At 67.2% G+C, this 54700-nt stretch carries 58 protein-coding genes and 1 tRNA gene (2 of these 59 running past the window's edge); 18 read left to right on the top strand and 41 right to left on the bottom strand.

The annotated features are described in order from the left end of the window. Together C2U31_RS15305 and C2U31_RS15300 are read left to right on the top strand one after the other, a co-directional pair. Positions 1-51 (top strand) — tRNA-Met (locus C2U31_RS15305); it begins 26 nt to the left of the window's first position. A 246-nt stretch (positions 52-297) separates the two neighbouring features. After that, a complete protein-coding gene (locus C2U31_RS15300; protein WP_158658385.1) occupies positions 298-1209 on the top strand; it encodes a hypothetical protein in 912 nt (303 codons plus the stop codon). A gap of 68 nt (positions 1210-1277) precedes the next feature. Here the strand turns inward: C2U31_RS15300 and C2U31_RS15295 are convergent, their stop codons facing one another. After that, positions 1278-1505 carry a hypothetical protein gene (locus C2U31_RS15295; RefSeq protein WP_103273541.1) on the bottom strand — a complete coding sequence of 76 codons (228 nt, stop codon included), beginning with the start codon at positions 1503-1505 and terminating at the stop codon, positions 1278-1280. Positions 1506-1823: 318 nt separating this feature from the next. Here C2U31_RS15295 and C2U31_RS15290 point away from each other — a divergent pair, with 318 nt between their 5' ends. After that, entirely contained in the window at positions 1824-2012 is a 189-nt protein-coding gene (locus C2U31_RS15290; protein WP_103273540.1) for a hypothetical protein, read from the top strand. An 18-nt stretch (positions 2013-2030) separates the two neighbouring features. Here C2U31_RS15290 and yddG read toward each other — a convergent pair whose 3' ends face one another. The 5 genes from yddG to C2U31_RS30995 form a co-directional block, all read right to left on the bottom strand. Further along, positions 2031-2951, bottom strand: a complete 921-nt coding sequence (gene yddG / locus C2U31_RS15285; protein WP_233772392.1) for an aromatic amino acid DMT transporter YddG — start codon at positions 2949-2951, stop codon at positions 2031-2033. A gap of 113 nt (positions 2952-3064) precedes the next feature. Then, positions 3065-4639, bottom strand: coding sequence for a sensor domain-containing diguanylate cyclase (locus C2U31_RS15280; RefSeq protein ID WP_103276386.1), 1575 nt, complete (start codon positions 4637-4639; stop codon positions 3065-3067). Between the two features lie 415 nt (positions 4640-5054). Next, the gene (locus C2U31_RS15270) at positions 5055-5324 is read right to left on the bottom strand and encodes a hypothetical protein (protein ID WP_103273538.1); all 270 of its coding nucleotides are present in this window, start codon (positions 5322-5324) and stop codon (positions 5055-5057) included. Further along, positions 5317-5805, bottom strand: a complete 489-nt coding sequence (locus C2U31_RS15265; protein ID WP_103273537.1) for a hypothetical protein — start codon at positions 5803-5805, stop codon at positions 5317-5319. The genes C2U31_RS15270 and C2U31_RS15265 overlap by 8 nt, the downstream gene beginning before the upstream one ends. After that, the gene (locus tag C2U31_RS30995; protein WP_233772391.1) at positions 5795-6052 is read right to left on the bottom strand and encodes a hypothetical protein; all 258 of its coding nucleotides are present in this window, start codon (positions 6050-6052) and stop codon (positions 5795-5797) included. Before C2U31_RS30995 ends, C2U31_RS15265 begins: the two co-directional genes overlap by 11 nt. Here C2U31_RS30995 and C2U31_RS30990 point away from each other — a divergent pair. Both C2U31_RS30990 and C2U31_RS15255 read left to right on the top strand, forming a co-directional pair. Next, a complete protein-coding gene (locus C2U31_RS30990) occupies positions 6042-6275 on the top strand; it encodes a hypothetical protein (protein ID WP_233772390.1) in 234 nt (77 codons plus the stop codon). The two genes, C2U31_RS30995 and C2U31_RS30990, sit on opposite strands and share 11 nt — an antisense overlap. A gap of 159 nt (positions 6276-6434) precedes the next feature. Continuing rightward, on the top strand, positions 6435-7457 hold the full coding sequence (locus C2U31_RS15255) for a tyrosine-type recombinase/integrase (protein ID WP_103273535.1): 1023 nt from the start codon (positions 6435-6437) through the stop codon (positions 7455-7457). A 58-nt stretch (positions 7458-7515) separates the two neighbouring features. Here the strand turns inward: C2U31_RS15255 and C2U31_RS15250 are convergent, their stop codons facing one another. From C2U31_RS15250 to C2U31_RS15160, 18 genes are all read right to left on the bottom strand, one after another. Continuing rightward, positions 7516-7872, bottom strand: a complete 357-nt coding sequence (locus C2U31_RS15250; RefSeq protein WP_103273534.1) for a phage tail protein — start codon at positions 7870-7872, stop codon at positions 7516-7518. 794 nt (positions 7873-8666) lie between these two features. Next, the gene (locus C2U31_RS15245; RefSeq protein WP_103273533.1) at positions 8667-9635 is read right to left on the bottom strand and encodes a hypothetical protein; all 969 of its coding nucleotides are present in this window, start codon (positions 9633-9635) and stop codon (positions 8667-8669) included. Positions 9636-9664: 29 nt separating this feature from the next. Next, positions 9665-10330: a DUF2612 domain-containing protein gene (locus tag C2U31_RS15240; protein ID WP_103273532.1), complete on the bottom strand. Its 666-nt coding sequence runs from the start codon at positions 10328-10330 to the stop codon at positions 9665-9667. Positions 10331-10335: 5 nt separating this feature from the next. Continuing rightward, positions 10336-11520 (bottom strand): baseplate J/gp47 family protein, encoded by a 1185-nt coding sequence (locus C2U31_RS15235; protein WP_103273531.1) that lies wholly within the window; start codon positions 11518-11520, stop codon positions 10336-10338. Beyond that, on the bottom strand, positions 11517-11870 hold the full coding sequence (locus tag C2U31_RS15230; protein WP_103273530.1) for a hypothetical protein: 354 nt from the start codon (positions 11868-11870) through the stop codon (positions 11517-11519). Before C2U31_RS15230 ends, C2U31_RS15235 begins: the two co-directional genes overlap by 4 nt. Positions 11871-11878: 8 nt before the next feature. Further along, entirely contained in the window at positions 11879-12622 is a 744-nt protein-coding gene (locus C2U31_RS15225) for a Gp138 family membrane-puncturing spike protein (protein ID WP_103273529.1), read from the bottom strand. A 37-nt stretch (positions 12623-12659) separates the two neighbouring features. Then, a complete protein-coding gene (locus C2U31_RS15220; RefSeq protein ID WP_233772784.1) occupies positions 12660-13706 on the bottom strand; it encodes a hypothetical protein in 1047 nt (348 codons plus the stop codon). Between the two features lies 1 nt (position 13707). Continuing rightward, positions 13708-14007, bottom strand: coding sequence for a hypothetical protein (locus tag C2U31_RS15215; protein WP_103273528.1), 300 nt, complete (start codon positions 14005-14007; stop codon positions 13708-13710). A gap of 9 nt (positions 14008-14016) precedes the next feature. Then, positions 14017-14616 carry a phage baseplate protein gene (locus C2U31_RS15210; protein ID WP_103273527.1) on the bottom strand — a complete coding sequence of 200 codons (600 nt, stop codon included), beginning with the start codon at positions 14614-14616 and terminating at the stop codon, positions 14017-14019. Further along, a complete protein-coding gene (locus C2U31_RS15205) occupies positions 14613-16412 on the bottom strand; it encodes a phage tail protein (RefSeq protein WP_158658384.1) in 1800 nt (599 codons plus the stop codon). Before C2U31_RS15205 ends, C2U31_RS15210 begins: the two co-directional genes overlap by 4 nt. Before the next feature lie 177 nt (positions 16413-16589). Beyond that, positions 16590-17039, bottom strand: coding sequence for a phage tail assembly chaperone (locus C2U31_RS15195; RefSeq protein ID WP_103273525.1), 450 nt, complete (start codon positions 17037-17039; stop codon positions 16590-16592). Between the two features lie 10 nt (positions 17040-17049). After that, positions 17050-17490, bottom strand: coding sequence for a phage protein (locus tag C2U31_RS15190; protein WP_103273524.1), 441 nt, complete (start codon positions 17488-17490; stop codon positions 17050-17052). A gap of 15 nt (positions 17491-17505) precedes the next feature. After that, a complete protein-coding gene (locus C2U31_RS15185; protein WP_103273523.1) occupies positions 17506-18978 on the bottom strand; it encodes a DUF3383 domain-containing protein in 1473 nt (490 codons plus the stop codon). Positions 18979-18991: 13 nt separating this feature from the next. After that, on the bottom strand, positions 18992-19585 hold the full coding sequence (locus C2U31_RS15180; RefSeq protein WP_103273522.1) for a hypothetical protein: 594 nt from the start codon (positions 19583-19585) through the stop codon (positions 18992-18994). A 719-nt stretch (positions 19586-20304) separates the two neighbouring features. After that, positions 20305-20562 (bottom strand): hypothetical protein, encoded by a 258-nt coding sequence (locus tag C2U31_RS15175; RefSeq protein WP_103273521.1) that lies wholly within the window; start codon positions 20560-20562, stop codon positions 20305-20307. After that, positions 20559-20975: a hypothetical protein gene (locus tag C2U31_RS15170; RefSeq protein WP_103273520.1), complete on the bottom strand. Its 417-nt coding sequence runs from the start codon at positions 20973-20975 to the stop codon at positions 20559-20561. The genes C2U31_RS15175 and C2U31_RS15170 overlap by 4 nt, the downstream gene beginning before the upstream one ends. Before the next feature lie 45 nt (positions 20976-21020). Then, complete coding sequence (locus C2U31_RS15165) at positions 21021-21779, bottom strand: ATP-binding protein (RefSeq protein ID WP_103273519.1); 759 nt, start codon at positions 21777-21779, stop codon at positions 21021-21023. Beyond that, a complete protein-coding gene (locus C2U31_RS15160) occupies positions 21766-22608 on the bottom strand; it encodes a replication protein (protein WP_158658383.1) in 843 nt (280 codons plus the stop codon). The genes C2U31_RS15165 and C2U31_RS15160 overlap by 14 nt, the downstream gene beginning before the upstream one ends. 195 nt (positions 22609-22803) lie before the next feature. Here C2U31_RS15160 and C2U31_RS15155 point away from each other — a divergent pair, with 195 nt between their 5' ends. Next, positions 22804-23577 carry a S24 family peptidase gene (locus C2U31_RS15155; protein ID WP_103273517.1) on the top strand — a complete coding sequence of 258 codons (774 nt, stop codon included), beginning with the start codon at positions 22804-22806 and terminating at the stop codon, positions 23575-23577. Positions 23578-23581: 4 nt separating this feature from the next. Continuing rightward, a complete protein-coding gene (locus C2U31_RS15150; protein ID WP_103273516.1) occupies positions 23582-25396 on the top strand; it encodes a DUF4153 domain-containing protein in 1815 nt (604 codons plus the stop codon). Positions 25397-25490: 94 nt separating this feature from the next. On the opposite strand, the gene C2U31_RS15145 is transcribed toward C2U31_RS15150, so the two are convergent. The 4 genes from C2U31_RS15145 to C2U31_RS15130 form a co-directional block, all read right to left on the bottom strand. Then, positions 25491-25712: a hypothetical protein gene (locus C2U31_RS15145; protein WP_103276383.1), complete on the bottom strand. Its 222-nt coding sequence runs from the start codon at positions 25710-25712 to the stop codon at positions 25491-25493. A gap of 101 nt (positions 25713-25813) precedes the next feature. Then, positions 25814-26905 (bottom strand): AI-2E family transporter, encoded by a 1092-nt coding sequence (locus C2U31_RS15140; protein WP_103276382.1) that lies wholly within the window; start codon positions 26903-26905, stop codon positions 25814-25816. A gap of 98 nt (positions 26906-27003) precedes the next feature. Next, positions 27004-27822 (bottom strand): DUF3053 family protein, encoded by an 819-nt coding sequence (locus C2U31_RS15135; RefSeq protein WP_158658382.1) that lies wholly within the window; start codon positions 27820-27822, stop codon positions 27004-27006. A gap of 184 nt (positions 27823-28006) precedes the next feature. Next, the gene (locus C2U31_RS15130; protein WP_103273515.1) at positions 28007-28516 is read right to left on the bottom strand and encodes a GNAT family N-acetyltransferase; all 510 of its coding nucleotides are present in this window, start codon (positions 28514-28516) and stop codon (positions 28007-28009) included. A gap of 130 nt (positions 28517-28646) precedes the next feature. Here C2U31_RS15130 and C2U31_RS15125 point away from each other — a divergent pair, with 130 nt between their 5' ends. Next, positions 28647-29003, top strand: coding sequence for a hypothetical protein (locus C2U31_RS15125; RefSeq protein WP_103273514.1), 357 nt, complete (start codon positions 28647-28649; stop codon positions 29001-29003). Positions 29004-29319: 316 nt separating this feature from the next. Here C2U31_RS15125 and C2U31_RS30565 read toward each other — a convergent pair whose 3' ends face one another. Beyond that, positions 29320-29952, bottom strand: a complete 633-nt coding sequence (locus C2U31_RS30565; RefSeq protein ID WP_158658381.1) for a hypothetical protein — start codon at positions 29950-29952, stop codon at positions 29320-29322. 26 nt (positions 29953-29978) lie between these two features. Here C2U31_RS30565 and C2U31_RS15120 point away from each other — a divergent pair, with 26 nt between their 5' ends. Together C2U31_RS15120 and C2U31_RS15115 are read left to right on the top strand one after the other, a co-directional pair. After that, positions 29979-30254: a hypothetical protein gene (locus tag C2U31_RS15120; protein ID WP_103273513.1), complete on the top strand. Its 276-nt coding sequence runs from the start codon at positions 29979-29981 to the stop codon at positions 30252-30254. Positions 30255-30342: 88 nt separating this feature from the next. Then, positions 30343-31035 carry a cytochrome b/b6 domain-containing protein gene (locus tag C2U31_RS15115; protein WP_103273512.1) on the top strand — a complete coding sequence of 231 codons (693 nt, stop codon included), beginning with the start codon at positions 30343-30345 and terminating at the stop codon, positions 31033-31035. A gap of 155 nt (positions 31036-31190) precedes the next feature. Here the strand turns inward: C2U31_RS15115 and C2U31_RS15110 are convergent, their stop codons facing one another. Together C2U31_RS15110 and purB are read right to left on the bottom strand one after the other, a co-directional pair. Beyond that, entirely contained in the window at positions 31191-31649 is a 459-nt protein-coding gene (locus C2U31_RS15110; RefSeq protein WP_103273511.1) for a cytochrome c, read from the bottom strand. Between the two features lie 62 nt (positions 31650-31711). Then, positions 31712-33088: an adenylosuccinate lyase gene (gene purB / locus C2U31_RS15105; protein WP_103273510.1), complete on the bottom strand. Its 1377-nt coding sequence runs from the start codon at positions 33086-33088 to the stop codon at positions 31712-31714. A gap of 157 nt (positions 33089-33245) precedes the next feature. Between purB and C2U31_RS15100 the strand changes: the two genes are divergently transcribed. Then, entirely contained in the window at positions 33246-33854 is a 609-nt protein-coding gene (locus tag C2U31_RS15100; protein ID WP_103273509.1) for a glutathione S-transferase, read from the top strand. A 169-nt stretch (positions 33855-34023) separates the two neighbouring features. Here C2U31_RS15100 and C2U31_RS15095 read toward each other — a convergent pair whose 3' ends face one another. The 3 genes from C2U31_RS15095 to C2U31_RS15085 form a co-directional block, all read right to left on the bottom strand. Beyond that, positions 34024-34842 (bottom strand): sulfite exporter TauE/SafE family protein, encoded by an 819-nt coding sequence (locus C2U31_RS15095; protein ID WP_103273508.1) that lies wholly within the window; start codon positions 34840-34842, stop codon positions 34024-34026. 106 nt (positions 34843-34948) lie between these two features. Further along, on the bottom strand, positions 34949-36067 hold the full coding sequence (gene mnmA / locus C2U31_RS15090) for a tRNA 2-thiouridine(34) synthase MnmA (RefSeq protein ID WP_103273507.1): 1119 nt from the start codon (positions 36065-36067) through the stop codon (positions 34949-34951). Between the two features lie 7 nt (positions 36068-36074). Further along, complete coding sequence (locus C2U31_RS15085; RefSeq protein ID WP_103273506.1) at positions 36075-37004, bottom strand: LysR substrate-binding domain-containing protein; 930 nt, start codon at positions 37002-37004, stop codon at positions 36075-36077. A gap of 227 nt (positions 37005-37231) precedes the next feature. Here C2U31_RS15085 and C2U31_RS15080 point away from each other — a divergent pair, with 227 nt between their 5' ends. The 5 genes from C2U31_RS15080 to C2U31_RS15060 all read left to right on the top strand — a co-directional run bounded on the left by C2U31_RS15080 (position 37232) and on the right by C2U31_RS15060 (position 42291). Continuing rightward, complete coding sequence (locus C2U31_RS15080) at positions 37232-38221, top strand: tripartite tricarboxylate transporter substrate binding protein (RefSeq protein ID WP_103273505.1); 990 nt, start codon at positions 37232-37234, stop codon at positions 38219-38221. Between the two features lie 89 nt (positions 38222-38310). Next, the gene (locus C2U31_RS15075) at positions 38311-39186 is read left to right on the top strand and encodes an N-formylglutamate amidohydrolase (RefSeq protein ID WP_103273504.1); all 876 of its coding nucleotides are present in this window, start codon (positions 38311-38313) and stop codon (positions 39184-39186) included. A gap of 230 nt (positions 39187-39416) precedes the next feature. After that, positions 39417-40535, top strand: a complete 1119-nt coding sequence (locus C2U31_RS15070; RefSeq protein ID WP_103273503.1) for a Re/Si-specific NAD(P)(+) transhydrogenase subunit alpha — start codon at positions 39417-39419, stop codon at positions 40533-40535. Positions 40536-40537: 2 nt separating this feature from the next. Continuing rightward, positions 40538-40855, top strand: coding sequence for an NAD(P) transhydrogenase subunit alpha (locus tag C2U31_RS15065; RefSeq protein WP_103273502.1), 318 nt, complete (start codon positions 40538-40540; stop codon positions 40853-40855). Further along, positions 40852-42291: an NAD(P)(+) transhydrogenase (Re/Si-specific) subunit beta gene (locus C2U31_RS15060; RefSeq protein WP_103273501.1), complete on the top strand. Its 1440-nt coding sequence runs from the start codon at positions 40852-40854 to the stop codon at positions 42289-42291. Before C2U31_RS15065 ends, C2U31_RS15060 begins: the two co-directional genes overlap by 4 nt. An 89-nt stretch (positions 42292-42380) precedes the next feature. Here C2U31_RS15060 and glcF read toward each other — a convergent pair whose 3' ends face one another. The 6 genes from glcF to tldD all read right to left on the bottom strand — a co-directional run bounded on the left by glcF (position 42381) and on the right by tldD (position 50912). Continuing rightward, positions 42381-43631, bottom strand: coding sequence for a glycolate oxidase subunit GlcF (gene glcF / locus C2U31_RS15055; RefSeq protein WP_103273500.1), 1251 nt, complete (start codon positions 43629-43631; stop codon positions 42381-42383). A gap of 6 nt (positions 43632-43637) precedes the next feature. Continuing rightward, entirely contained in the window at positions 43638-44744 is a 1107-nt protein-coding gene (gene glcE / locus C2U31_RS15050; protein ID WP_103273499.1) for a glycolate oxidase subunit GlcE, read from the bottom strand. 12 nt (positions 44745-44756) lie between these two features. Continuing rightward, a complete protein-coding gene (locus C2U31_RS15045) occupies positions 44757-46256 on the bottom strand; it encodes an FAD-linked oxidase C-terminal domain-containing protein (protein WP_103273498.1) in 1500 nt (499 codons plus the stop codon). Between the two features lie 232 nt (positions 46257-46488). After that, positions 46489-47898: an FAD-binding oxidoreductase gene (locus C2U31_RS15040; RefSeq protein ID WP_103273497.1), complete on the bottom strand. Its 1410-nt coding sequence runs from the start codon at positions 47896-47898 to the stop codon at positions 46489-46491. A gap of 110 nt (positions 47899-48008) precedes the next feature. Next, entirely contained in the window at positions 48009-49082 is a 1074-nt protein-coding gene (aroG, locus tag C2U31_RS15035) for a 3-deoxy-7-phosphoheptulonate synthase AroG (protein WP_103273496.1), read from the bottom strand. Positions 49083-49451: 369 nt separating this feature from the next. Next, positions 49452-50912 carry a metalloprotease TldD gene (tldD, locus tag C2U31_RS15030; RefSeq protein WP_103273495.1) on the bottom strand — a complete coding sequence of 487 codons (1461 nt, stop codon included), beginning with the start codon at positions 50910-50912 and terminating at the stop codon, positions 49452-49454. Positions 50913-51758: 846 nt separating this feature from the next. Between tldD and C2U31_RS15025 the strand changes: the two genes are divergently transcribed. Next, positions 51759-52139, top strand: a complete 381-nt coding sequence (locus tag C2U31_RS15025) for an H-NS family nucleoid-associated regulatory protein (RefSeq protein ID WP_103273494.1) — start codon at positions 51759-51761, stop codon at positions 52137-52139. Between the two features lie 90 nt (positions 52140-52229). On the opposite strand, the gene C2U31_RS15020 is transcribed toward C2U31_RS15025, so the two are convergent. Then, positions 52230-52874: a DUF4136 domain-containing protein gene (locus C2U31_RS15020; protein ID WP_103273493.1), complete on the bottom strand. Its 645-nt coding sequence runs from the start codon at positions 52872-52874 to the stop codon at positions 52230-52232. Positions 52875-53041: 167 nt separating this feature from the next. Between C2U31_RS15020 and pepN the strand changes: the two genes are divergently transcribed. Then, positions 53042-54700, top strand: partial view of an aminopeptidase N gene (pepN, locus tag C2U31_RS15015; protein ID WP_103273492.1) — the 5' portion only. It continues 1047 nt past the right edge of the window; only the first 1659 of its 2706 coding nucleotides appear in the window; its start codon is at positions 53042-53044; its stop codon lies beyond the right edge, outside the window.

The raw sequence follows: 54700 nt of genomic DNA, 5'->3' as shown, positions 1-54700 counted from the left end.
GACGGAATCATAATCCGCAGGTCCCCTGTTCGAATCAGGGATGCGCCACCAAGGAATACCAAGGCCCGCAAGCAATTGCGGGCCTTTTGCTTTTGGCTCGTCGTTGTCATGGCGCCCGATCCGCTGCATTGATCCGCCGCCTCCGCGGCAGGGTCGAAAATGGCCTTGCCACGCCAACGCCGGTGCTATGCTTGGCGCCTGCCGCCCCCTCCTCCTTTCCTCGTGAGGTTCGCCATGCGCCGGTCCGCCCCAGGTTTTCGCGCCTATCGCGGCGCCAGACAGCTCTTGGCCTTGGTGTTGCCCGCGCTGGCGCTGATGCTTGCCGCCCGCCCCAGCCACGCCGTGGAATACACGCAAGTGAAAACCGTGGAAGGATGCAAGGTCGTCGAAGTGCGCGGATACGCGGCCGCCTACCAGCAGATCTCCTGGTCAGGATCATGTCGCAATGGCTTGGCCGAAGGCACGGGAAAACTGATTCACACCTGGAAGGACGGACGCGTCAACACCGCCTGGGAAACGCTGCAGGCCGGCAGGCGGCCGTTCGAAACGTCGGACGTCTACAGCTACCTGGAAAACGCCAAGACGTACATCCATTTCAAGCAAGCGGGGCAGCCGGCCGTCAAGATCACCGAGGCCGAATGCCTGGCCGCGCCGGGCTGCTGGACCATCGCCAAGGCCCGTGGCCAGACCAACGGCACCAGCGCCCCCAAAGCCGCCAGCGCCCCGCTTTCCGGAGCAGCGGTGGCGGTATCGTCCGGCACCTCGGCAATGGGCATCGAGTTCCGGTTTGAAAACCGGCAGGGAAGTCCGATGATCGTCGGCACGGGCGGCCCGTGCGCGACCAGCGATCTGGGCCTGTATCGCGTGGAGGCATCGCCGGCGTCGCTCATGGCTCGGGAAAAGGGCGGCAGATCCATATTCCTGGAAACCCCGCGATTCACGGTCATCGGCGAAGCGGCGCCGGGCGTGCCGATCGACTACATCTGGAATGAATTCACGGCCCGCGACATCCAGGCAATGCTGCGCGCCGCCGCAGCCAACCAGAGCACGCCGCAAGCCAGGAAGAACTACCAGCAGATGCAATGCGTTGCCCGCAACCACGTTCAGTATGAGCAAGCCATCTACGGCTGGTTCAAGGCCAACTGGAAATCCTGCCCGCAACGCTGCCAGGTCGGTTCGGCTTTTTTCATGCCGGGCGACATGCGCTAGCCGGGACGGCGCAGCTCCGCCTCCCTCTTGCCGCGCCGCTCGTTCAAGTGACGCGCGCCGGTGCCGACTCAAGCGCGCGGAGCCGGCGGCGCCGCGTCCGCCAGATAGGCCATCACCGCGGACTTGCCCGCCGAGGACGCCTCGTCCTGGCTGCCATAGCGCCGTTCGGAATAATTGGTGCTGCGCACGTTGCCGCTGTCGGGATCGAGCAGCGTGATGATCCATGCGAACTCGCCAGGCATCAGCTGCCTGACCTGCAGGGTCGCGCGCGTGCCTGGGCGGAGTTTGTGTGACATGTCGCGAACGGATCGACTAGTGGGGAGGACCATCGTAACGCAAAGTCCCGCGCCTGCGTCCATTCGAAACGATTGCGCAGCGCGGCGAAATCAATAAACCCGCGCCAATCCTGGCAGCCAGGGGATCCGCCTGCCAGAATCGCAGATTCAAACTCGCGTTTTTGCTGCGAACTGCGCGGCCAGGACGCCACAGATCCCGCTTCCCGTCAGTAAAACCCCTAGGGCCTTGCCCGCGAAAGCAGGCGCACAATCAAGTCAAACAACAAGACCGCCCAGCGGCATGCCGTAGCCCTTCAATCAGGCGAAGACGGAGACAACATGACTTACATCGCAGTGGCAATGAGCTGTTTGATGGTTGTGGGTATCGTCACGTTGATGGTTCAGACGGTGCAAAGCGCGGGGCCCGAGCCCTGGCTCAAGATTTCAGCGACGATCGTCAGCGCGCTGTTCGCCTCGCTGCTGGTCATTCCGATCGGCTACGCCGTCGCCCAGACGCTGGTCCGCTAGTGTGCTGTCCCCTTGCGGCTAGCCTGCCCGCGCAGGCCGGCCGCGCGTCGCCGCCCAGCACAGCAGCGACCCCGCCGTGACCATCAGCACGCCTTGCCAGAAGGCCATGGTCAACCGCGTGGACAGCCAGAGCGCGGCAAACAGCGTGGACAGCACCGGCGTGAAATACGAAGCCGTGGCCAGCAGCGTCAGGTTGCCTCTGAGCACCCCGATGTTCCACAAGGCATAGCCCGCCGCCATGGCGCTGCCCGCGACCAGCAGCTCCAGCATCGCCGGCCAGGCGAAACGCAGCGTCGCTTCGCCCGCCAACAGGTATTTGACCCACAAGGCCGCCGCCGTCAACATGAAGAACAGGGCCACGCCGTTCTTGCCGTCGGCATATCGCTTGGTCACGTTGCAGTAGACGGCCCAGATGATCGCGCCGCAAAAAGCCAGGCCATAGCTCACTGGGTTGCTGGCAACGTTGGCGATGCTGCGCTCCCACGACAGGCCGGCCGAGCCACCCACCACCCAGGCGATCCCGCACAGCGACAGCGCGATGCCCGGGACCACCCAGGCGCTGGCGCGCTGACCGTTGATCAGCATGGCGAAAACCACCGTCAAACAGGGCCACAGATAGTTGACGATGCCCAGCTCGATGGCCTGCGCGCGATCGGCGGCGAAGCCCAGCGACAGCGACAGGCAGATTTCATAGGACACGAACAGCGCGCTGCCGACGATGAGATAACGGCGCGGGAATGCGCCCAGGCGCGGGAACCCCAGCATCGCAAGAAGCAGGACCGACCCGACGGTATAGATCAGCGCCGCTCCCCCGATTGGGCCGAAGTTCTCGCTGACACCTCGGATCAAGCCGACGACGGTGCCCCACAGCGCCACCGCCGCAAGGCCGGACAAGGTGGCGGCATTGCGGCTGCTGCCAATTCCAATGACTGATTTCAACTGCGACTTCCTGCTGCGCGCCGCTCATGACGGCCAGCCCCCCGAACAACCGGGACGCCAAAGCCGGGCAGTTTAACCAATTGACCGCGCCAGCCAGGCGCCCGCCCGACCGCTCACACGTCGGATGCGACCCGGCGCTTGCCCAGCCCCTTGGCCTGGTACAAGGCCACATCGGCGCGCTCGAGCAGCTGCAGCATGGTCGTGCCCGATTGCGGATAGACGGCGATGCCCACACTGGCCGACACCGCGACCTTGACGTTGGCATAGGGCAGCGACAGGCTTTCCACCAGCGCCTCGGCCACGGCCTGGGCGCTTTCCCGGTTGCCCGCCAGCAACAGAATGGCGAACTCATCGCCGCCCAGCCGCGCCGCCACGTCAGAGACGCGAATGGCATTGGCCATCCGGTCGGCGGCCTCTTTCAGCACGGTATCGCCGGCGGCGTGCCCGTGCATGTCGTTCACGGCCTTGAAACCGTCCAGGTCGATCGCCAGGATCGCGAACGAAGCGCCGCTGCGTTGCGCCACGGCCAATTCACGCAGCACCAGTTCGCCGAACAGCACGCGGTTGCACAAGCCGGTCAGTGGGTCGTAGTGCGCCAGATGCTGAGCATGGGCCAACATCCGCGAGGCCTGCTGCAAGGCTGTCCCCACTTCCACCGCTTCCTTCACATGGGTGCGCGGCACCTCCACCGGCCGCCCTTCCCCGAGCGCCAGCGCCGGCCCGACCAGTCCCTGCACGGCCGACGTCAGGCGGCTGGCGAGTTTCAAGGCCAGCCACAAGCCCAGCCCGAAGGCCGCCAGCGTGCCGAGCGCGATCCAGGCGATCGAACGATAGAGATCCGTGGTCACCAGGGTCATGGGCGCGCCGGCCGCGACGGTCCATCCCGACAAGGCGGAACGGCTGAAGGCCGTGTAGACCGGCGTGCCTTCCTTGGTCAGGGTCTCCAGCGAACCCTCGCTCTCGTCCTGGACGGCGCGCGCCAAGGCCGGCACTGCCTTCTGCCCCACGAACTTGGCCGTATCGCGCGTGCGCGCGACGATCGTGCCGGAACTGTCCAGCACCGCGGCCACCCAGCCTTCGGGCAAGGAGCGGCGGCCCAGCACCGCACCGATGCGCTCCGGCGACAGGCCTACGTTCAGGCTGTAGATCACGTCCTCGCCGCGCAGCACGGGCACGCCCAGCGCGATCCTGGGACTGCCGCTGACCGCGCCGGTGAACAGGCCACTCAGCACCGGCGCGCGTGACTCGAACACACGGTCCAGATCGCGCGGCACCCGACTCATCGGCAGCGACGTGCCGTAGGGAACCAGGGTATTGAGGACCTGCCGGCCCGCCCTGTCGGTCAGCACGTAACTGTCGGCGATCTGGAAGCGCACCGCATCGCGGGCGCGCTGATGGAACGCGGGCAGGTCGCCCGCCACCAGATCGGGCGAAGACGCCAACATCTGCATGCCAGCCTCGACCGCCGTCAACTCGCGATCAAGAATCGCGGTGAGATTGCGGGCCAGGAATATCTTGTCGCGGAATATGCGCTCTTTCTGGATGACGTAGCTCTCGTACACCGCCAACGAGGCCACCACGAGCGCCGGGAAAATACAGGCGAACACCAGCAGCAGCAGACCGGTGCGCATGGAGTACCGGCGTGGCGGGCGTGCCCGCGCGCTGACCAAGCTCTCGCCGTCGGTCATGATCGTCAGGAATCCATGGCACTCGAAACGCGCGGCGCCCTGCGCCACGCGCGCTGTCCGAACCGCACTCCCCGCCCCATAGCGCCTCCCGATGCCTCGTTCCGGCCAATAAATGGCGGGAAGAGAAAGTCAGAAATTATTGCAAAACCCCGCAATCACACAATGAGCGCCAGCAACTGTCCCTGCCGTGCCGCGTCCGCCACAGCGGATTGACCGCCTCGCCGGGCGGTATCGGCGGCTACCCGGTCCATGACCGAACAGCATAGGATGAAACACCGCGTCCCCAATTTAATTCAAAACGCAGAGGCGCGCGACCGTTTCATTATGTTCCAGAATCTGCCTTCTTACACCGGGCGGCGTGGCATCGACCTCGGCCGCGGTTCCAAAATAGACCGGCCGGGCATGGTCGCAATATTCAACGCCGGTCTTCGGGACCGCCGCGCACCCAGCCAGACTTGAGCCGAGCAGCCACGGCATCGTCATCGCTGCGAGCCACGTTCTCACGCACATGTTCCACCTCCTTGCGGGCCTGCACGGCCCTGGCCTGGAGGCGGGCCTCGGTGTCGGCGCGCTCCTGTTCGCGCCCCCGGGCCCGCCCCCTCCAATACACCCCGGCGACGGCGGCCAGGCCCGCCAGCAAGGCCGCCATCCAGCCGAGGCTACGCTTCACCCATGACTCAAGCATGTTCCAACTCCTCGGTCGCTTGCGCCGCCTGGGCATGCAGCGCGTCCCAGGTCTGGCGATGGGGTTTGCCCGGCCGCCAGGTGCGCAAGTACAACGCCCAGGCAGCATCGGCATCGCCCGTGCGCGGCAGGCGCGCCGGATCGGTCCAAAGCAGCAGCCGCGCAAACGCGGCCGCCAGCACATCGTCCAGTTCCAGGCGCGAGTACACGGACGGCGCCGTCGGCGGCACCCCGCGAACCTGGCATACCTGGCGCGCCAGCGCCGCGCTGGCCGGATGCGCCAGCACGCCGCGCACGCCGCCGCCTTGTTCAAACTGCCAGAAGCCGCGCGCCGGACCACCGATCTGCCGCCGATGCACGAAACGGCTTTCCTGCAGGCCGATCGCCAACAGCATGCAGCGCGCCTGCGGCGTGTCCATGGCGGCCGGTAGCAGGGCCAGCGCGGGCCGGATCGCGTCCCGCATCACTTGTTCAAGCGTCATGATTTCCTCCTTTCTCCGTACCCTGCCCCAAGCCCAGCGCCTTGCGCCGGATCTCGACCGCCCAATCGACCAGGTCCTGGTTCTGCAGCTTGGCCGTCAGGCGCAGATAGGCGCCCAGCACCCACCAGGCCGGCAGCCCTGCCAGCAACATGCACGGCCCCAGCACGTAGAACATGGCCAGCAGCCCGTCCTCGCCCAGGCCCGTGCGCTGGGCCAGCCAATAGGCGGACGAAACAATGTCGGGCATCCAGGCGATCATCCCGATCGCCAGCAAAGGCCCGAACAAGAACGAACTCACCACAGTACAGGCGGTGCGCGCCACGAACTCGCGCGAGCTGCGCGGCGGCATCAGCAACATGCCGATCAGCGCCGCCATGGCCGCCGGCATGCCGAACGCCAGCGCAATCTTCAACGCGGCAAACCCGCCCAACCCCGTCGATCCCGGTTCCATATCCTTGCTACTCCTCTGACCACCCCGCATCCCTGTCTCCCGCCCATGGCCGGGCGCAGGGAGGCGCCGGCCATGGAAGAAAAAAACGCGATCCGGGCGAAACTCTCGCCCGCTCGCGTCGCGCGCCCGCCAATGGGGCGCCTACACTCCTGATCCCACTCTGATTTCCGAACCTGCAATGAAGCCCTGGACCCGCCGACAGCCCCGCCGCAAACCCGCGCCCACCCTGGCCGATGCGCTCGATCGCTATCTGGCCGAGGTCTCAGCCACGAAGAAGGGGCACGTATCAGAGCAGTCCATAGCCCGCATCTGGCGAGCGACCCGGCAGGCGATCCGGCCGGTGGACCGGATCCGCAGCTCGGACTTGACCGAGCTGCGCGACGAATGGCTGAAGGACCGCGCGCCGGCCACCGTCGTGCGGCGCATGGCCTTCCTGTCCCACGTCTACACGGTGATCCGCAAGGATTGGGGCTTCGACCAGCTGGCGAACCCGGTTCAATTGGTGCGCAGGCCGGCGATCGACGATGCCCGCGACCGTCGACTGTTCGACCGCATCACGCTGCGCGGCCTGTCCGAAGAGCAATGCCCGCGCCAGGAACTGGACTGGATCATCCAGGCCACCCGCTCCAGCGAGCTGCCCACCATCCTGACGGTGGCCCGGGAAACCGGCATGCGCCGCTCGGAAGTGGTCGGCATCCAGCGCGAGCACCTGGACCTGATGCATGGCGTGGTCCACCTGCCCCACACCAAGAACGGCCGCGCGCGCGACGTGCCGCTGACCCCGCTAGCGCGCGAGGCGCTACGCCGCTGGGTCACCGGCAAGCCGATGCGCGGGCGCATCTTCGCGATGCGTCCGGGCTCCGTCACGCGCGCCTTCATCCGCGCGCGACGCCGCGCCCGCCTGCGCTACGAAGCGCTGTGCCGTCATCACGGACGGCGTCCCAACACGGCCTATTTCCGCGATCTGCGCTTTCACGATCTGCGGCACGAAGGCACCTCACAGCTGGCCACGGTGTTCCAGATCCACGAGCTGGCCAAGGTCAACGGCAACGTCGACACCCGCATGCTGCTGCGCTACTACCATCCGCATGGACGCGAGCTGGCGCAGAAGCTGGCGCGCAGTCCGCTGGGCAAGCGCCAGCTGGAACAGCTGCGCCGCGAACGACTCGAAGGGCTGGACGCTCTTCCGCTCGCCGCCTAGCGCGCAGATCCAGCGCCCGGTGCAGGGCCGCCGAAGAGACAGCACTGCCGGACTATCGTCAGACGCCCGCGCCCTCGGCCGGACGCTGCGGCGCCGTATCACTCAGCCAGGCGGGCAACGGTCCCCAGCCGGGATAGCGCAGGTCGTCAACACCGCCGCGCAGCTTGATCTTGCTGCCGATCGCATAGGACTCCCCCGTTTCCGCCACCCATAGCGGCGTGGCGCGATGGTCTTCGACCATCTGCCAGCCATTGCCCGTCCAGCGCGGCCAACGGCCGCTGCCGCCTGCGGGCGGCGCATCGGGATAGGCGCCAAAGGGCACGTTGTAGGCGCCGGGCGACAGGGGCAGATCATTGGCGACGGTCTCATAGAGGAACAGGCCGTCGTCGTCGGTTTGAAATACGGATTTGTGCATAGTTTTTCCTTTAAATGGGGTTTGCACTGCAAATGCGAGGGGATTAGCCAGTAAGCAGTTGGACGCCATCCAGCGCGCAACAGGAACGCTGATCGACCTAGCCGCTGGCACCAGCGGCATGGTCGATGGTGTCTTTGCCAAAACACGCGATACGGGGCTGATCTACGCAGCTTCGACCGGCGGTGTGGCTCCTCTGAGGTTTATAGATGCCGTGTTCGCACTTTCGGCAGGAACACGTACTTCATCTGAGACTAGGGCAATGAACACTGCCTATTACCCTCGAGTCCACATGTGACGTCCACTTCACTGCAAATGCGCGCGCGCTGGCTTCGCAGCAACTCCAGCAGCTCCAGAGCCACCACCACGCCAGCCTCGCGGTCGGTGTGGGCTCTGGATCTTTGAGCGCTGGCCAGAGTTCTTATGCGCTGTACGGCGCAGGTGTTACCGGCCAGGCCGGCGGAGCCGAGACGCGGCCGGTAAACGCCGCATACCACCCTCGGATCCATGCTTGACGACTGCCTCACTGCAAATGCGAGAGTCGTTGGGAGCAAGCAGCGCGGCACCCTCATACCCTACGATCCCTTAACAAGTGACGGCGAGGGGGTGACGGCGCTGGGTTGTCCTAGCCCGAACGCACCTGCGTCGATCGGCGCCGATAGCGCCGACTTGTCTCGTTATCCGGCACTGCGCTCCACCATCGTCCCGGGCGGCTACACCTCCGTCACAATGTCGAGCATGTCTGCCATGGTTAGACCGGAAAACGTCGCTTATCACCCACGTATCCATGCCTAATTTCATACGTGGATGCGGGGGTGGTACGCCGTGTTCACCGGTCGGGTTTCGTTCCCGCCACTGTCATCAATGGTAGAGCCGGAATTGTTCCAAATGATGTTGACAGCGCTCATGACATTGCGATGGACCGCGATGGCCTCGCCTGAGCTAGTCCCGCTTTGACCTGATGTCTGGAAGCGATGTGAATGCCTCCGTAGCAAGTCACCCTGCCTGCTCGCCAGCCCCCTCGCATTTGCAGTGTCAGCGTCAGTCCCCGTATACCGCCGGAACATATTCCGCAAATCCGGCACCCGGAACGTCGTCCCGCTGACATCCGCGAAGTAATGCGCCCCACGGTTCGCGGTCCAGACCGCATCGGACACCACCAGATTATTCTCGCGCGCATAGCCCCACAGGCGCGCATAGTCGGTCTTGCTCAGCTCGCCGCCGACCGCGTCGACTTCGCTGGCCAGCGGGGTGACGGTGTGACCGTCCACCGGACGGCCGCAGAGCGGCGAGCGGTAGCCGGTGTAGTACGGGGTGGATACCCAGGTCCAGACCTCGGAGCATTCCGCCACGATGATCGGGCCGATGTCCTGCGTCGGCAGCGCGCCGATCGAGCACACGCGCGGGAAGTTGCCGGCCACGAAGGCGGTGGTGGCAAGCTTGCCGCTCTTGTCGCCGGCGGCGGGCGTGGGCGCGGTGGGCGTGCCGGTGAAGGCCGGCGAGGCGGCCAGGGCGGCCACGAACTTGGCCTGCAGCGCGGCCAGGTCGCCGTTGTCCAGCACGTCCTGGCCGCTCTTGTCGGCGATGTACTGGCCGAGCATGGCGGCCACGAAGGACGCCTGGCGCCAGACGGTATTCAGTTCTTTAGACTTGGCGGTGCCGGCCGAGAAGCCGGCATTGCGGCTGGCCAGGGCCTGATAGTCGGCGGGTGCGAGCACGTTGGCGCCGGCGGCGGTGCCGAAGGGAAGGATTTGATTGATAGCCACGGAGTGTTTTCCTTATTGAACCGGCGAATTCAACCGGCGAACAGCGATCCCCAGAGTCCGTTGTCGAACCCCGAGATGTATTGGTTCTGCACGTCAAAACCGAACAGCGGCCCCTCACCCGAAGGGAGCACGTAGTACTTGATGCGCACGCCTTCGGGTTTGAGCGGGATGTAGCCGCCGGTCAGCAGGGCCAGGAACAGCGCCGAAGGCGGCGCGCCGGCCACGCCGATGTCCACCGACATGTCGCCGTTGTCCTCGATCAGCACATGGGTGCCGCCCTGGAAGATCTGGTTCAGGATGGCGGCCGAGGTTTCCAGCGTGCCGTCCCAGTGGTTGGCGCCGATCTTGGCCCGCAGCAGCAGCCGGTAGGTGTCGTCGTCCAGCACGGTCAGGCCGTTGTCCGGATCGAAGGGCCCCTGCCAGACGCCCTGGTCCATGCCCAGCCCCTCGATGTCCAGCGCGAAGTACACGCCGGAGATCGGCGTGGCGACGCGACGTCCCAGCCCGATCCAGCGGCCCACGGTGTCCAGCTGCGCGCCGACGGCCAGGTCCAGGTCGAAGGTGTCCGGCATGCCCGCGTACAGGTCGCGCACGGCAGCCGCCGCGCCGCAGACCGCCGCCACGGTGGCGCCGAACCTGGGCCGCGGGCGGTGATAGGCGGACAGCAGCCCGAGATATTCGTCAGCATTGGCCATGTCGCTCACCCGCTCACCGTGATCTTGACCGCGTCGGGCGTGGTCGACGCCGCCTCGTTGAAGGCGAGCGCCACGTCGGGCGCGCCGTTGCCGGATGACCGGCGCAGCGCCAGGCCGGTGATCTTGAAGGTGCCACTGCCCGGCACGCCATTGGCTGCCGAGATGGCGTCGGCCCATTCCACGGACGCGCTGGCGCCGCCGCCGATGGCCACGCCATTGATGTAGTCCGCCACCGCCCGCTGCACCGCCTGGCCCGTGGCCGTGGTGTAGCCGGCCAGCGCGCGCATCTGGATCTCGGCGGACACCGGCACGCGAATGGGCCGGAAGAAGCGGATCGGATGCGCGATGCCGTAGATGTCGGTGACCACCACGCTGGTCGAGCCATGCGTGCCGGTGCCTGGCGTCTTCTTGGCGGCGATGGCGCTGGCGATCAGGCCTGCGTCGCCGCCGTCCACCACCAGCGCGATGCTGTGCGGCGGCAGGCCATTGGCATCCGCGACGGCCGTGTCGTTCTCGTAGGCGACGTGCCGCAGCACGCCCGGCACGGACGCCACCGCACCGACCGTGCCTTCCAGCACGGTGCGCGACGGCAGCGCCACCGACACGGCTTGCCGGACCCGCAGCGCCGCGTCGCTTTCGACGGGCGCGCCGGGCGTGGCGGCGGCCGGGTTGGTCACGGACTGCCAGCCCAGCGTGGGCGTGCCGATGCGCGTGATGGAGCCCGGCGCGGCGGCCACGGCGCCGACCTTGCGGCACAGCGCGGTGACCGTAATCTCGCCGGCCGGCGGGATGGTGACGCTGGCCGGCAGCTCCCACTGCACGCGATCGCCGTCCAGCGCCACGCCGCCGGAGATGGTGGTGCCGCCCTGCCCCACGATGCGCAGATCGACCGACGAGCGCGTGGCCACGCCGCGCGCCAGGCCGTTGATCTTGACGTTGCTGGACAGCGCGGCGCCCGAGGCCGTGGCCGGCGAGAAGGCGTTGTAGACCTGGACGGCCGCGGTGTTGGCGTCGTGGATCGCCATCGCGAACACGGCCAGCAGCTGGCCGTCCTGGCTATCGGCCTCCAGGTAGGTGTCCGCGCCGTAGATGTTGCGGTACTGGTCCTTGAAGTACTGCAGCACTTCGCCGTAGCTCGGTGCGCGTATGCCCGCGGCGTCGATCACCGGAGCGGTAGAGAGTATCGTCATAGAGCCGCCTGCACGATGGCCAAGCCATAAAGGGTTGTAAGGGTTGCCGTGACGCTCAGGCCGCGGCTTTGCGGATCGAGGCGGCTGGCGTAGTCGCTGATGCCGGTCACGCCGGGCGTGCCCAGCATGCGCTGGCGGATGGCCCAGTCGTAGCTGGCGCGGGGCTGCTTGCCCAGCACCTCGCCCTGCCAGGGCATGCCCTCGGTCGAGTCCAGGAACCACTCGCCGCGCAATAGCATCAGCCGCGTCTTGACGGCCTGCGCGACGGTGTCCGGAGAGTCCCGGAAAAAGTCGGCCTGCCGCGCGCCGAACGAGTAGTCCCCGTCGGCGTCGAGTTTTCGGTAACGCATAGGTGTCCTCAGTTGGGCGGCGTGGTGGCCGCGTTGGCGCCTTGCGCGGTATGGGTATGGGTGTCGTCGACCCGCTTGCCATTGGCGATGATCTGGCCGATCACGTTGAGCGCGCCGGTGATGCGCGCGGCGCTGCCCTGGCCGCCGCTGCCGACCAGGCCGGCCACGTAGCTGAGCAGCCCCTTGACCAGCACCTGATCCGAGAACTCGGACACCGGCGCCACGACCTCGAAACCGCCCGGCGCCACGATCTTCACCTTCTGGCTGGCAGGATCCAGTCGCAGAAAGGTCGAGCCGTCGTCGCTGCGCAGCTCGGTGGCGCCGGTGTTGACCGACGGCAGCACGCGCGGCTGCGAGCGCACCCCCACGAAGACGAAGCCGTCGGACAGGTCGTGCATGCGCATTTCCGCCTGGTCCTGCACGCCGCCCGACTGCCACCAGGCGTCGATGCAGCGCGAGGCGAACACCACCAGGCATTCGTCGCCGGGCTTGACCGGAAAGGTCAGCGTGCAATTGCCGCCCGACGGAAAGTAGACGGGGCAATCGAGCAGCAGCGGCAGCGGCATGTGCTGCTGGCCGCCCGAGGGCGCCGTGACGCGCGCGCGGATCGCGGGCTGCGCCGAGCACGTCATCGCCACCGGATCGAAGTCCACGATCACGGCCGGCATGGCGGTCCAGGTTTCAGCCAGCGCGCCGCGCATACCGGCGCGCAAGCTGGCTTCCGGATCGTTCAAGCTTTCAAGTCGGTTCATGAGTCATCCTGCCTGGGTCATCTGAAACGCGCGCCGCCTACTTGACGACGTTGGCGGCCTTGCCATCGCCGCCGCCGGGGCCGGCCTGCCCGAGATCGCCCGGGTACAGCGTCGCGTCGGTGGCCACGCACAGCACGTCCGTGTACCAATCGCCGCCGCGCGTGTTGCCGCGATGCTCGACCACCATCACGTAGTAGTAGCCATCGCTGCTGATCTTGCGCTGCTCGCTGCGGTCGACTTCCGCCTCGGCCTTCTTGCCGCCGTCGCGCTTGGCGCCCGCCTTGGCCTGGAAGCCGTATTCGGCGATGCGGCTGTTGTCCAGGTGGATCAGCCCGCCGACGCGGATGCTGGGATTGAGCAGCATGCGCAGCTTGATGCCGTTCTCGGCCTGCTCGGGCATGCCGACCAGGCCGGTCTCGTGCGAGATGACCGGCACCGAACCGGGCATGTAGGCAGTCTCCGGCACGACGTTGACCTTGCCGTCCTGGATGCTCCACAGCGCGTTGGCGCTGCCGCAGACATCATTCATGTAGCTGCGCGCCATGCCGGACATCACCGTGCCGCGGATCGAAGCCTTGCCGTCCAGCTCGGGCGCGTAGCCCTGCTTGACCCCATAGGGGTTCATGGCCGAGCACAGCAGCCGCAGCTTGTCGGCCTTGGTCGCGCCCTTGGGCAGGGTGGTGTTCACCACGGCGAAGTTGTAGGCCTGGTCGCCATCGGCGGCGGTCAGGTTCAGCACGGTGTCGACGCCGCCGGACTTGCCCCATTTGGCGCGCACCAGATTGCCGTGGAAGATCACGCCGTAGTTGCCTTCGTAGCCGGCCTGCAGCACCACCCGGGTGAACTCCTTCTGCACCATGCTGGCGGTTTCGGCGCTGGCGTTCATCACCTTGATGGTCGCGGTGTTGGGCGAGCTGGCGTCGTTGCGCTTGATCTCGAAGCTGAAACTCAGTTCAGACAGGTCCAGCGCCTCTTCGCCGCCCACGATCAGCGAGACCTTGCGGCCCCACTGGCGCACGCCCGCCTCGTCCGCCACCGGATCGCCGTAGGTGGTGACGGGTTCCATCATCGGTATGTCGGCCATGTCATTCAGCCGCCCAGTAGAGATGGGAACCGCGTCCCAGGTCGTTGAAGGTGGGCGCGTCGTCGGGCGATTCCGCGCCCTTGACCCACAACCCGCCTGCAAAACCCAGATGGCGATGCTGCGCCAGCAGGTCCAGCCCGGTCACCAGCGGCAGGCCCGACACCAGCGGTTTGCCCAGGTCGTCGGCCACGTCGAGGATCCAGCCGTCGCGGTATTGCAGCGTCAGCCGGTAGTCCTCTCCGCCCAGCGAGATGGCGAACACCTGCGGGATCGGCGACAGCGGGATTTCGAAGTAGTTCATGGTCGTCTCCTAGGTCGAGGCCCGCGGGCCGTCGAATGGCGCGGCCACGGGCTTGGGCGACTTCGTGCCCAGGTTCTGCCTGTCGGCCGTCTTTTCCTTCTGCTGCTGGTGCGCGTAGGGCGGCAGCGAGGTGACGCGGGTCTGCGCCACGATCACCTCGCGCAGCTTGACGGTCACGAACAGCGCGCCCGAGCTGGCCAGGTTGTGCTCGACGCCCAGGCTCTCGATGAGCATGTTCACGTAGCGCCGGCGGCTGGTGACCACCTCGATCGGCTCGCGCGCTTCCTGCAGGCTCAGCAGCTGCGAATAGATCGCGGTCGCGTAGTCGTCGGCGGCCGCCTTGCCGTTGGCCACGTCCATCGCCCTGGCGCCCAGCAGCGCCTCGTAGGAAGCGTTGCTCCAGCCGCACTTCAGCGTCACGGTCAGCGGCTGCTTGTAGGCGTGGTCGCTGATCGCCGAGTTGCCATAGGGGCCGGACTCGACCGGGTGGCTGGTGATGGACAGCGTGTCGTCGTAGGACTCGCTGGTGGTCGCCTGGATGAGGATGTCGCCGATGCGCTTGGACGACAGGCCGACCATGTCGGCCCCTTGGAAGTCGAGCTCGTTCACTCCATTGCTCCTCGCGTATTGCGAGCCAGGTCGCTGTTGACCCGGTTCTGCTCGTTGGCGACAGCGTTGCCGACGGCCAGCGGGTCGGATACGCCATGCACGTTGATGGTGGTGTTGGCGTTCACGGTTGCCGAGGTGACGCCGGGTTGCGCCGGCGGCATTCCCGGCAGGCCCAGCAGGCCGGTGCCCGCGAAACCCGGCGCATAGCCTTGCCACGGTTCGATGCTGCTCGGGTTCAACATGCGACTCAGTCGGTCGGCCGTCGGCGACGACGGATAGGGCGCGGTGCGCGCAGGTTCCGGCCCATCTGGCTTGACGTAGTACTGCATCACGCTGCCTTCAAGACCGTCCTGATCGGGATCGGCCGAACCGTCCAGGGGCAGGCCGTTGGCGCGCCGGTACTGGAGCTTCTTCAGCTCCAGCTGATCGTCTCCCAGTTCGCTCGGCATCAGCATCAGCGCTGCGCCGCCGCCGACACGGGCGCCAACCCGCGCGGCCTGGCCGGACAGTTCTCCCAGCGACGCCGACGCGCGTCCAAACCACGATGTGACCCTGGACCACAGCGACTCGGCGGTCTGCGCCACCGCCCTGCCGACGGCGCTCAGGCCATTGGCCACGAAGCTGCCCGCCTGCGTCGCGAACGTGCCTAGCCGGGCCCAGGCATTGGCGGCCATCTGACCGATGCCCGTCGCCATCGCCCTGCCCGACGACAGCAGGAAGTTGCCCATGCGGGAGAATGCCGAACGCATCGCGGCTCCAGCCCGCTCCGCCATCGGACCCAGGGCATCTTTCAACCGCGTCCACTGTTTCCCCAGGAACTCGGTCAAACCGGTTGCCTTCGACAAGGACGACAGCAGGCTGAACAGTCCCCTGATCACGCCGCCGCCACCGAGCAGCAACAGGCCGCCCAGCGCCAGCGTAAGTTGCGTGGAGAATCCGCCGGTCGCCTCGTCCAACCACTGAAACATGGAGATCAGTGGTCCCAGCCCGGACAGGATGGAGATGAAGAAATTTCCGACTTCTCCCAGGCGCGTGCCCAACAGCGTGCCGTTTTCCTTCAGCCAGGTGGCGACGTTCTGCAGGAATGGTTCAAGCTTGTCGGCCATGGTCAGGAAGGCCTGCGCGAACACACTGTCCAGCTGGCGTCCGACCTCACGAACGGAAGTCATCACGCGATGAGCGCGTTCGCCGGCGGCGTCGACCTTGCTGCCTTCCAGGCCGGCATACGCGCTGTCGGCCTGTGCCGGGAACGCGGGGTTGCGCAGCGCCTCGATCACGGAGGCGTCAAGATTGAGCTGCTTGCCCAGCTCGTTCGCCTGCTTGCCATCGAGCTTCTGCAGCACATTGCTCAGCGCTCGCGCCAGATCGGCGGTGCTGCGTTGATTGCCTTCGTCGTCATGCGTGCTGATGCCTTGGTTGCGCAGGGCTGCCGCGGCCTCGGGATCATCGCGCACGGAGCGATAGAGCGCCTGCACGCCATTGCGCATGGCTTCGGCCGACAGGCCGAATTCCTGCCCGGCCGCCTCCAGCGCGCGCAGCTCCCTGCCCGATGTGCCCGCCAGGCGCGCCGCCATGAACGCGTTTTCAAAGCGTTCGAGGCGGCTCTCGGCGAAGCTGACCACGGTATGGGCCCGGTCCACGAACGTCTGCAGCGCCTGCATCAGCTTCTCGGACCGGGACGGCTTGCCCTGGTCGCTGAGCTGGCCCAGCTGCGACATCAGCTGATCCATCTGCCCCTTGTCTATCTTGAAGGTCGCGGTTCCGCCCGCATCCACGGGCACGGAAATACTAGTCATTTTTCTCTGCCATGTAGCGGCGGTGCGCTTCCGCCTTGTTGTCTGCCCGGACCGACAAGGCGTCGTTCAGGAGCGCGATGTCGGCCAGGTCCAGCGTGCCGTCCTTGAGGGACTCGTACTTGCAGAGTCCCTCGAGGACCGGCGCCAGCAGCCAGTCCTCGCCGCCAGGCAGGCGCTTCAGCCAGCCTGTGTCGCCTCGGGGCTGCCGGTCTGGCTGGTAAGCAGCCCTTGAATAAAAGGCCCGAGGTTCTCGGTGATCACGCGCAGCGCCAGCGGCAGCATGACGGCCAGGTCGATGTCCTGGAACATCGGCACGCGCTGGCTGGCCGACCAGATGTTGGCCCAGCCGTGCTCCTGCTTGCGCTGCACCGCCTGCATGCAGGTGTCGAGCACGTACTCGGCGTCCTCGTCCTTCATCGCGGCCAGGCCATCGGCCAGGGGTTGGAGCACATCGGCCATGCCGCCCGGATCCTCGCTGATCCGCTTGCCGCCCGCCGCCAGGCGGACGAACACGGGGATCAGCGTGGGAACGATCGGGGCGATGCGGCGCGACATGTGGAACTGCTGCTTGGCGCTCAGTTTTCCGATGGAATACCGGTGGCCGTTCAGGTCGATTTCCAATGCCATGGCGCCGTGCTCAGTAAATGCCGAGGATCGTGTCGATCTTGGCCGCGTCGAAGGTCCACTTCACCGTGTCGCCGTCCTTTTTGTAGGACAGGTCCGGCTTCTTGCTGAACGCGCACGAGCGGCAGGTGGTCACGTCGCCCGTCGACGGGTTGGTGACCGTGATCAGGTTCTTGCCCCACAGGCGGCTGTCCAGCGACTGAGCGTCGTACAGGGCCTGCAGCTGCGCGTTGATCGGCGAGGTCTTCAGGTAGGTCAGCGTCACGGTGCCGCTCTTGTCGGCGCGCAGGGTGTGCATGACTTCGCCGTCGGCGCCCACGGTCATGGCGCTTTTCTCGGCCTTGGCGGCGATGGCGATGCCCTCGTCGGCCACGCCCGAGCCATACCCCAGCGAGATTGCGCCGCCGGGACCGACGAGGCTGGCGCTGATATCAGCGAACGAATAGGTAGACATCTGCTGTGCTCCTGTTTAGCGATTGACCGTGACGAGGACGTCGACGGTGTGGATGGCGCCGGCTTCCTTGGCGGCGACCTGGAACGGAACGGCCTTACGCGCCTCGCGGTCGGCTTGCGACTGCGTGGCAATGGCCGGGGCGTACACGTAGTAGCCCTTGGACAGCGGATCACCCTGCTTCAGCGCGCCGAAGCCCGCCGAGTTCCACACGCCCGGCGCCAGGTAGCCGTTATTGACCGCGGCTTCGCAGGCGGCCTCGATCACCGAGGCGATCAGCTGGTTGCCGGCGTCGGTCTGGGGCACCTTGGTGGGGCTGGTGTAGAGCAGGTTGTAGACGTCGGTCTGCACGCGGTTGCGGAACCAGATCGCGTTGTAGACCGAGTCGATGAAGATGCCGCTGGGCGTCACGCCGTACTGGATGATGGCCGTGTCGTTGTCGTAGTTGACGAACACGTTGCAGCGCTTGGCCGCCAGCGTGTCGGCCTGGCTGCTGCTCAGGGTCTCGGCGACGATGCCGGGCTCCTGCTTGTACATCAGCGTGATGGTGGTGTTGTTGGCGTTGAAGTTCACCGTCAGCATGCGGCCCAGCAGCGAGGCCACGGCGTAGGGGCTGGCGCTGGAGAACTGCACGATCGAGTACTTGTACTTCAGCGCCTTCAGGCGGCTGGCGATGTCGTCGGCGTTGGTCGGGTCCAGCACCTGCGGCGCCTGGGTCGACACGCCGTACAGGTGGCGCTGGTCGGCTTCGATCAGTTCGGCCACGGCGAGGTGCTGGGCGTCGGTCAGGCTGTCGGCGAAGGTCAGGCCCAGGAACTTGTTGGCGAAACGATCCAGGAACAGCGAGACGGCGGCCGCGGGCGTTTCGGCAACGATGCCGGCCACGGGCGCGGACGCCTTGGCGGCGCTCAGGCCCAGCATGTCCGACACGTCGGTGCCGGTGGCGGGCGCCGAGGCGTAGCCCAGCGTCGAGCTGGCGCCGGACGTGGTGGACGTGACGACGAACTGCGAGCCGTTCCATTGCACCGTGGTGCCGGCCAGCGCGGCGCCGATGATGGAGGCGACGCCGTTCAGGTTGGTCGCCGTGGAGAAGTCCAGGCCCGTGGCCGTCTTCTCGACGCCGTCGACGCTCAGCTTGAAGCCGCCGGCCTTGACGGCGGTCCAGACCGACATCTGCTTCTCGGCGGCCGACAGCACGGCGCCGCGCAGGGTGGCCGAGGTCGCGGCTTTGGCCCAGCGGCCGATGTAGAGCTGCGACGGCTGCGGCGTCTGCTGGAAGTACAGCAGCGCGGCGCGGTATTCCGGCGCCGTGATGCCGAAGTCCGCCGCGACGGCGTCGATGCCGCCATAGGAGCGCATGCGCTCGCCCGTGTCGATGACGGCGGACGAGCCCAGCAGCAGGGCGGTGTTGAGGTTGGCGCCCTGCGCCGCCAGCGGCGACATGTTGATCGTGACGTTGATCAGGCGCGATACCGGCAATCCATTAGCCATGGTGGTAGATCCCTTAATCTGCAAGGTAGTTGACGAAATCCGTCGACGACACGGACGCGGCATGCGTCGTGACTGGCGCCGACAGAAGATTCAGGACCGGATAGACGCGCTTCACTCTGCGCGCGAAGCGCAGGCTGATGTCGTACTGCCGAATCCACTGCTGATTCACTTGTTCGTGCCTGGCCTGGATGGGCCCCGCGCCGGTCACCGCCATGTCCTGCGCCTGCAGGGCTTCGCGGTTCTGCGGCACGGCCGAGCCGTCGCGCAGCTGCGCCGCGTGGCGCAGCGCGCGCGGGCCGATCATCGAGCACAGCACTTCGATGCTCTCGTGCCGAACAAGGGAATCAGTCCCCTCCCCGGCCGGATCGTGTGTCACGGCAGGAGCGGCGTCCGCGGCCTGTGACCGGATGTCCATGAGGCACCAGGTCTGGTCGGGCGCGGGCGGTTCCGCGCCGGCCGCCGGCCAGCGCGTACGAACCAGGTTGCTGGGCAGGCCGGACACGCCGGCGATATAGCCCTGGAACACGGCCTCCAGTTCGGCGTCTTCGAGGGGCGGAGACGCCTGCAGAGGCAACAGGTAGCCGCCGGTGGCGGAGTTATTCGCCATGCGCGGCTCCCGTCAGGGGACCGCTGGTGGCGGCCGGGCCAAGGCGGCGATACGCCCGCGACGCGGCCTGTGCATGCGGCTGCGGCATGATTCACTCCTGTAGCGTGACGGGCGGGACGCGCCCGGAAAGATTGGGCCGGCCCGAAGGCCGGTGGCGGGAATCCAGTTGCCTGGAGGCGGAAGGCCGGCTTTGCTGCGCGAAGAGCGCGGTGCCGCGTTGCATGTGCGTGCGGCCTGTGTGCGGCGGATTCCGGCTGTCGCCCACCGGGCTGCCGCCTCAAGCCGCTGGCTCGCGTGCCGGGGGGAGACGGGACCCGGAGCGAGCAGGAAATGGCGAGGCGGCAGGCCGCTGGACGGCGCCAAGCAAAACGCCCCGGCATTCCCTGAGCGGGAATATCCGGGGCGTAAAAAAACCCGCTTGCGCGGGTGGGTGTGCGGTTCGTCGGGCCGCTTGCGCAAGACGCAATGGCCCGGACGTATTGTCGCATCATTCGTCGCATCGGCAACGTGGCGGGTGTCGCACTCGGCGCGGCGTCGCCAGCGGTTCGCGCCACCGCGCATGGCGTGGTTCGCGGTGATCAAAGCGCGGCGGAAATGACGCCTGTCCAAGCAAGCGCAGGCCTGACACATCAAACAAAAAGCCCGCATCGGCGGGCTTTGGTTTCAGGCTTGCGGGCCGCTCGCGCAAGACGCAATGGCCCGGAGGAATTGTCGCATGATCAGTCGCAGGCGCAAGCTTGCTCGTGTCGCACCTCGCCCCAGGCGTAGGTCAGCGAATTGCGCGCGTACTCGATGCGCTGCACCTGGCCGCAATCCTGCAGCGCCTCGAGCACGCGCAGGATGGCCTGGCGCATGGCGTCGCGCTCGCGGCGCGCCAGCTCGCGGCCGCCAGAGGCGTCGCGCACCAGTTCGGCCATGCGCCACTCGCGGCCGGGAAAGGCCGACATCAGATCCAGCACTTCCTTCGCGTACTTCATTGGAAGGCCCTCCGCACCTGATCCTTCATGTGGCCGAGCGCGATCTTGTAGTAGACCGGGCTGATGTCCAGCCTGTCGCAGGCGCGCGTGATGCGCTCGCCCGCGGTCAGGCCGGCGTATTCGTGGCGGCGCGGATACTCGGCCTGCAGCACGCGCTGCTCGACGTGCGCCAGCGAGTCGTACAGCTTTTGCACCTTGCGCGCGTGGTCCATGTGCACCGGGATCGGCGCCGGCTCGTCGTCCGGGCCGGCCGGCGCGCGGTAGGCCCGTTCGGCCGAAATGCACTTGACGTTGGGATCGGGCTGCGGCCAGTCGCCCAGCCAGCACCAGCGCGACCAGTTCCACAGCTCGTCTTCGACCCAACGGGGATAACCCATATTGCGTTCCTTTTCCATGTTGCGTTCCTTCTTCATCTTGTTGTCCTTGCCGGTTTCCTGCCTGCGCCCCGCGAGCCGCGCCTAGGCGGCCTGCCTGCGGTAGCTGGGCCAGTCGAAGATCAGCATGCGCCCGCCGCCTTCGCGCAGCCGGTCGACCACGCGTTCGCCCAGGTAGTCGGTGAGCGCGTCCTTGGCCAGGTTGCTGATCACGATGGTGGGCTTGAGCTGCTCGTAGCGGCCGTTGATGATTTCGAACAGGATCATCTTCTCGGTCTCGCTGCCGAACTGGACGCCCACTTCATCCAGGATCAGCAGGTCGGGCCGGATGAAGCCGGCCACCACCTGGGCCTCGGACTGGCCGCTGTCGCGGCGGTAGGTGTCCTTGACCCGGCGGATGGCGTTGATTACCGAGGTGAAGACCGCGATGCGGCCCTGCTCCATGAGGCGATGGGCGATGCCCACGGCCAGATGGGTCTTGCCCGCGCCGACGCCGCCGCAGAACACCAGGCTGGCGCCGGACTTCGCGGCCTCGGCGCCGAAGCCGTCGGCGTAGCGGCGGGCCAGTTCCAGCGCGCGCCGCGGGCCCTCGGCGTGCGGCGCGAAGTTGTCGAGCCGCTTGTCGGCGAAGCGCGCGGGAATGGCCGCGCGGCCTAGCAGGCTGTCGGCCACCTGGCGCCGGTGCGCCGATGTGGCCGCGGCTGCCTTGCCCGCATCTTCGCGGGCGATGCGCTCGCCGTTGCAGCGCGGGCAGCCCGCCCAGCCCGCCGGCATCTTCAGGTCCAGGAAATCGCCGTGGCGTTCGCAGGTCCTGGGTTCGGTGGGAAAACTAAAACGAGCCATCGGCCGCCACCCCGGCGCGGTAGTCCTGCTGTTCGAAGCGTGCATGCGCGTTCACCCTCGTGGTTGAAGCCTGGACCTGGCGGCGTTCGAGGGACCTGTTCAGCCAGCCCACCACGAACGCGCCGATGCCGCGGCGTGTCTTGCGGTTCTGCGGTTTCGCGTCGAGCCAGGCGCGCATGCGCAGAAGCTCGGCGTCCACATTCAGTTCACGGTAGGCGGCTCTCCACTCGGCGGCCTGGGACTCGGTCACGGCGTACTCGGAGCCGTCTTTCAGCGCGAGCGCGATGACGGGAGGCGGAGCGGCCGGTCCGGCGCAAGCAGGGCTCGCCGCCGGAATGTTGTCTGGGTTGTCTGTTGGAAGGTTGTCTGTTGTTTGTCCGAATCCGGGACGATCGCTCTGTCCGGCAACGGGACGGTCTGGCGCGGTCGATTCGGACAAGGGTCCGTCTTGCGGACCCGTGCCGGTCCCGGACACGCCCGCGCGCCTGGCCGGCTGGCGCCACTGCGCCGGATCCCGGTTCAGGCCGACCACGCAGCCGTAGCGGCCGGGCCGCTTGCGGATGACGTTCAGGGCCGCCAGTTCGTTCAGCGCCGTGGTGACGTGCTGGCGCGACATCGCGCCGCACAGCGAGGCCAGCTGGGATGCGGACAAGTCGTCCTCCTGTTTGCCGTAGCCTTCGGTCTTGCGCAGTACCGCCAGCAGCACGCGCAGGGTCGTCAGCTTGAAAGGGAACGCGGTGATGGCGTCGTACAGCGAGTTCGGGATGCGGATATGGCCGGCCCGTTGCGGCTGGGACGCGGCCGCCGGATGGGGGTTCAGGGGAATCACATACCTCCTTGGTAGCGAATCGGACGCGTGGACCCGCGCCTGGGTAGCGCCGCCCCGCGCGGCGCTCGGCGCCGCTGACTGCGGTCGCCGCGAATAGCTCATTTGTAGAATCAATGGTAGCGACTCGCTACCGAAATTTCAATAGCGATTCGCTACTGTACTTTTGGGTAGCGTGTTGCTACCATCGCTACCACCATGGATATCCGCTCGATACGACTGAACAACCTCAAGTACGCGGTCCTGGAGGCCGGGGGCGTCGACCGCCTGGCCGAACGGGCCGGCGTCAGCCGCAAGTACCTGGACCAGATCCTCCAGGGCTTCCAGGGCAAGCGCGACAAGAACCCGCGCCGCGTCGGCGACGCCCTGGCCGGCAAGATCTCGCTGGGGCTGGGCCTGCACGACAGCTGGATGGACCAGCCCCACCCCGACCTCTGGCGCGCGCTGGGGGACGACGAACTGGCGGGCGAGTCCGCGGAAGTCCCGGCCGGGCGGCTGCTGTCCTTCAGCCATGCGCGGCTGGGCGGGCTGGTCCGCGACAACGTCCTGATTTCCCAATTCGATACCGGAGGCGCGATGGGCAATGGTCTGGAGCTGCGCGATCAGCCCGGCGTGATCCAGAGCTGGAACGTCAGCCCGGAATGGCTGCAAAAGAACGTCCGGGGCTTCTCGTCCCCGAAGAACCTGTGCATCGTCACGGGTTTCGGCGACTCGATGCGCCCCATGTTCAATCCCGGCGATCCCCTGATCGTGGACCGGGGCGTGCAGGCGGTCGAGTACGATGCGATCTATTTCTTCCGCGTGGGCAGCGAAGGCTTCATCAAGCGGCTGCAGCGCATCCCCACCGCCACCGGCCTGGTGGTCCGGGCCAAGTCCGAGAACACCAAGTACGACGCCTGGGACATCACCGAAGGCATGGATTTCGAGGTCTTCGGCCGCGTGCTGAAGGTCTGGCGCAGCGAGGATTTCTGACCCGATGACACAAACGACGAAGCGACTGGACGCGGCCGACCGGACCGTGCTGTTCTATGGCCTGCTGGCCGCGCTGCTGGGCCTGGGCCTGCATTTTGTCGCCATACACCGCTACCGGCCCTGGGATCAGCCCTTCACCATGGTGTTCCTGCTGCAGCTCGCCTGGCTCGCGCCGCTGGCCGGCGCGCTGCTGTCGGGCATGCGCAGCGGCGCGCGCTGGCTGATCGCGCTTGCCGCCTATGTGCTGGTACTGCCCCTGCTGGCCGCCTACGGACTGGGCTGGGACGCCAAAAACATGCTGGCCGTGGTCTCGGACAGCCAGCGTCCCATGCTGATCACCTTCCTGATCGGCGCGGCCGGCTTCGTGCTGCTGCCGCTGGTCCAGGAACTCGATCCGCGCCAGCCTCAATGGAATTATCCCGCGGTGTTCCGCGCCGCGTGGCGCAACACGGTGCACCTGGCGCTGGCCGTCTGCCTGTCGATCAGCGTGTTCGTGCTGCTGTGGATCGCCGGCATGATGTTCCGCATGATCGGCATCAATACCGTGCTGGACGTGCTCGGCCACGCGCGCTTCCACATCGCCGCCTGGCCCATCGTGCTGGCCGTCAGCCTGGTCGGCGTGCGCCGCCGTCCGCAGATCGCCGACACGCTGCGGCGTTCATGGCTCACGCTGAACGCCTGGCTGCTGCCGCTGGTGGCGCTGGTGGGGCTGGCGTTCACCATCGCGCTGGCGGCGCGCATGGCGCTCGGCTTCGAGGCCGTCAAGCTGTCGGCCGGCGCGCTCATCGCCTTCTGCGCGCTGTGGATCAAGCTGATCAACGCAGCCTGGCAGGACAGCCCCGGGGCCGCGCCGTTCGGCCAGGGCCTGTCCAGAACGCTGCGCCTGGCCATGCTCTGCCTGCTGCCGCTGGCGGCCGTGGCGCTGTACGGCCTGGGCCTGCGGGTCGGGCAGTACGGCTGGACCATTCCCCGCGTCTGGGCGCTCTATTGCGGCGGCCTGCTGGCGCTGTACGCGCTGGGCTACGCCTGGGCCGCGCTGCGGCCCGCGGGCTTCTACGGCACGCTGGCGACGACCAACCTCGTGGCCGCCTTCGCCACGCTGGTCCTGCTGGCGCTGGTGCAGACGCCCGTGGCCGACCCGCGCCGCATCGCCGCGCAAAGCCAGCTGCAGGGCCTGCTGGACGGCCGCCTGGAACCGCGCGAATACCGCTACAGCAGCATGCGCAACGACCACGGCCGCTGGGGGCGCGATGCCCTGCGCCAGCTGGCCGACGGCGCCGCCAGCAAGCGCGATCCGCGCATCGCGCAGGCGGCGGCGAGCGCGCTGACAGGCAAGTATTACTCCTGGGACGAACCCAAGACCGACCTGATCGCCGCGTCGCCCACCTTTGACACCGTGCCCGCCGGACGGCAGGCGCCGGACGGCTGGTGGAAATTCCTCGTGCAGCAGAATCCCTACGTGGCGCAGACTTGCGCGACGGCGAGCACAACGCCGCCCGCGACCGTCAAGCAATACGAGCGAGACGCGCCGTGCCTGCTGCTGTTCGTGGACCTGTCCGGCAGCGGCCAGGAAGATCTGGTCCTGTTCACGCGGGTCTACACGGCCGACAACAAGTACGCCACCCAAGGTTCGCCGCAAGCGTACCGCCGCAAGACGGACGGTGGCTGGCAGCATCTGGGCAGGCTGGAAACGCCACCGGACGCAAAGCGGGCCAGCGGCACCGAAACGCAATGGGCGCTGGACGGCGGCCAGATCCGCACCGAGGCCCCCAAGGAGCGCGACCTGATCATCGGCGACTTCCGCCTGCAGCTGCGCTAGAAGGGGCAAGGGGCGCCGCCGCGGCGCCCGGCCTCAATGGCTGGCCGGGTTGCCTGCATCGCAGGCGGCGGCCCTGCCCCGGTCCGCGATACGCCTACGCGTCTTCCAGGTCCGGCGTGCCGGGGAACTGGCTGCTCAGCAGCGCCAACGCGCCCTTCTCGGCCAGCGCGGCGTTCGGGTACACGTTCTTGGTATCCTCCAGCGGCGGAAAGCCCAGCACCCGCACGCGGACGTGATAGCCCTCGGGGGTTTCGGCGAACTCGATGTCGAAATTGCGCTCTTCGATCCAGCCGGACCGTTGCGGTTTCCATTCCATGACGATGCGCTCCCTATCGATGCTGCCGGCCATCGCGGCCATGGCCGGCCCGGTTCCGTGGCGAAGACGGAACAAGGCCTGCCGGGCCCGGCTCGAAGACGCTATTCCTGCTGGGTCGGCGCCTCTGCCGGCCGCGCCGCCGGCTCTTCCGGCGCGGGCGCGAACAGGTCCCAGCACGCCATGAACAAGGCGGCGATCAAGGGACCGATGACGAAACCGTTCAGGCCGAACAAGGCCATGCCGCCCAGCGTGGAGATCAGCACGGCGTAGTCCGGCATCTTGGTGTCCTTGCCGACCAGGACCGGGCGCAGGATGTTGTCCACCATGCCGATGACCAGCACGCCGAACAGGATCAGCACCACGCCCTTGACCGTCGCGCCGGTCAAGAGGAAATAGATCGCCACCGGCGCCCAGATCAGGCCCGCGCCCACCGCCGGCAGCAGCGACAGGAAGGCCATGATCACGCCCCACAGCATGGCGCCCTGGATGCCCAGGATCGAGAACATGATCCCGCCCAACGCACCCTGCGACGCGGCCACGGCGATGTTGCCCTTGACGGTCGCGCGCACCACGGTGGTGAACTTGAGCAGCAGGTGATGCTTGTGGGTCTCGCTCAGCGGAATGGCGCGGCTGATGCGCGCCGACAGGCGGGGCCCGTCGCGCAGCAGGAAGAACAGCAGGTACAGCATGATGCCGAAGCTGATCACGAACTGGAACGTGTCCTGCCCGATGCTCAGCGCCTGCGTCGCCAGGAACTGGCTGACCTGCATCGCGCCGGCGCTGAGTTTTTCCTGCAGGCTGGGGATGTCCGCCAGGTCGAAGCGCGCCAGGAGGTCATGCACCGATGGCGGCAGCGCCTCCATGGCCTGCTGGAAATAGGCGCCGAAATTCAGCTGCCCGGACTTGATGCTCTGGTAGAGATTGGCGCCTTCGCGCACCAGCGAACCGCTGATGAAGGCGACCGGCATGATCACCAGCAGCAGGACCAGCAGCAAGGTGATCAGCGCCGCCATGTTGCGCCGGCCGCCCAGGCGCGCGCTCAGCCGCCGCTGCAGCGGCGCGAAGATGATGGCGAGGATGGCGCCCCAGAACACCGCGCCGTAGAACGGCCACAGCAGCCAGGCGAACGCGAGGGTGACGCCGGCCAGCAGAAGCAGGAAGACGCGGTAGTGCAGGCTGGAGGATTGGCTCATGGTCGATCCCTGTTGCGGCTGGCGCCGCGAGAAACGCATTGTACAAAGCCGGTGTCGCAGCGCCCGCCGACGGTCCGGTCTGGTTGGGCCCGGAAGCGCTAGCGCCGAACCGCCGCGGGCGCCGCCGCGGACCCGGCCGCAGGCGCCGACACCACACCCGTCGCAGGCGTCGACGCCGCCCCGGCCGAGGGCGTCGCCGCCGGATCCGTCAGGCTCGGACCCACCGCCCGACGGATCTGTTCCCGAGCCCGCTCCAGATCGTCCGATTGCGCGTTCAGGCCTTGCAGGCGCAGGTTCAGCGCCTGTTGCAGCGAAGGCGTGGCCACGCGCGCCTGGCCCCCGGCCAGTTCGATGCCCGCAGCGTTCGCCGCCACGAAATCGGCGATGGCGAGCGCGTCGCGCGCCACGGCATCCAGCGTGTCGGCCGCGGCCAGCAGCTCGTTGGCGGGGGCGGTCAGGGATTCGTCGTACACGCCGTCATAGGCGGGCGCCAGATCGGGCGGCAGTTCCAGCGAGGAACGGGCCTTGTCCGCCCGCGCGCGCGCCTCGCGCACGGCCGCAACATTGGCCTGCAGCGTCTTGCGGGCCAGCGTCAGCGCGTCATGGCGCGCGACGATATCGCCGACCGAGCGCAGCGTCTCGGTGGCCAACACCTCGCGCAGCGGCTGCGCGGCCTTGCGCAGCTCGGCCTGGTAGTCCGACATGATGCCGTAGGCTTGCGCGTAATCGCCCAGCGCCTGCCGCTCTTCCTTGCTCAGGGACGGCAGGGCGACCGGTCCGCCGGCGGCGGCCTCGCTGCGGCTCTGCAGCAGCGCGATGAAGGCGGCGCGCGCCTCGGGCTCGCGATTGCCGCAGGCGCCCAGCAGCAGCGCCAACGCCGCGATCAGGCCTATCAGGCATACACGCAGCCAAGCCATGCCTACCCTCCTATTCCGCATGCCGAACCAGGCAATCCGCGTCGCCAGCGGCCGCGCATGGCTTCATGCCTTGCCGCGCCGCCTGCGACTCTACGTGACACCAATTATCCCGAAGCCCCGACCCACCGCTGGCCGCGGGCGGAATTTGTTGCCATCGAAGCGATATGACACAGGCCCGCGCCGCTCATGGCCGCAGGTCATGCGCCATCGCCACCCGCCGCGCGGGATCGAAGCCCGCCGCGGCCTCTTCGTCCAGCCGGGCCCGCAGGCCCGGACCATGGCGCCCGGGCCCCAGCTCGGAGAAACCCCGGCGTCGATAGTACGGCCCGTTCCAGGACAATTCGCGGTCGGTGGTCAGCAACAGGGAGGCGTAGCCGCAATCGCGGGCGTGCGCGATCACCGCCGCCAGCAGCGCCGAGCCCAGCCCGCGCCCCTGCTGCGGCAAGGCCACGGACATCTCCAGCAGGAACAACGACCCATCCATGGGTTCGGCCAGCGCGAACCCGCCCGGCTGGCCGTCGGCCTCGGCTACCCATAGCAGCCCGGCGGCCTGCGCCTGGCGCAGGACATCCGCGGGCAAGGTATCGCCCTCGACGGCCCAGCGCATGGGCGTGCCGGCGAAACGCGCGGCAGCCGAGCGCTCGACGGCGGCAAGGCTGGGAATATCGGCAAGAAGAGCGGGTCGGACGGTCATGGGGCACAGAGTATGCCGCAAAGCACGGCCGCCTGCCGGCGCGGACGGCGCGGGCCAACCGGCGGCAGCCGCGCATCCCCTACAATCAGCGGCTTCCGGCCCCGGCGGCCGCATCGACCCGCATTCACCCATGAGCTCGAACACTTCCTCCGACTGGGGCTTCGCCCAGCCCGATTGTCGCGGCGCGGCCGCCCTGCTGTTCTTCATGAACGACCTGGCCCGCGTGGTCAACCAGTACCTGGGCGACGGCCGGCTGTCAGAGGAAGCGCTGGCGGACGCGCAGAAGGCGGTGGACGCGTTGCTGGCGCGCTACGTCGAGATCCAGGCCGCGCCCGAGGCGTTCGACGGCGAAGCGATCGGGCTGGCCCTGGAAACCCAGCAACTGCCCGACGGCTCGACCGCCGCGCACGTGGCGCTGCGCATGTCGCCGCGACTGGAAGGCCTGATCATCGAGGCGCAGCGTCAGGCGAGCCCGACGACGCATTGACCGGGAGAGTCCGGTCCTTTCGCTGCGATTCGCCCCAAGCTCTTGATTTTCATCGAAAGTTGGGATATGATCGTTTGTTGCCTACGTTCTTCTAAATAAAAAAGGCAACCGGCAGGACCGGATCCAGGGCACTGAATCCCAGGCATGCGGCCAAGGCACAAGCAAAGCACAAAGCTCGCCGCGCAAAACCTGCGGCGCGCCGGCTGATGGCAAAAGCACATGGCAAAGGCGCGTGGCTTAGCGCATACGACAGCGGAAAGCCAACCCGGATCCGGAACGCACTCGAAAGCCAACCCAATGGCGACGGCTGCATCCATTACGGGCAGACGAGCGTAGGCCCGGATCCACATGCCGCGTAAAGCCCACGGCATGCCGGAAAGAAGAACAAGCACGACGGGTCGGAATCTTCCGGACCAGAAAAGAACGGACCAAGACCGGTTCCTTTCGGCCCGCCCGCCGCCTTGAGCGGCACATCCCTGCGCTTGCCGGCCCGGCCCTTGCCCAGCCTTGCGCAAGCCACATGGCGCCACGGCGCTCGACGATCGGACACCTTGTCGTGCCGGCCCGACAGCAGCAACGCGGCGCATTCCGCGCCCCGCTGGAAAACCGCCAGTCCGGTTTTCCACCCTCGGGGATTCTGGGAGTACATCCCGGACCAACCGGGACGGCCCAAGCCGCCCAGCAACGCCCATGCCGCGTACGCGCCCGCCGGCCCATTGCCGGATGCCGCGTCCCGCCTCAGGGTGCGCAACGCCGGAGACTGCGCCGGCGCGCGCGAACCGCCTTGCTCCTGCGCGCCATGATCCGGCGCAATACAGGCGTCATGGCAATGCCTTAGTGTCTGTCCTGGGATCCGACGCGAAACGTCGCGATCGGGCCAATGACGCCACGGCGCGGAAATATTGAATCCGCGCGGCGCCATGGCCAGGCCGGACACCGCTTTTTCCATAACAAGAACTTCAAAGAGAACACCCTATGAATACTCGCTTCACCACCTCGGACCTGATCCGACGCCCGGCCCACACGCAGCTGGACGACATGCCGATCCACATCGGCGACATCGTGTACCTGCAACCGGCCAATGGTCCGGCGATCCGCGCCGCGGTCATCTTCAACGCGCCCATCGACGGCATGACGACCTACACGACGGAAGTCCTGCCGGCCGGCGCGGCGCAGAAGACGCCCGCCCAGCGCATCCGCTTCCGCCACGAGCACGTGCATCGCATCGAGTCCGTCCGCCGCGCGGCCTGAGTCCGCGCAAACACCTCCGCCCGCCCGGGCGGCGGCCTGATTTCCGCGTGATACAGTCGCAGCAGCTTTTTTTCTCGCGGATCCGACCATGCAGAACAACCGCCAAGCCGTCCTGATCTGGGACCTCCCCACCCGACTGTTCCACTGGGCGCTGGTCGTCTGTATCGTGGGCGCGTTCGTCACCGTCAAGCTCGGCGGACTCTACATGGACTGGCACATACGCTTCGGCTGCGCGACGCTGGGCCTGCTCCTGTTCCGCCTCATCTGGGGCTTCATCGGCCCGCGCTATGCGCGTTTCAGCCAGTTCCTGCGCGGCCCCGCGGCCGTGGCCCGCTACCTGAAAGGGGCCGCCGCGCCCGCCGGGCACAATCCGCTGGGGGCGCTGTCGGTGCTGGCGCTGCTGCTGGTGCTGGGCTTCCAGGCGGTCAGCGGCCTGTTCACCTCCGACGACATCATGGTGCAAGGGCCGCTGTACGGCCACGTCGCCGAAGCCACTGCCGGCGCAATGACGTCCTGGCACAAGCTCAACGAGTGGGTCATCATCGGACTGGTCGCGCTGCACATGCTGGCCGTGGCCTGGTACGCGCTGGTGCGCCGCAAGCGCCTGGTGCGCGCCATCATCACCGGCAAGGCCGATGCCAGGGACGTGCCGCCCGGCACGCCACCGGCCGACAATGGCGCCGCCGTCTGGCTGCGCGCGCTGCTGCTGGCGGCCATGGTGACCGGATTGGTGCTGTGGATCCGCTCGCTTGAGATCGCCGCAGACATGTCGTTCTCCTGAGCCGCTCAGACGCCACGACGACATACAAAACGCAGAGCAAGCCGCCCGGATGATCCGGGCGGCTTTTTCATTGCGGGCGGCGCGCAATGAAAAACACCCCCGAGGCGCGCGGCCTGGGGGCGTTGCATCGACACGGGCGTGAGGCCCGCGACGGCTTACTTCTTCTTGCGGTACGAGTCGTGGCAAGCCTTGCAGCTCGCGCCCACGTCGCCGAAGGCGGCGCGCAGCTTGTCCAGGTCGCCGGCATCGGCGGCGGCCGAGAGCTTGACGATGTTGTCCTGGAAGGCCTGCTGCTTCTGCTTGAACCCGGCGGCATCGCTCCAGATCTCGGGACGGGCGTCGCCGCCTTCCGTGCCCGCGCCGAAGGCCGTCCACGGCAGAGCCGACAGGGTCTTCAGGACTTCGACGTTGGCCTTGATCTGCGCGGCATCGTAGGGCGCCTGGCCCTTGATCACCGGCGTCATGCGACCGAAGTGCGAGGCCATCAGCGAAAGCGCCGACTGGCGGTACTTGACCGCGTCCTCGGGCTTGGCGAACTGCGCCTGGGCGGACGTGGCCAGCAGCGGGCCCACGGTCATACAGGCCAGCGCGGCGAGCATGGACAACTTCTTCATAACAATCTCCCGTGAATGAAACAAGAATGCCGCGCGCCCCGCGCGCGGCGGACGGACTCGGATCAGACCGAGCGCGCCAGCTGCGCCGCCAGACCGATATAGGAACGCGGCGTCATGGCCAGCAGTCGGACCTTGGGTTCTTCGGGTAGTTCCAGGCCCTGGATGAATTCACGCAGGGCCTGCTCGGTGATGCCCTTGCCGCGCGTCAGCGCCTTGAGCTGCTCGTAGGGCTGGGGCAGGCCATAGCGGCGCATCACGGTCTGCACCGGCTCGGCCAGGACTTCCCAGCAGGCGTCGATGTCGGCGTCGATGGCGGCGGCGTTCACTTCCAGCTTGCCCAGGCCGCGCATGCAGGCGTCCCAGGCGACCAGGCAGTAACCCAGGCCCACGCCAAGGTTGCGCAGCACGGTGGAGTCGGTCAGGTCGCGCTGCCAGCGGGAGATCGGCAGCTTGTCGGCCAGATGGCGCAGCACGGCGTTGGCCAGGCCCAGGTTGCCTTCGGAGTTCTCGAAGTCGATCGGGTTGACCTTGTGCGGCATGGTCGACGAGCCGACCTCGCCTTCCTTCAGGCGCTGCTTGAAGTAGCCCAGCGCCACATAGCCCCAGATGTCGCGGTCCAGGTCCAGCACGATGATGTTGGCGCGGACCACGGCGTCGAACAGCGCCGACATCCAGTCGTGCGGCTCGATCTGGATGGTGTGGCGGTTCTGGGTCAGGCCCAGGCCGGCCAGCACTTTCTGGCTGAACGCGGGCCAGTCGATCTCGGGATAGGCCGACAGGTGGGCGTTGTAGTTGCCGGTGGCGCCGTTGAGCTTGGCGAGCGGCTCGACGGCCTCGACGGCGGCGATGGCGCGATTCAGGCGCGCGGCCACGTTGGCGAATTCCTTGCCCAGCGTGGTCGGGCTGGCCGGCTGGCCGTGCGTGCGCGACAGCATGGGCTGGTCGGCCTGGGCCACGGCCATCTCGTTGAGCTTGGCGGCGATCTCGCGCAGGCGCGGCAGCACCACCTGGTCGCGCGCGCGGGTCAGCATGAGCGCGTGCGAGGTATTGTTGATGTCTTCCGAGGTGCAGGCGAAGTGGATGAATTCGGCGGCGCGGGCCAGCTCGGCGTCGTCGGCGACCTTTTCCTTCATCCAGTACTCGACGGCCTTGACGTCATGGTTGGTGACGCGCTCGATGTCCTTGATGCGGGCGGCGTCGGCCTCGGAGAAGCCTTCCACCAGCTGACGCAGGCGCTGGCGCGCGCCCTCGGAGAAGGCGGGCAGCTCGGGCAGGCCGGCGTCGGACAGGGCCACCAGCCAGGCAGCCTCGACCTCGACGCGGTGGGCCATGAAGCCGGCTTCGGACAGCAGGCCGCGCAGCGCGTCGCCCCGGGATGCGTAGCGGCCATCCAATGGCGAAAGGGCGTTGAGTTGGCTAAGCTGGTCGGCGATCTGCATGGTCTGTGAGGGAAAAAGCGACAGAGGGGAAAACCCGGCGATTTTATCATCCGGGACGCGTCCACATTGTGGCAAACTGGCTGGCATCCGGCCGCGGCGGGCCGCCGTCATGCGGCCTGCTATACTTCGGCCGCTTTCCGACTCCGCTTGTGACTCCATGAAACTGATCGGCTCGCTTACCAGTCCTTACGTGCGCAAAGTGCGTATCGTCATGGCCGAGAAAAAGCTGGACTACCGGCTTGAAATCGAAAACGTCTGGTCCGCCGACACGCAGATCCAAACGTACAACCCCCTGGGCAAGGTGCCTTGCCTGGTCATGGAAGACGGCGGCGCCCTGTTCGATTCGCGCGTCATCGTCGAGTACGTGGACACGCTTTCGCCCGTCGCCCGCCTGATCCCGCAACCGGGACGCGACCGCGCGGCCGTGAAGTGCTGGGAAGCCATCGCCGACGGCCTGCTGGACGCCTGCGTCACCATCGTCAAGGAAAAGCAGCGCCCCGAGGCGCAACGCAGCCAGGAATGGATTGACCGCCAGTACGGCAAGATCCACGCCAGCCTGGACGCCATGGACAAGAGCCTGGGCGAGAACGCCCATTGCATGGGCATCAACTACAGCCTGGCCGACATCGCCGTGGGCTGCGCGCTGGGGTATCTGGACCTGCGCTTCGCTGAACTGGACTGGCGCACTGGCCATCCCAACCTGGCACGCCTGTACGACAAGCTGGCGCAGCGCCAATCCTTCGTGGATACAGTACCCCAGGCTTAACCCACCCCCGCAGCGCTACGCGCTTCCCCCTCAAGGGGGCGTCGCTGCGGACCGGAGGGCGGAACCCACCCCCGAAGCGCTGCGCGCTCCCCCTCAAGGGGGCGTCGCTGCGGACCGGCAAAGCCGGCTCCGCGCGACCCCACGGGCACATACTGCTTACCTTCGTCTTTCAGACGCTAAACGCCTGCCCGGCCTTGAACAGCATGTACGCCGACAGCGCGAACAGCAGGCAGGCGAACACCTTCTTCAGCGTGGCCACCGGCAGGCGATGCGCCATGCGCGCGCCCAGCGGCGCGGTCAGCACGCTGGCGCAGACCAGCGCGATCAGCGCCGGCCAGTAGATATAGCCCAGCATGCCCGGACGCGAGACGGACTCATTCAGGCCCGACACCACATAGCCCGCGCTATTGGCCAGCGCGATGGGAAAGCCCAGCGCCGCCGAGGTGGACACGGCGTTGTGCAGGGCCACGTTGCACCAGACCATGAAGGGCACGGACAGGAAGCCGCCGCCGGCGCCCACCAGGCCCGACAGGAAACCGATGCCCACGCCGGCCGCGCTGGTGCCCGCGACGCCGGGCATCTGGCGGCTGGGCTTGGGTTTCTTGTTGCGCAGCATGCTCCAGCCGGAATAGCCCACGAACAGCGCGAAGAACAGCGACAGCCAGTGCGAGCTGAGCGCGGCGAACACCGCGCCGCCCGACAGCAGGCCGCCAATGATGATGCCCGGCGCCATCGCGGCGACGATGCCCCATTTGATGGTGCCGCGCTGCTGGTGCGCGCGCACGCTGGAGATCGAGGTGAACAGGATCGAGGTCATGGACGTGGCGATGGCCGCGTGCACCACCAGGTCGGCCGGCATGCCCTTCCAGCTGAACAGCATGGTCAGGAACGGCACCAGCACCATGCCTCCGCCTATGCCGAGCAAACCCGCCGCGAAGCCCGCCGCCGCGCCCAGCGCCAGCAGGCAGATCACCATCGTCACATCCACGTCTCTCTCCCCTTTTTGATGTCATGAACAAGGCCCCGCGCGGGGGCCTTGGTGTGTTGCGCGGTCAAGCCGCGCGCCGGGCCGGCCTCTGCGGGCCGACCGTCAGCTAGGCAATGATACCCCCGCCCAGGCAGATATCGCCGTCATACAGCACGGCGGACTGGCCCGGCGTGACGGCCCATTGCGCTTGCGGAAACACCAGCGAGAAGCGGCCGTCGGCGGCGTCCTCCAGCCGGCAGGCCGCGTCGGCCTGGCGGTAGCGGGTCTTGGCGCCATAGCCACGCGCCTCGGGCGGGCGGCCCGCCACCCAGCTGGCGTCCTGCGCCTGCAGGCGGTTCGACAACAGCCAGGGATGGTCGTGACCCTGCACCACATAGAGCCGGTTGCGCTCCAGGTCCTTGCGCGCCACGTACCAGGCCTCGGCGGTGCCGTCCTCGCGCTGCTTGCCCTTGACGCCGCCCACGCCCAGGCCCTTGCGCTGGCCCAGCGTGTAGAACGACAGGCCTTCGTGGCGGCCCACCTTCTGGCCTTCCGGCGTCAGGATCGGACCCGGCTCGGTCGGCAGATAGCGATTCAGGAACTCGCGGAACGGCCGCTCGCCGATGAAGCAGATGCCGGTGGAATCCTTCTTGGCCGCGTTGTGCAGGCCGATCTCGTGCGCGATGCGGCGCACCTCGGTCTTGTGGATCTCGCCCAGGGGAAACAGCGTGCGCGACAACTGCGCCTGGTTCAGGCGGTGCAGGAAGTAGCTCTGGTCCTTGGACCCGTCCAGCGCCTTGAGCAGCTGGAACTCGCTGCCGCCGCCGGCCGCCGGCACCTCGCGCACGCGCGCGTAGTGGCCGGTGGCGATGTGCTCGGCGCCCAGCGCCATGGCGTGGTCCAGGAAGGCCTTGAACTTGATCTCGGCATTGCACAGCACGTCGGGATTGGGCGTGCGGCCGGCGGAATACTCGCGCAGGAACTCGGCGAAGACGCGGTCCTTGTATTCGGCGGCGAAATTGACGTATTCGAATTCCACGCCGACCAGATCGGCGACGCTGGCCGCGTCCAGCAGATCCTGGCGGGTGGAGCAGTATTCGGAATCGTCGTCGTCTTCCCAGTTCTTCATGAACAGGCCGACGACCTCGTAGCCTTGCTGCTTGAGCAGCCAGGCGGTGACCGAAGAATCGACCCCGCCGGACATGCCGACGACAACGCGGCCTTTCTTGGTGGATGTTTGGCTCATGATGCGATCATTTTAGTGCGTCGGCCGCGGCTTCCTCGTCGGGCCTGGGCTCGGCGGCGCGGGAGACTTCCATCAGCCAGGCGCGGAACGCCTGCAGCGTCGGCAGGCTGGCTTTCTGTTCGGGATAGCACAGGTAATAGCCCATGCGCGCCCGGATCGGCAGCTCCACGGCGACCGACAGCCGGCCGTCGCGCAGTTCATCCTCGACCAGGCAGCGCGGGATCAACGCCACGCCGAAACCGGCGGCGGCGGCCTGCGACAGCAGCGCGTACTGGTCGAAGCGGGCTCCCTCCAGGCTGCGGCGGGTGTCGCAGCCTGCCTGCTCGAACCAGTCGCGCCAGCCATCCAGCGCGGACGTGTGGTGCAGGAGCGGATAGGCCAGCAGGTCTTCGGGGGCGGCGCAGCCGCCGGGTATCAGCCTGGGGCTGTACACGGGCACGATGTCCCGGCCCACGATGTAGTCGGCGCCGCTGCCGGGCCACAGGCCCTCGCCGAAGCGCACGGCGGCGTCCAGCTCGGGGGCGGAGAAATCGTAGCCCTGGCGGTGCGGCAGGAATTCGACGTGGATGTCCGGGCGCTGGCGCATGAAGGCCGTCAGGCGCGGGATCAGCCAGCGCGCGCCGAATGTGGGCATACAGGTCAGGTTCAGCGTGCCGCCGCGCCCCTGGTGCGCGATCAGTTCCACCGTGGCCGCCTCGATCTGCCCCAGGCCGGCCTGGATCTTGGCCAGGTAGGCGCGTCCGGCCTCGGTCAAGACCAGGCCTTGCCTGATGCGCAGGAATAGTTCGACGCCGACGAAGGCCTCCAGATGCTTGACCTGCTTGCTGACGGCGCCTTGCGTGACGCAAAGCTCCTGGGCGGCGCGGGTGAAGCTGGAATGCCGGGCGGCCACTTCAAAAGCCTGCAGATCGGTCAGGGACGGGCAGAAACGCCGCATGCGTGAAGCTCCCGCGACGGGCGCGGGCTCCTTGCCCGCCAGGGGGCATGTCGCCTCGGGATCCACGGCCCGCAGCAAAAAGGGGACGCGCTCCGGAAAGAGGCATGAAAAAAAGTCATAGATTACGGAGAAACTTTCGTTTGCGCAAACCGCCCCCGAAAGAAAGAATCGTTTGTCTGGCGGATGCGTTTTCGCATCCGCCTTCCAATTTTGTACAAGGGGAAACCATGCAACGCCGTAACGTAGTCCTGGGCCTGTGTGTCGCCGCCGCGACCCTGGCCGCTCCGCTGGCCTCGGGCATCGCCCATGCCCAGGATGCCTATCCCAGCAAGCCCGTGCGCCTGATCGTGCCCTTCCCGCCCGGCGGCACCACCGACATCGTCGGCCGCCTGTACGCCGACAAGCTCGGCAAGGAACTGGGCCAGACCGTGGTGGTGGAAAACCGTGGGGGCGCCGGCGGCTCGATCGGCAGCGCCTTTGTTGCCAGCAGCGCGCCGGACGGCTATACCTTGGGAATCGCCACCGTCAGCACGCACGGCATCAACCCGGCCATCTACCCGAACCTGCCGTTCGATGGCGAGAAGGACTTCACGCCCGTCTCGAACCTGGCCGCCGTGCCCAACATCATGACCGTCAACCCGAAAGTCCCGGCCAGGAACATCGCCGACTTCATCAAGCTGGCCAAGAGCGAACCCGGCAAGCTGACCTATGCGTCGGCCGGCAACGGCTCGGTCTCGCACATGATGGGCGAGCTGTTCAAGATGGCCTCGGGCGCCAACCTGATGCACGTGCCCTACCGTGGCGTCGGTCCGGCGCTGAACGACGCGCTGGCCGGCCAGGTGGACGTGCTGTACGACAACCTGCCCTCGACGCTGCCGCACGCGCAATCCGGCCGCCTGGTGCCGCTGGCCGTGGCCTGGCCCAAGCGCGTGGCCAGCCTGCCCGACGTGCCCACCTTCGCCGAGGCCGGCCTGCCGGCGGTGAACGATGCCTCCTGGTTCGGCCTGGTCGCGCCGGCCAAGCTGCCCCAGCCGGTGCTGGACAAGCTCAATGCCGCCGTGCGCAAGGTCAGCGCCGATCCGGACGTCAAGGCCAAGCTCGAAGCGCTGGGCGCCGCGCCCGCCGCCAACTCCCCGGCCGAATTCGCCGCGCAGATCTCGGCCGAGATCGCCAAGAACAAGCGCATCGCCAAAGAAGCCAACGTGAAGATCGACTGAGCCCGTCACACGGCCTGCGGTCTTCGGCCCCCACCGCCCCGTCTCGCGCCGGGCGCGGGGGTCTCCGATCAACGAACCTGAAACCCCTTATGCGATTTACCCAACCCCTGTCCTACCGGCTAGACCTTCCGCCCCGCTATCCCGAATCGGATCCCTCGGCCCCGCTCGTGCTGGACTCCCCGCACAGCGGCACGGCCTACCCTCCCGACTTCGCCGCCGCGGCCGACTACGGGGCATTGCGCACCGCCGAGGACACCTGGGTTGACGATCTGTGGAGCGACGCCGTGGACATGGGCGCGCCGCTGCTGGCGGCGACCTTTCCGCGCGCCTATATCGACGCCAACCGCGCGCCCGACGAGATCGACGAACTGCTGCTGGACCGCCCCTGGCCCGGCGCCGTCAACGCCTCGCCCAAGGTCCGCCTGGGCAAGGGCCTGATCTGGCGCATGCTGGACGACGGCACGCCGCTGTACGACCGCAAGCTCCCGGTCGAGGAAGTCGAGCACCGCATCGCGGCCTGCTGGAAGCCCTATCACGCGGCGCTGCGCCAGCTGCTGGACGGCGCCCATCGCAAGTTCGGCAAGGTCTGGCACATCAACTGCCACTCCATGCCCAGCGTGGCCGGCGCCTACGCCACCGACCAGCCCGGCCTGGTCCACCCCGATTTCGTGCTGGGCGACCGCGACGGCAGCACCAGCGACCCGGCCTTCCGCGAATTCATCGCGGCCTGGCTGCGCGCGCGCGGCTACCACGTGACGGTCAATGACCCGTACAAGGGCGTGGAACTGGTGCGCGCCTTCGGCTGCCCGGCCGAGGGCCGCCACAGCCTGCAGATCGAGATCAACCGCAAGCTCTACATGGATGAAGTCTCGCTGCGTCCGACGGCGGGCTACGGCCGGCTGAAAGCCGACCTGCGCGAGCTGACGGCGGCGCTGATCCTCTGGACGCGCGCGCAGACGGCGTAACCCTTGACGCGCGCGTTCGCGCCGCGAGCCTGCCCCGCAAGCCCCCCGGCCCGCGCCGCGGGGCTTCTGTCTTTCGAATTCGCAACCAGACCGCATTCCCGCGCCTGTCCAAGGAAACGGCGTTTGCGCGCCTTATCAAGGCCGACTCGGACTCGTCCCAATGAACCTTGCGGGCCTCCCCTCTCTATTCCGTGTATAACTATCCGCGAACCTTCTGAGGAGAGGCGTCGATGCACATCGGGATACCAAAAGAAACCCGAGACGGGGAAACCCGTGTCGCAGCAACACCGGAAACCGTCAAGAAGTACACGGCCGGCAAGCATACTGTCGTAGTGGAACGCGGGGCGGGCGTCGCCGCCCGATATCTGGACGAGGCCTACGAGGCCGCCGGCGCGACCCTGGGCTCGGCCCAGGATGCGCTGGGGGCCGGACTGGTGCTGAAGGTGCGCGCGCCTTCCGCCGAGGAACTGCCCCACATGAAGCCGGGCGCCGTGGTGGCCGGCATGCTGGACCCGTTCGACGCCGAAGGCCTGATGCGGCTGGCGGCCGCCGGCCTGACCGGCTTCGCGCTGGAAGCCGCGCCGCGCATCACGCGCGCGCAGAGCCTGGACGTGCTGTCGTCCCAGGCCAACCTGGCCGGCTACAAGGCCGTGCTGCTGGCGGCGCATTACTACGGCCGCCTCTTTCCCATGATGATGACCGCCGCCGGCACGCTCAAGGCCGCGCGCGCCGTGGTGCTGGGCGCGGGCGTGGCGGGCCTGCAGGCCATCGCCACCGCCAAGCGCCTGGGCGCGGTGGTCGAGGCCTCCGACGTGCGTCCCGCCGCGCGCGAGCAGGTCGAATCGCTGGGCGCGAAATTCATCGACGTGCCGTTCGAAACCGACGAGGAGCGCGAGATCGCCCAGGGCGTGGGCGGCTATGCCCGACCCATGCCGCCGTCGTGGATGGCGCGGCAGGCGGCGCTGGTGTCCGAGCGCTGCAAGCAGGCCGACATCATCATCACCACCGCGCTGATCCCGGGCCGCCCGGCGCCCACGCTGGTGTCCGCCGAGACCGTGGCCGGCATGAAGCCGGGCTCGGTGCTGGTGGACCTGGCGGTCGAGCGCGGCGGCAACTGCCCGCTGACCGAGCGCGGCCAGGTCGTGGAAAAGCACGGCGTGACGCTGGTCGGGCTGAACAACCTGCCGGGCATGGTGGCGACCGACGCCTCCGCGCTGTATGCGCGCAACCTGCAGGATTTCCTGAAGCTCATCATCAATGCGGACGGCGCGCTGCAGATCCAGCGCGACGATGAAATCGTGGCTGCCTGCCTGGTGTGCGAAGGCGGCAACGTGACGCGGAGGACCTAGGCATGGAAGCGATCAACCCCACCCTGATGAATCTCATCATCTTCGTGCTGGCCATCTATGTCGGCTACCACGTGGTCTGGAACGTCACCCCCGCGCTGCATACCCCGCTGATGGCCGTGACCAACGCCATCTCGGCCATCATCATCGTCGGCGCCATGCTGGCCGCCGCGCTGACCGAGGGCGGGCTGGCGCGCGGCATGGGCGTGTTCGCCGTGGCGCTGGCCGCGGTCAACGTGTTCGGCGGTTTCCTCGTGACGCGCCGCATGCTGGAGATGTTCAAGAAGAAGGACAGGAAGCCGGGCAAGGAGGACGCGCAATGATCTCGCTGAACCTCGTCACCCTGCTCTACCTGGTCGCCTCGGTCTGCTTCATCCAGGCGCTCAAGGGCTTGTCCCACCCCACCACGTCCCGCCTGGGCAATGCCTTCGGCATGGCCGGCATGGCGATCGCCGTGCTGACCACCGCCGCCCTGATCGTGGGCCTGGCGCGCGAAGGCGCGTCCGCCATCGGCCTGGGCTGGGTGGTGCTGGGCCTGCTGGTGGGCGGCTCGATCGGCACGCTGATGGCCAAGCGCGTCGAGATGACCAAGATGCCCGAGCTGGTCGCCTTCATGCACAGCATGATCGGCCTGGCCGCGGTGGCCATCGCCGTCGCCGTAGTGGCCGAGCCGCAGGCCTTCGGCATCGCGCCGGCCGGCATGCCGATCCCGGTGGGCAACCGCTTCGAGCTGTTCATCGGCACCTTCGTCGGCGCCATCACCTTCTCGGGGTCGGTGATCGCCTTCGGCAAGCTGTCGGGCAAGTACAAGTTCCGCCTGTTCCAGGGCGCGCCGGTGGTGTTCGCCGGCCAGCACATGCTGAACCTGGCGCTGGCGCTGCTGATGCTGGCCGCCGGCGTGTGGTTCATGCTGACGCAGCAATGGACGCCGTTCATCATCATGACGCTGATCGCCTTCGTGCTGGGCGTGCTCATCATCATCCCGATCGGGGGCGCGGACATGCCAGTGGTGGTGTCCATGCTGAACAGCTACTCGGGCTGGGCGGCGGCGGGTATCGGCTTTTCGCTGAACAACCCCATGCTGATCATCGCCGGCTCGCTGGTGGGCTCGTCGGGCGCGATCCTGTCCTACATCATGTGCAAGGCCATGAACCGCTCGTTCTTCAACGTCATCCTGGGCGGCTTCGGCGCGCAGGCGGGCGGCGGCGCGCAGCAGGGCGACGGCCAGCAGCGCAGCGTGAAGTCGGGCAGCCCGGACGATGCGGCCTTCCTCATGACCAACGCCGAAAGCGTCACCATCGTGCCCGGCTACGGCCTGGCCGTGGCGCGCGCCCAGCATGCGCTGAAGGAACTGGCCGAGAAGCTGACCGAGCGCGGCGTGACGGTGAAGTACGCCATCCACCCGGTGGCCGGCCGCATGCCCGGCCACATGAACGTGCTGCTGGCCGAGGCCGAGGTGCCCTACGATCAGGTGTTCGAGATGGAGGACATCAACAGCGAGTTCGGCCAGACCGACGTGGTGCTGGTGCTGGGGGCGAATGACGTGGTCAACCCGGCCGCCAAGAACGATCCCAAGTCGCCGATCGCCGGCATGCCCATCCTGGAAGCCTACAAGGCGCGCACGGTGATCGTGAACAAGCGCTCGATGGCCTCGGGCTACGCCGGGCTGGACAACGAGCTGTTCTACATGGACCGCACCATGATGGTGTTCGGCGACGCCAAGAAGGTGCTCGAGGACATGGTGAAGGCGGTCGAATAGACCGCCGGCCCGGCCCCTGCCCGCCCGATGCCGGTCCGGGCGGGGGCCATGTTTTCCAGCGCTGGCCGACTGGCGGCTGACGGCTGGCGCTATGCTTCCTGGCGCCGGCCGTCGGCCGGCTGGCGCAGCAGTTCGTCCACCACTTCGACCCAATGCCGCACCGGCGTGTCGGTGCCGCTTTGCAGGTGGCCGATGCAGCCGATGTTGGCCGACAGGATCACGTCCGGACCGCCCGCCGCGATGGCCGACAGCTTGCGGTCGCGCAGCTCCAGCGCGATGTCCGGGTTCAGCACCGAATACGCCCCGGCCGAGCCGCAGCACAGATGCTTGTCGGCGAACGGCTGCAATTCGAATCCCAGGTCCGCCAGCAGCTGCTCCGACAAGGGCCGCAGGCCCTGCCAATGCTGCAGCGTGCACGGCGGATGAAAGGCCGCGCGCGGCGCTTGCGGCAAGCGCGCGCGCAGCGCCTGCGCCTGCGGCGCGACGATCTCGGCCACGTCCTTGACCAGCGCCACGATGTCCGCCGCGCGTTGCGCGTAGGCCGGATCGTTGCGCAGGTGATGCGCGTATTCCTTCACCATGGCGCCGCAGCCCGAGGCGTTCATCACGATGGCCTCGACGCGTCCGTCGCGCACCAGCGGCCACCATGCGTCGATGTTGGCGCGCATCTGCGCCAGCGCCGCGTCCTGTTCATCCAGGTGGAAGCTGACCGCGCCGCAGCAGCCCGCCCCCGGCGCGATGCGCGCGCCGATGCCCAGCGCATCCAGCACGCGGATGGTGGCGGCGTCGATGGTGGGCATCATGGACGGCTGCACGCAGCCGGCCAGCATCAGCACCTGGCGCGCGTGCCCGGCCACCTGCGGCAGGCGGCCCGGATCGCGGCGCTCGGGCACCTTGCGGCGCAGCGCCTGCGGCAGTGCGCCGCGCACGGCCTGGCCCAGGCGCATCGCGGGACCGAACAGCGGCGACAGCATGGCCTGGCGCAGCAGCTTGCGCTTGGTGCGCTCGGCCCAGGAGCGCGGCACGCGCTCGTCGACGATCTTGCGGCCGATATCGATCAGGTGCCCGTACTGCACGCCCGACGGGCAGGTGGTCTCGCAGTTGCGGCAGGTCAGGCAGCGGTCCAGATGCTGCTGCGTGGACTGCGTGGGCTCGGCGCCTTCCAGCACCTGCTTGATCAGATAGATGCGCCCGCGCGGGCTGTCTAGCTCGTCGCCCAGGACCTGATAGGTGGGACAGGTGGCCGTGCAGAAACCGCAGTGCACGCAGCGCCGCAGGATGGCGTCGGCCTCGTTGCCCAGATCGGTGTCTTTCGCCCAGGAAGCCAGATGGGTTTGCATGGCGTGCTACAGCTCCAGGATCAGGCGGCCGGGGTTGAAGAGCCCGGCGGGATCGAGTTCTTGCTTGAGGCGGCGCGAGATCAGCGCCAGCGCTGGCGCCAGCGGATGGAACACGCCATCCTCCGGCACGGACATGCCCGCCGGCCGGAACAGCGTGGCGTGCCCGCCCAAGCTGGCGGCGCGCTCGCGCAGCGCGGCCGCCTCGTAATTGCCACAAAGCCAGCGCTGGCCGCCGCCCCACTCCAGCAGCGTCGGACCGAGATCGAGCGCGGCGGCGGTCGGCGGCAGGGCCAGCCGCCACAGCGGCTTGCCGGGTTCGAAGAAGGTGTGGGTCTGCTCGCGCAGCGAACGCCACCAGGCCTGCGCCGCGTCCGGTTCCATCGCGTCGCCGCCGATCTGCTGCCGCGCGCTGGCCAGCGCGGGCGGCGCGCCGGACAGGCGCACGCACAACATGCCCTCGCCGCCATCGGCGTCGCCGCTCCAGCTGGTCGCGGACACCGGCAGCGGCTTGCCGCGCCACTGCGCGAAACAGGACAGCGCCTGCGCCTGCGTGGCGGGCCGCGCCAGCGTCACTTCCTGCATGGGCTTCGGCACGACCTTGAGCGACACCTCCAGGAGGGCGCCGAAGATGCCGTGCGAACCGGCCAGCAGGCGCGACACGTCGTAGCCGGCCACATTCTTCATGACCTCGCCGCCGAAGGACAGCATGCGTCCGTCGGAATCCAGCAGCCGCGCGCCCAGCACGAAATCGCGCAAGGCGCCCGCGCTCATACGGCGCGGCCCGGACAAGCCGGCCGCCACGCAGCCGCCCACCGTCGCGGCGGGCCCGAAATGCGGCGGCTCGAAGGCCAGCATCTGACCGTGGGCGGCCAGCTCGGCCTCCAGATCGGCCAACGGCGTGCCGGCGCGCACCGTGACGACGAGTTCGGACGGGTGATAGTTGACGATGCCGCGATACGGCGTCATGTCCAGCAGGCAATGCCCATCCTGCGGCGTGACGGGCCGGTAGTTGCCATAGAACGATTTGCTGCCGCCGCCCATGACGAACAGGGGCTTGTGGCCGGCGCGCGCCGTCATGACCTGGTCGCACAACTCCGACAGGACGAAATCCATACGGGGTACGTCCTAGAAGCGGGCGAGATCGGGAAAGCTCAGCTCTCCCCCATGCACATGCATCTTGCCGTATTCGGCGCAACGTGCCAGCGTGGGGATGACTTTTTCAGGGTTGAGCAGGCACGGCGGGTCGAACGCCCGCTTGACCGCCAGGAACGCGTCGAGTTCTTCTCGCGAGAATTGCACGCACATTTGATTTATTTTCTCCATTCCTACGCCGTGTTCTCCCGTCACGGTTCCTCCAACCTGCACGCACAGTTCGAGTATGGCGGCGCCGAATTTCTCGGCCCGTTCCACTTCGTCCGGTTTATTCGAATCGAACAGGATCAGCGGGTGCAGGTTGCCATCGCCCGCATGGAAGACGTTGGCGCAGCGCAGGCCGAAGTCGTCTTCCATCTGTTCGATGGCGCCCAGCACGCGCGCCAGATGACGGCGCGGGATGGTGCCGTCCATGCAGTAGTAATCGGGCGACACGCGCCCCGCAGCGGGGAATGCGTTCTTGCGACCCGCCCAGAATTTCAGGCGCTCGGCTTCCGACGCGGATACCTGGCAGCGGGTGGCGCCGGCATCGCGGAACACGGCCTCCATGCGCGCGATCTCGTGCGCCACCTCTTCGGGCGTGCCGTCGGATTCGCATAGCAGGATCGCCTGCGCGTCCATGTCGTAGCCGGCGCGCACGAAGGGTTCGACCATGTGCGTGGCGCGGCGGTCCATCATCTCCAGTCCGGCCGGGATCATGCCGGCCGCGATCACCTGCGTGACCGCGTTGCCGGCCGCCTCGACGCTGGCGAAGCTGGCCATCACGACCTGCGCGCAGGCCGGCTTGGGAATGAGCTTGACCGTCACCTCGGTGACCACGCCCAGCATGCCTTCCGAACCGATGAACACCGACAGCAGATCCAGGCCCGGCGCGTCCGGCGCCTCGGAGCCCAGTTCGACGACGTCGCCGTCGATGGTGACCACGCGCGCGCGCAGCACGTTGTGCACGGTCAGGCCGTACTTCAGGCAATGCACGCCGCCGGAATTCTCGGCCACGTTGCCGCCAATGGAACAGGCGATCTGGCTGGAGGGATCGGGCGCATAGTACAAGCCGTAGGGAGCGGCCGCTTCGGAAATCGCCAGGTTGCGCACGCCGGGCTCGACCACGGCGGTGGCGCTGGCCAGATCGATGCGGCGGATGCGATTGAACTTGGACAGACCCAGCAGCACGCCCTGGCTGTGCGGCATGGCGCCGCCGGACAGGCCGGTGCCGGCGCCGCGCGCGACCACCGGCGCGTTCAGGCGCTTGCAGATGCGCATCACGGCCTGCACCTGCTCCTCGGTCTCGGGCAGCGCCACGACGGCCGGCAAGGCGCGGTATAGCGACAGGCCGTCGCATTCGTAGGGGCGGGTGTCCTCTTCGCGAAACAGCACGCAGTGCGCGGGCAACGCGGCCAACAGGGCCTCGATCAATTGCTGCGGAGAATAAGGCGGCTGCGCTTGCGCCAGGCCGGTTTCGACCAGTGAGTTCATGGATGAAACAATAGCGCGCCCGCTGGGCGGACGCAGGCCGGGATTTACCCGCATCGACAGCGCAGCCCCGTATGAAACGGCGTTCGCGCATGTAACCGGCGAATGTTCGCCCACGTAACCGACGGTAAATGCACGCCGGCGCGAACCCACGCGGGCCGCGTCGCCCGGGCGAAAAAAAACGGCGGCCATCGCTGCGCCGCCGTTCTTCTGCACGCGCCCCGGGGGCGCACCCTCACCAGGAAACGATCTTCCCGGGATTGAGGATGTTGTTCGGATCGAACGCGTGCTTGAGGCTGCGCATCAGTTCCAGCGCGTTGTCGCCGTGCTCCTCGGCCATGAACTGCATCTTGTGCAGGCCCACGCCATGCTCGCCAGTGCAGGTGCCGTCGGCGGCGATGGCCCGGCGCACCAGGTTATGGTTGATGGTCTCGGATTCCTGCCATTCCTTCTCGCTGTCCGCATCGAGCAGCATCAGCACGTGGAAGTTGCCGTCGCCCACGTGGCCCACGATGGTGTACGGGAAGCTGGCGCGGTCCAGTTCATCGACGGTTTCGCGCACGCAATCGGCCAGGCGCGAGATTGGCACGCAGACGTCGGTGGTGCTGGCGCGGCAACCGGGACGCAGCTGCAGGCCGGCGAAGTAGGCATTGTGACGCGCGGTCCAGAGGCGGCTGCGGTCTTCGGGGCGCTCGGCCCATTCGAAGTCCATGCCGCCGTGCTCGGCGGTGATGGCCTGCACGGTCTCGGCCTGCTCCTGCACGCCGGCCGGGCTGCCGTGGAACTCAAACACCAGCAGAGGCGTCTCGCGCAACGTGAGCTTGCTGTGCAGATTGACGGCGCGCACGCTGGCCGCGTCCATGAATTCCACGCGCGCCACCGGCACGCCCATCTGGATGATCTCGATCACGCTCTGGACGGCGTCGTCCAGCGTGGGGAAGTTGCACACGGCGGCCGACACGGCCTCGGGCTGCGGATACAGGCGCACCGTGACTTCGGTGATGATGCCCAGCGTGCCTTCGCTGCCGACGAAGACGCGCGTCAGGTCGTAGCCGGCGGAGGACTTGCGGGCGCGGCCCGCGGTGCGCACGATGCGGCCGTCGGCGGTGACCACGGTCAGCGACATGACGTTCTCGCGCATGGTGCCGTAGCGCACGGCGTTGGTGCCGGAGGCGCGCGTGGCGGCCATGCCGCCCAGGCTGGCGTCGGCGCCCGGATCGATGGGGAAGAACAGCCCGGTGCTGCGGATCTCTTCGTTGAGCTGCTTGCGCAGCACGCCGGCCTGCACCGTGGCGGTGAGGTCTTCGGCATTGACGGCCAGCACCTTGTTCATCTGCGACAGGTCCAGGCTGATGCCGCCCTGGATCGCCAGGATGTGGCCTTCGAGCGAGGAGCCCGCGCCGTAGGGAATCAGCGGCACGCGGTGTTCATTGCACAGCCTGGCGATCTCGGCCACTTCCTCGGTGCTGTGCGCGAAGACCACGCCGTCCGGCGCCATCACGGGATACGGCGACTCGTCGCGGCCATGATGCTCGCGCACGGCGGCGGATTCGGAGAAGCGGTCGCCGAAGCGCGCGCGCAGGGCTTCCAGACAAGCGGCCGGCACCGAGCGGCGCAGGGTTTCGGCATGCAGGGGGGCGTTCATGGTTGGCGGATCCCGGATTCGATGATCCGGCTATTCTACGCCGCCGCCCATGCTGCGCCGCAGCGCGCCGCGCCGTGCGCCGGCCTGCCGGCGCACGGCGCAACCCGGACTCATTTGCCGGACGTCAGCGCGACGCGGCGGCGTTCGCGCACGGCCAGGGCCAGGCGTTCCAGCACGGCCACCGACGCATCCCAATCGATGCAGCCGTCGGTGATGCTCTGGCCGTAGACCAGCGGCGTGCCCGGCACCATGTCCTGACGGCCGCCCAGCAGATGGCTTTCGATCATCATGCCCACCAGGCGCGCGTCGCCCGCTTCCATCTGGCGCGCCACGTCTTCCGCGACCAGCGGCTGATTCTCGGGCTTCTTGCTGCTGTTGGCGTGGCTGGCGTCGATCATGATGCGCTGGGCCAGGCCGGACTTGGCCATGTCCTGGCAGGCGGCGTCGACGCTGGCCGCGTCGTAGTTGGGCGTCTTGCCGCCGCGCAGAATCACGTGGCAGTCCTCGTTGCCGGCCGTCGAGACGATGGCGGAATGGCCGCCCTTGGTCACCGACAGGAAATGATGCGGCTGCGAGGCGGCCTTGATCGCGTCCACGGCGATCTTCACATTGCCGTCCGTGCCGTTCTTGAACCCGACCGGACACGACAGCCCCGAAGCGAGTTCGCGGTGCACCTGGCTTTCGGTGGTGCGAGCGCCAATGGCGCCCCAGGACACCAGGTCGGCGATGTACTGCGGCGTGATCATGTCCAGGAATTCGCAGCCGGCCGGCAGGCCCAACGTGTTGATGTCCAGCAGCAGCTCGCGCGCCACGCGCACGCCCTTGTTGATGTCGAAGCTGCCGTCCAGCTCGGGATCGTTGATCAGCCCCTTCCAGCCCACCGTGGTGCGCGGCTTCTCGAAGTACACGCGCATGACGATTTCCAGGTCGGCGCTCAGGCGGTCGCGCACGGGCTTCAGGCGCTTGGCGTACTCGATGGCGGCGCGCGTATCGTGGATCGAGCAGGGGCCGATCACGACGATCATGCGGTCGTCCATGCCGTGCAGGATGCGGTGCATGGCCTGCCGGGCGGCGAACACGGTGTCGGACGCCTCCTTGGTGCAGGCGAATTCGCGCATGACGTGCGCCGGCGGATTCAGCTCTTTGATTTCTCGGATGCGAAGGTCATCGGTATTGTGTGACACGGTACTGCTCCTGGGTTGCCCGCCAGGGGATGGTTCCCTCTGGATGTCCCCCACGGGACGATTCCCGAGGGGGGTTTCCGGACCTGGCGGCGCAAAAAAAGCCGCCAGTTCGCTGGCGGCTTTTTCGGGGGATTCTTTCCAAACTTCAGATTGAGCGCGTCCCTTCCTCCGCCAGCGGCTTCAGAAAACCATAAAAATAAAAGTAAAAGGCGGGGGACGCGAATTTCATGGGAAACGACTCTAGCACAATTTTTTTTCACCGTCACGCGGGTTTATCGGGACGGAACCGCCCGCCATGACGACAATCAAGCGGCGCGGCAACGCGCGGCGGGACCAGGCGCGCGCCCTGCCCCGCCGGCCCGATCCGGCTCAGGCCGTGCCGCCCACCGTCAGGCCTTCCATGCGGACCGTGGGCATGCCCACGCCCACCGGCACGCTCTGGCCATCCTTGCCGCAGGTGCCGACGCCCGAGTCCAGCTTCATGTCGTTGCCGATCAGCGTGACGCGGTTCATGGCGTCCGGACCGTTGCCGATCAGGGTGGCGCCCTTGACCGGATAGGTGATCTTGCCGTTCTCGATCATGTAGGCCTCGGAGGCCGAGAACACGAACTTGCCGTTGGTGATATCGACCTGGCCGCCGCCGAAATTCACCGCGTACAGGCCGCGCTTGACCGAGGACACGATTTCCTCGGGCGGGGTCTCGCCCGCCAGCATGTAGGTATTGGTCATGCGCGGCATGGGCAGGTGCGCGAAGGATTCGCGGCGGCCGTTGCCGGTGGCGGCGGTCTTCATCAGGCGCGCGTTCAGCGTGTCCTGCATATAGCCGCGCAGGATGCCGTCCTCGATCAGCACATTGCGTTGGGTGGCGTTGCCCTCGTCGTCGATGTTGAGCGAGCCGCGACGGTCGGGGATGGTGCCGTCGTCGATCACGGTCACGCCCTTGGAGGCGACGCGCTCGCCAATGCGGCCCGAGAACACGCTGGAACCCTTGCGGTTGAAATCGCCTTCCAGGCCATGGCCCACGGCCTCATGCAGCAGGATGCCGGGCCAGCCGGATCCCAGCACCACGGTCATCTCGCCAGCCGGCGCCGGGCGCGCTTCCAGGTTGACCAGCGCCTCATGCACGGCGCGTTCCACGTAGCCTTGCAGCATCTCGTCGGTGAAATAGGCCAGGCCCAGGCGGCCGCCGCCGCCGGCATGGCCCATTTCGCGGCGTCCGTTGCGCTCGGCGATGACGGTCAGGGACAGGCGCACCAGCGGACGCACGTCGGCGGCCAGGCGGCCGTCGCTGCCCGCCACCAGCACCACGTCATACTCGGCGCCCAGGCCGGCCATGACCTGGATCACATGGGGATCGCGCGCCCGCGCCATGCGTTCGATGCGTTCCAGCAGCGCGACCTTTTCGGGAGCGCTGAGGGTCGCGACCGGATCGATATCGGCATACAGGCTGCGGCCGTGTTCGGCTTCGACCTGGGCCGCGACCTTGACCTTGCCGGCGCCACGGCGGGCAATGCCGCGCACCGCGTGCGCCGACGACAGCAGCGCATCGGCCGACAGCGAATCGGAATAGGCGAAGGCGGTTTTCTCGCCGCTCACGGCGCGCACGCCCACGCCCTGGCTGATGGAAAAACTGCCGGTCTTGACGATGCCCTCTTCCAGGCTCCAGCCTTCACTGCGGGTGTATTGGAAATACAGGTCGGCGTAATCGACCTTGTGCGTGAAGATCTCGCCCAGCGCGCGCGCCATATCCGCCTCGGTCAGCCCCCAGGGGTCGAGCAGCAGCGATTTGGCGGTGGCCAGGGAAGCAATAGCGGGGTCGGTGATTTTCATGTGTCTCTGGGTTCTTCCGGGGCGCCGGCGCGCGTCTGCGCAATGGCGCTCAAGCCTCTATCGTAACGCCGAGTCGCGCCTCGCGTCGCGCATGCGCGATGCTTGCCACAAGGACGGCGATTCAATTGCGCAAATGGGCGGAAAAGCCCGCGACAGCGCCGGGCTGGCCCCATATTTCCCTATCCAGTTAAGCAATTCCGCGCGGCAATTCCGCGCGCGCTTATTTATCCGCCGCGGAACCGGACGGCGACGGATATTTTGCCGGCGCGCACGCCATGCAATCTTCTTACATGTATAAATTTATTTACAAAGTCGTCTGACAAGCTGTCATGAAGTTGCCATATGCGAGAGACCGATCAACAGGCGTGCACCCTTTTCCTTTCGCTTTGCCCAAAGCGAAAATGCCTGGCTCAAATGCGGCGCGCGTCCTCGAATAGCTCTCGGCCAAGACAGCCGTGCGCCGGACATACTTGACGCGGCAAAAGAAGAACGGATGACGCCCCCGCCAAAACCCTATTCATATCAAGGGATTACAAAACCGGGATCGCGCAACATCTGTGCATCACATGAAACAAACAAGAGCCATTGCCATGACTCGGCCCGTCGATTGGCACGCTCATTGAATCAAAGCACGCCGTTTTTCAATTCGTCCTAGATTTGAGAATGGTATTCCCAATACTTGTTCCAAGCCGAAACCCGCACGGCTGAAGGCATCCGGACGCTTTTGATACAAAGTAATCAGTCTGAAAACCGGGAAATGTGTACGTAATTTGGGTATTATGCGGGACATAACAAATAACAAGTCTTCGCCGGCGAATAAAGCAGTTCCATAATCAGGAATAAATCATGGCCCGAGAAACCTACGCAGCACTGCAAGCAAAGATCGAGAAGGAAATCAACAAGCTCCAAAAGAAGGCTGAAGTCCTGCAAACGAAGCGCCGCAAGCCGGTGATTTCGTCGATCATCGCGTCGATGCGCGAGTACGACATTACCCCCGAAGAAATCGCCGCCGCCTATGGCGCTGGCGCGAAGCCCGCTCGTGGAGCCGCCCGCCGCAAGACCGGCGCCGCGGCCCGCCCCGCCAACGCCGCCAAACGCGCCGTTGCGCCCAAGTACCGTCATCCCCAAACCGGGGAGACCTGGAGCGGTCGAGGCAAGGCCCCCCGTTGGCTCGCCGCGGAAGAAGCCGCCGGCGCGGCACGCGAGAGTTTTCTCATCAAAGAATAAGAAAACCTATTCTTTAGTATGAAATAAAAATCGGCGCACCATCTTGGTGCGCCGATTTTTTATTTTGAGTATTTACTGTCGATGCCCGCTTTATCGCACCGGGAATTGAATCTCGCGTTCAGCGCCGTTATTGCCAGGGAAATTGTCGAATATCGCGCGGACCAGATATGGCATGGTGCGCAGCAGATTGTCGCCCTCGCTCAGCACATAGGCGGTTGAACGATAGACCTCGGCGCCGCCCCGCTGGACGTCCCGGATCTGCAGGCTCAGGGCGTTGCGCTGCACGACCATGGGCACGTCCACCCAATCCGGGCCCCAATAACCGAAACCGCCGCCCCAAGGACGCGGACCGTAATAGCCGCCATGGCCGTAGCCATAACCGCCGTAGAAACCCGGATCATACGGACGGCGGACCATGACCTGGGTCTGCGACGTGCCATATGTGAATGACACATCGAAACGAGGTTTGGCGCCGGCTTGCGCCTCGACCAGGCCGGTGGCGCCGATACCGGCTCGGACCATGTCCTGGAACGACTGGTATTCGAGATTATTGGTTTGCGAGGCGTCGGCCGGCACGAACTGGTACGACTGCCCCTCGACGCCGGCGGGCCATTGCTGGAATGAGGTCACCCGCGCCGCCACGGTCGGGGCCGCGCAGCCGCTCAGGAGCATGGCTCCCGACACGGCGAAAAGGCCGGCCAGGCGGCCCATGTTGAAAATCGATGTCCCGGACATTTGCAGCTCCTCTACGCACTACGGCGCCATGATACTGACATTGGACTATGGCAGACGCCGAAAGTTTGCGGAGTCAGGCCTTGCCGAGGCAGCCCATGCCGGCCGCCGCCCCTTGGGGCATGCCCAGCCACTACAATAGGCGCTTGTTCACAAAGGACTGGGATCCCATGCGCACTGACACGCCCGTAACCGTATACCGCAAGGATTATCAGCCCTACCCCTACGATATTCCGGAAGTCTCGCTGGGCTTCGACCTGGTGCCCGAATCGACCGAAGTGCGTTGCGTGATGCAGGTGCGGCGCAAGCCCGGCGCCAGCGCCGACGCGGCCCTGGTGCTGGACGGAGAAGAGCTGGAACTCGTGTCGGTAGGCGTGGATGGCAGCCCGCTGCCCGCCGACCGCTATCATCTGGCCGGGCACAGCCTGGCGCTGTACGGCCTGCCCGAAACGGCCACGGTCGAGATCGTCAGCCGCTGCAAGCCGGCCGCCAACTCCACGCTGATGGGCCTGTACGTATCGGGCGGCAACTTCTTCACCCAGTGCGAGGCCGAGGGCTTTCGCCGCATCACCTGGTTCGCCGACCGCCCCGACGTGATGTCGCGCTACCGCGTGACGCTGCGGGCCACGGCCGATTACCCCGTGCTGCTGTCCAACGGCAACCTGCTGGCCTCGCGCCAGCTGGCCGACGGCCGCAACGAAGTCGAATGGGAAGACCCCTTCCCCAAGCCCTGCTACCTGTTCGCGCTGGTCGCGGGCAAGCTCACGCACCGCGAAACCACCGTGCGCACCGCCAGCGGCCGCGACGTGTTGCTGCAGGTCTACAGCGATCCCGGCTCGGAAGACAAGACCGAATGGGCGCTGGATTCGCTGGTGCGCGCGCTGCGCTGGGACGAGACCCGCTTCGGACTGGAGCTGGACCTGGACCGCTTCATGGTCGTGGCCGTGCACGACTTCAACATGGGGGCGATGGAGAACAAGGGCCTGAACATCTTCAACGCGGCCTATGTGCTGGCCGACGCCCAGACCGCCACCGACGCCAACTATGAAGGCATCGAATCGGTCATCGGCCACGAGTATTTCCATAACTGGACCGGCAACCGCGTCACCTGCCGCGACTGGTTCCAGCTCAGCCTGAAGGAAGGCCTGACCGTCTTCCGCGACCAGGAATTCAGCGCCGACATGATGGCGCAGGGCATGGACGAGGCCGCCGCCGCCAGCGCCCGCGCGGTCAAGCGCATCGACGACGTGGTGGCGCTGCGCGCCGCCCAGTTCCCCGAAGACGCCGGTCCCATGGCCCACCCGATCCGCCCGGAAAGCTACCAGGAGATCGGCAACTTCTACACCGCCACCGTGTACGAAAAGGGCGCCGAGGTCATCCGCATGCAGCACACGCTGCTGGGCGAGGCGGGCTTTCGCGCCGGCATGGATGAGTACTTCCGCCGCCATGACGGCCAGGCCGTGACCTGCGACGACTTCGTCGCCGCCATGGAATCGGTCTACGTGCGCCAGCATCCCGGCCGCGACCTGTCGGTGTTCCGCCGCTGGTACCGTCAGGCCGGCACGCCGCGCGTGACGGTCAGGCTGGAACACGACGCCGCCGCGCAACGCTGCACGGTCACGCTGAGCCAGGAATGCGCGCCCGTCGGCGTCGAAAAGAAGGCTGGCGCGGACTACGTCAAGGCGCCGTACCACATCCCCTTCGCTATCGGGCTGCTCGACGCCCAGGGCCGCGCCCTGCCGCTCAAGCAAGACGGCAAGGTGTCGGATACCGCGCTGCTGGAGCTGACCACGCAAAGCCAGCAATGGACCTTCGACGGCATCGCCGAG

Origin of the sequence: Achromobacter sp. AONIH1 (assembly GCF_002902905.1) — a bacterium.
Taxonomy (GTDB): domain Bacteria; phylum Pseudomonadota; class Gammaproteobacteria; order Burkholderiales; family Burkholderiaceae_B; genus Achromobacter.
This window is presented reverse-complemented; position numbering and strand designations above follow the sequence as displayed.

Excerpts from the sequence above, each read along its gene's own strand:
- C2U31_RS15295 (WP_103273541.1), bottom strand. The coding sequence starts at position 1,505 with ATGTCACACAAACTCCGCCCAGGCACGCGCGCGACCCTGCAGGTCAGG.
- C2U31_RS15290 (WP_103273540.1), top strand. The coding sequence starts at position 1,824 with ATGACTTACATCGCAGTGGCAATGAGCTGTTTGATGGTTGTGGGTATC.
- C2U31_RS15280 (WP_103276386.1), bottom strand. The coding sequence starts at position 4,639 with ATGACCGACGGCGAGAGCTTGGTCAGCGCGCGGGCACGCCCGCCACGC.
- C2U31_RS15270 (WP_103273538.1), bottom strand. The coding sequence starts at position 5,324 with ATGCTTGAGTCATGGGTGAAGCGTAGCCTCGGCTGGATGGCGGCCTTG.
- C2U31_RS15265 (WP_103273537.1), bottom strand. The coding sequence starts at position 5,805 with ATGACGCTTGAACAAGTGATGCGGGACGCGATCCGGCCCGCGCTGGCC.
- C2U31_RS30990 (WP_233772390.1), top strand. The coding sequence starts at position 6,042 with ATGTCGGGCATCCAGGCGATCATCCCGATCGCCAGCAAAGGCCCGAAC.
- C2U31_RS30995 (WP_233772391.1), bottom strand. The coding sequence starts at position 6,052 with ATGCCCGACATTGTTTCGTCCGCCTATTGGCTGGCCCAGCGCACGGGC.
- C2U31_RS15255 (WP_103273535.1), top strand. The coding sequence starts at position 6,435 with ATGAAGCCCTGGACCCGCCGACAGCCCCGCCGCAAACCCGCGCCCACC.
- C2U31_RS15250 (WP_103273534.1), bottom strand. The coding sequence starts at position 7,872 with ATGCACAAATCCGTATTTCAAACCGACGACGACGGCCTGTTCCTCTAT.
- C2U31_RS15240 (WP_103273532.1), bottom strand. The coding sequence starts at position 10,330 with ATGGCCAATGCTGACGAATATCTCGGGCTGCTGTCCGCCTATCACCGC.
- C2U31_RS15235 (WP_103273531.1), bottom strand. The coding sequence starts at position 11,520 with ATGACGATACTCTCTACCGCTCCGGTGATCGACGCCGCGGGCATACGC.
- C2U31_RS15230 (WP_103273530.1), bottom strand. The coding sequence starts at position 11,870 with ATGCGTTACCGAAAACTCGACGCCGACGGGGACTACTCGTTCGGCGCG.
- C2U31_RS15225 (WP_103273529.1), bottom strand. The coding sequence starts at position 12,622 with ATGAACCGACTTGAAAGCTTGAACGATCCGGAAGCCAGCTTGCGCGCC.
- C2U31_RS15220 (WP_233772784.1), bottom strand. The coding sequence starts at position 13,706 with ATGGCCGACATACCGATGATGGAACCCGTCACCACCTACGGCGATCCG.
- C2U31_RS15215 (WP_103273528.1), bottom strand. The coding sequence starts at position 14,007 with ATGAACTACTTCGAAATCCCGCTGTCGCCGATCCCGCAGGTGTTCGCC.
- C2U31_RS15205 (WP_158658384.1), bottom strand. The coding sequence starts at position 16,412 with ATGACTAGTATTTCCGTGCCCGTGGATGCGGGCGGAACCGCGACCTTC.
- C2U31_RS15195 (WP_103273525.1), bottom strand. The coding sequence starts at position 17,039 with ATGGCATTGGAAATCGACCTGAACGGCCACCGGTATTCCATCGGAAAA.
- C2U31_RS15190 (WP_103273524.1), bottom strand. The coding sequence starts at position 17,490 with ATGTCTACCTATTCGTTCGCTGATATCAGCGCCAGCCTCGTCGGTCCC.
- C2U31_RS15185 (WP_103273523.1), bottom strand. The coding sequence starts at position 18,978 with ATGGCTAATGGATTGCCGGTATCGCGCCTGATCAACGTCACGATCAAC.
- C2U31_RS15180 (WP_103273522.1), bottom strand. The coding sequence starts at position 19,585 with ATGGCGAATAACTCCGCCACCGGCGGCTACCTGTTGCCTCTGCAGGCG.
- C2U31_RS15175 (WP_103273521.1), bottom strand. The coding sequence starts at position 20,562 with ATGAAGTACGCGAAGGAAGTGCTGGATCTGATGTCGGCCTTTCCCGGC.
- C2U31_RS15170 (WP_103273520.1), bottom strand. The coding sequence starts at position 20,975 with ATGAAGAAGGAACGCAACATGGAAAAGGAACGCAATATGGGTTATCCC.
- C2U31_RS15165 (WP_103273519.1), bottom strand. The coding sequence starts at position 21,779 with ATGGCTCGTTTTAGTTTTCCCACCGAACCCAGGACCTGCGAACGCCAC.
- C2U31_RS15155 (WP_103273517.1), top strand. The coding sequence starts at position 22,804 with ATGGATATCCGCTCGATACGACTGAACAACCTCAAGTACGCGGTCCTG.
- C2U31_RS15150 (WP_103273516.1), top strand. The coding sequence starts at position 23,582 with ATGACACAAACGACGAAGCGACTGGACGCGGCCGACCGGACCGTGCTG.
- C2U31_RS15145 (WP_103276383.1), bottom strand. The coding sequence starts at position 25,712 with ATGGAATGGAAACCGCAACGGTCCGGCTGGATCGAAGAGCGCAATTTC.
- C2U31_RS15140 (WP_103276382.1), bottom strand. The coding sequence starts at position 26,905 with ATGAGCCAATCCTCCAGCCTGCACTACCGCGTCTTCCTGCTTCTGCTG.
- C2U31_RS15135 (WP_158658382.1), bottom strand. The coding sequence starts at position 27,822 with ATGGCTTGGCTGCGTGTATGCCTGATAGGCCTGATCGCGGCGTTGGCG.
- C2U31_RS15130 (WP_103273515.1), bottom strand. The coding sequence starts at position 28,516 with ATGACCGTCCGACCCGCTCTTCTTGCCGATATTCCCAGCCTTGCCGCC.
- C2U31_RS15125 (WP_103273514.1), top strand. The coding sequence starts at position 28,647 with ATGAGCTCGAACACTTCCTCCGACTGGGGCTTCGCCCAGCCCGATTGT.
- C2U31_RS30565 (WP_158658381.1), bottom strand. The coding sequence starts at position 29,952 with ATGGAAAAAGCGGTGTCCGGCCTGGCCATGGCGCCGCGCGGATTCAAT.
- C2U31_RS15120 (WP_103273513.1), top strand. The coding sequence starts at position 29,979 with ATGAATACTCGCTTCACCACCTCGGACCTGATCCGACGCCCGGCCCAC.
- C2U31_RS15115 (WP_103273512.1), top strand. The coding sequence starts at position 30,343 with ATGCAGAACAACCGCCAAGCCGTCCTGATCTGGGACCTCCCCACCCGA.
- C2U31_RS15110 (WP_103273511.1), bottom strand. The coding sequence starts at position 31,649 with ATGAAGAAGTTGTCCATGCTCGCCGCGCTGGCCTGTATGACCGTGGGC.
- purB (WP_103273510.1), bottom strand. The coding sequence starts at position 33,088 with ATGCAGATCGCCGACCAGCTTAGCCAACTCAACGCCCTTTCGCCATTG.
- C2U31_RS15100 (WP_103273509.1), top strand. The coding sequence starts at position 33,246 with ATGAAACTGATCGGCTCGCTTACCAGTCCTTACGTGCGCAAAGTGCGT.
- mnmA (WP_103273507.1), bottom strand. The coding sequence starts at position 36,067 with ATGAGCCAAACATCCACCAAGAAAGGCCGCGTTGTCGTCGGCATGTCC.
- C2U31_RS15085 (WP_103273506.1), bottom strand. The coding sequence starts at position 37,004 with ATGCGGCGTTTCTGCCCGTCCCTGACCGATCTGCAGGCTTTTGAAGTG.
- C2U31_RS15080 (WP_103273505.1), top strand. The coding sequence starts at position 37,232 with ATGCAACGCCGTAACGTAGTCCTGGGCCTGTGTGTCGCCGCCGCGACC.
- C2U31_RS15075 (WP_103273504.1), top strand. The coding sequence starts at position 38,311 with ATGCGATTTACCCAACCCCTGTCCTACCGGCTAGACCTTCCGCCCCGC.
- C2U31_RS15070 (WP_103273503.1), top strand. The coding sequence starts at position 39,417 with ATGCACATCGGGATACCAAAAGAAACCCGAGACGGGGAAACCCGTGTC.
- C2U31_RS15065 (WP_103273502.1), top strand. The coding sequence starts at position 40,538 with ATGGAAGCGATCAACCCCACCCTGATGAATCTCATCATCTTCGTGCTG.
- C2U31_RS15060 (WP_103273501.1), top strand. The coding sequence starts at position 40,852 with ATGATCTCGCTGAACCTCGTCACCCTGCTCTACCTGGTCGCCTCGGTC.
- glcF (WP_103273500.1), bottom strand. The coding sequence starts at position 43,631 with ATGCAAACCCATCTGGCTTCCTGGGCGAAAGACACCGATCTGGGCAAC.
- glcE (WP_103273499.1), bottom strand. The coding sequence starts at position 44,744 with ATGGATTTCGTCCTGTCGGAGTTGTGCGACCAGGTCATGACGGCGCGC.
- C2U31_RS15045 (WP_103273498.1), bottom strand. The coding sequence starts at position 46,256 with ATGAACTCACTGGTCGAAACCGGCCTGGCGCAAGCGCAGCCGCCTTAT.
- C2U31_RS15040 (WP_103273497.1), bottom strand. The coding sequence starts at position 47,898 with ATGAACGCCCCCCTGCATGCCGAAACCCTGCGCCGCTCGGTGCCGGCC.
- tldD (WP_103273495.1), bottom strand. The coding sequence starts at position 50,912 with ATGAAAATCACCGACCCCGCTATTGCTTCCCTGGCCACCGCCAAATCG.
- C2U31_RS15025 (WP_103273494.1), top strand. The coding sequence starts at position 51,759 with ATGGCCCGAGAAACCTACGCAGCACTGCAAGCAAAGATCGAGAAGGAA.
- C2U31_RS15020 (WP_103273493.1), bottom strand. The coding sequence starts at position 52,874 with ATGTCCGGGACATCGATTTTCAACATGGGCCGCCTGGCCGGCCTTTTC.